This is a genomic window from Amycolatopsis speibonae, assembly GCF_042647925.1.
GTDB classification, from domain to species: domain Bacteria; phylum Actinomycetota; class Actinomycetes; order Mycobacteriales; family Pseudonocardiaceae; genus Amycolatopsis; species Amycolatopsis speibonae.
Genome location: NZ_JBHRWK010000038.1, coordinates 1 through 57,671 on the forward strand (window position 1 = coordinate 1; position 57,671 = coordinate 57,671).

Here is a 57,671-nt window from a genome sequence, read left to right on the forward strand (position 1 = left end):
CAGCGGCGGAGCTCTCCCTCTTTGCGGGTGGCTATCATGTCGTAGCCGTCCGCCACCACGAAGACCTCCGGACCTACCGCCAGCTGCGGCAGCGGAACTGCTCGGCTGTGACATCCCGTCCTGGCAGGCGTTTGTCGCCGCTTCGGCAACTTCGGCGAGCACACTGCGGCTGTCCCTGCTCTCTGAGCTTGTCGATCAGGAGGAGTACAGGTCCTGTCCGGCCACTCGTAGGCCGTTCCTGTTATCGCCGAAGGCGAGCGCCGTGCGGCCCTCGCCAAAAATGACCGCCTCCATACCCAGCACCCGCGTATAGAAGTCGATCGTGGCGTCCTGATCCGCGACAGTCAGTGCCGGATGGTCGAGCCGGTCGATGCGCATGGGCCTGATCCTTCCGGACGCCAGGTGACGCGTGCGACCACACGGCACCAAGTGTCGACATGATTGTCGCGGCGAGTCCGGTTGGACCCACTTGAAGCCACGATCCACGAGTGGGGGCCAGCCGTTTTGTGCCTACTCAGGCGAATCGGTGTCCAATCGCTGAGTCGCCTGCAACATCAGCGCACCAAAGCTGTCGTAACGATCATCACCGGGGCGGCTGCCGTCACCGGTAAACCACTCGTACGCGGCCCACTCGCCGTCTTCCACCGCGTCGCCGGGATGCAGCAGCCAGCAGACGCCGGGCCCGCCATCGTCTCGTGCGATCAACAAGCTTTGCCCGAGCATCTGGCGCTCACCGTCGTCAAGAGCGGAGCTCCACGCTTCCACGAGGTCTGGGTCGTGTTCGGAAAGCCACCCGATCTCGTCCACGTTGAGCAGATCGACCTGGTCGACATAGCCAAAGCCGTTGCTAGCCAACAGGAAATTCCGGTACGTCGGCGGCAGTCGAGTGCTAAGCCGCTCTTCAGCAGCCACAACAGCGTCCGCTCTGGCCGGCTCATAGCCGATCCAACCTTCACGTTGGACATGGCTCCTGACGAACTCTCCGGCACCGTTCTCCTCGAACGCGCGCAACAAACGCGAGTTGTCCAGGAACTTCGAATTGTAATCACGCAGGAACACGGTCCACTCAGCCGCCACCACAGGGACTTGCACACTCATAGCCCTACATAGCCACAGCCGCTTGTTGGCGGAAGTACCAGGCGACAACACAGGACATTTCGGAACAAATCCGTGCACCAAAGGGCAGGGCCAGCAGGACTTGACGAGCGCGTTGTCGGCTATGGCGTGAATGGGGTGGCAGACCAGGCCGGGGTCGACGGAGAAGTCTTCGTTGTTGAACCTGATCACGCCGTCGCGGACGACGGAGCGGTCGACCTCGACCGCTGTGGTTTCCGGCAGCCGGGACCGGCAGCGGCCGGCGCGGGGCAGCGCGGGCGCGGCGGACACCGTCGTACCGAGAACGGGCACCGGGCGGAGGCGGGTCACGGCGGTGCTGTCCCTGCGGTGACGACCGGGGGTTTCGGAGGCCGATCGCGTGTTTTGCCCACCAACGCGAGTAGCGGAGCGGCAAGCAGCGTGGTGACCAGTGTCATGATCACCATGACGGTGAACACCGTGTCGGTGATGATGCCCAGATCCCGCCCGATGGTCAGCACGACGATCTCGGTGACGCCACGGGTATTCATCAGCACACCGAGGGAGACGCTGTCCTGCCAGCTCTCGCCGCTCGTGCGTGCCGCCAGCACAGTGCCGCCGAACTTGCCCAGCGTCGCCACCACGATCGCGGCCGCCGCGAGCAACCACCCGGCCGCGGTGAGGTCACCGATCCGGGTGGACAGTCCGACGACGGTGAAGAACAACGGCATCAGCAGTGACTTCACGACGAACTCGAGCTTGTCCTGCAGCCGGTCGCGCCAACCGTCGTTGCGGGGCATGGCGACCCCCGCGAGGAACGCGCCGATCATCTCGTGCACACCGATCTGGTGGCTGACCCACGCGCACGCCGCGGTGATCACCAGCACGCTCCAGAACGGCGGTCGTCCCCATTTGGCCAGCAGCGGCGCGACGACGAACAGCATCACCAGCACGAACCCGAGGGTCAGCGACAACGTCCGCACGACTGCCGACGGGTGCCCGGCTCCGACCAGCGCGGCGGCGGTGCCGACCAGCAGCCACGCGGCGACGTCGTTCAAGGCGGAGCAGAGCAGGCTGAGGCGACCGACCCGGGTGCGTTCCAGCCCGAGGTCCTGCAGTATTCGCGCCAGCACCGGGAGCGCCGTCACCGCCATGGCCGCGCCGAGGAACACCGTGAACCCGACCGGGTTCACGGTGTTCCCGAACATCGGGTGGATGACCAGAGCGAACCCGACGGCGAGCCCGAACGGCACGAGCACCGAAGCGCCGCCGATCGCCAGGACCGTGCGGCCGCCGCCGCGCAGGCTCGCCGAGTCCACTTCCATCCCGACGAGCATCACGAACAGCACCAGCCCGAGGCCGGCGATGCCGCGGACCTGCCCGACAACCTGGTCGGGGAACAGGTAGCCCTGCACCGAGGGGGCGACGTGTCCGAGCAGACTCGGCCCGAGCAGGATGCCGGCGGTGAGCTCGCCGAGCACTCGTGGCTGCCGCAAGCGGGCGAAGAGCCAGCCGAGCAACTGCACCGCCAGCACCACGACCGCCACCGCCAGCAGGAGGCGGGCCTGTGCCTCCGCGGCGCTCACCAGCGCACACCGTTCAGAACAGGCACTTCGACTCCGGGGAGACGCGCATGTTGCCCAGCTTGCTGTGCCAAAGGTGCGTTGGATCGTTCTCGACGGCCGCGAGGAACTCACGCATCGCGATGAGCGCTGTCGGCTCCTCGTCGTCGTAGACGTCGCCCTGCAGCAGTTTGAGCACGCCGACCCGGTACCTCGGGTCCTGCACGAACGCGGTGAACAGGATGTTCAGCCGGTAGTAGATCGAGATGAACTCGTACCAGTTGGAAACGCCGCGCCGGAGCTTTCCGACGTAGGTGTCGAACCGGTGTGCGCGGAAGTCTCCCGCCTCGGCGGCCGCGATGATGTCGGCACAGGCGAGCCGGGCGCTGTTCATCGCCACCGACACCCCGCTCGAGAAGATCGGGTCCACGAACCTGGCGGCGTCCCCGACCAGCAGCATCGAGTCGTCGGCCACCTTGCGCATGCCGTAGCTGTAGTCGCCCTCCGTCTTGAACGGGCGCAGCCGCCGGCTCCTCTTGAGCGCGTCCAGCAGCCCGGGCCGGCTCGCCACGGAGTTCCAGAAGAACCCTTCGAGGTCGTCTTTGGCTTCCTTGAAGCGGGACTTCTGGGTGACGACACCCACGGACGTGATCGTGTCGGTGATCGGGATCTGCCAGACCCAGGTGTCCTCGATCGGGAGGAAGTGGATGAAGATGTAGTCGGCCTGCTCGCCCCGGTCGGCCAGTGCGGTCCGGTCCAGGTCCTCGAACCAGCTGTGTACGGCGTACTGCTTGAACACCGGATCGGGCACCTTCACCTTCAGCTGGCGCCCGAGCAAGGTCGAACGGCCACTGGCGTCGACCACCATGCGGGCGCGCACCGGAGTCCGGACGGGCCCCATGCCGACGTCGAGGACCGGGCGATCGGAGTCGGTGAAGCCGACCCGGTGCACGCGGGCACCGGAGAACACCTTCGCGCCCAGGCTCTCGGCGTGCTTGAGCAGGATCAGGTCGAACTGGGCACGGTCGACGTGGAAGGTGTAGTCGCGGTCTACGCCGAGCTGCTCGCGCTCGTTGAACAACACTTCGGCGGTGCCGAGCCCCTGCTGGTGCACGTCGAAGTCGAGCGGGTCGATCCCGTCCCCGTTCGCCGCGGTCCAGGCCGCTCCGTACTTGCGTGGGAACCCGGCGGCCTCGATCTTGTCCATGGCCCCGATCTCGAGCAGGACCGGCGTGGTCGCCGGCACCAGCGACTCCCCGACGTGCTCGCGCGGGAACAACTCGCTCTCGAAGACGGCCACTGACAGCCCCGCCTTGGCGAGGTAGGACGCCGTCGTGGAGCCGGCCGGGCCGCCACCGATCACGGCGACGTCGAAGTCGTGGCCTGCCGTCACGTCAACACTGCTCATCTGTGCTGCTCCTGCCTTGTGCTCGAATCGGGCTGATCAGGTGGTGTGGAGGAGGCTGACGGCGAGATCGGTGATGCTGTCGACGTCGCGGAAGTTCTTGCCGGTCATGGCTATGGGCGGTACCCGTGCGCCCACTTCGTCGCGGAGCCAGGCGACGAGCCGCGCGGTGCGTAGCGAGTCGAGGATTCCGGCCTCCAGCAAGGACGTCGTCGAAGTCACCTGGTCACGTTCGGCGGCGTCTGCCAGCTCGTCGCGGACGTAGGACAGGATGCGGTCGTGCACGTCGGCGTGCTCTGCGGTGTTCGTGGACATGGGGCAACCTCCTGGTTGTGGTCAGTCGTGGTCATCGGGGGTGGACGACGTGCGGACGCCTGGCCAGTGCCCAGGCCGTCGGCAGTTCGATGGCGGCGCCGTCGGCGCCGAGCTGGGTGGTCTGCAGCGAGTCGTCACCGGATGCCACGACCTGCAGACCTTGCCGGGTAAGGAGCGCGTCGAGCTGCCGCTCCTCCCCGGGGACGGTCGGGATGTCGAACCCGAAGTGGCGTTGCAGCGGTTCGAACTTCTCCAGCGCGGCGCCTTCGGACTCGATGATCGACCGCACCACCCAGCGCGTCACGCTGGTCAGCTCGTGCGCGATGAGGTGACCGCGGCCGGCGAGCAGCGCGCCGATCGCCCACACCGCACGTTGTTGCGCGTCCGGCAGGAGCTGATGCAGCACACCGCGGACGTAGACGTTGGCGTCGCCGAGTTCGGCGGCCAGTGCGGCGACTTCGGTGTCGTCGAGCAGGTCGATTCGCCGGTACTCGATGTTGGCGGCCGCGTTGTCGCGCCGGGCGATCGCCAGAGCGTGCTCCGCGATGTCGATGCCGATGACCCGGTTGCATGACTCGGCGAGTCGCACGGTCTGGCGTCCGCTGCCGCAACCGAGGTCGATCATCGGGAGCGCCGGGTCGATGTGCTGTTCGACGCGGCGCAGGTGGATCGCGGCAGCGGTGGCCGACGGGGAGTCCCATAACGCCGTCTCGCCCGCCTTGGCGATCTCGTCCCAGTAGGCCTCCCAGCCCTGCCGCAGTGCGGTGTTCATGTGGTCTCTCCTGTTGTCGAGGCGGAAAGCAGGTCGCTGGCCAGGCTGACCCGGTCGACCTTGCCGTTCGCGTTGAGCGGGATGTCCTGCACGAGCTGCAGAGAGTCGATGAGCATGTAGCGGGGTAAGAGCGCGGCGCTGTGGCGGCGCAGCGCGGCGAAGTCGGGCCGGCACCCGTCCCGTGGCCGCACCACCGCGTGCAGGCGCGCGTCAGCTCCGGTACCGATCACGAGCACCACGGCCCGGTCGATGTCGTCGTGCAGGGAAAGTGCCGCCTCGATCTCGCCCGGCTCTACGCGGTGGCCGCGGACCTTCACGAGGTCGTCGCGCCGCCCCGAGTAGTGGAGCTCGCCGTCGGCGTCGAACCGGCCGAGGTCACCGGTGTGGTAGGGACCTCGGTGTGGGGCACGTCCCCGGTAGCCCAGCATCACGGTGGGACCGGACACGACGATCTCTCCGTCCTCGGCGAGCGTCACCGTGTCGCCGCAGCTGCTCCGGCCGATGGGCAGCGGGTCCGTACGGTCGAGGTCGGCCTTGGTCACCTGGTAGGAGGTGCAGACGTTTGTCTCGGTCGGCCCGTACCAGTTGAACATCGCCACGGACGGCCACTGGGCGCGCAGCCGCTGCACGGCGGCAAGCGGAAACGGCTCACCCGCGAAGACGCACACCCGAAGTTCGGCGGGCCCTCGTTCGAGCAGCTCGCCGGTGTCGATCATCTGCATAAGCGCCGACGGAACCGAGTACCACACGGTGATGCGGCTTTCGATGATGAAGTCGACCAGCAGCGGCGCGACCTGAGCGAGTGTCTCCGGGACCAGGTGGACACTCGCACCGGCGCGGAACGCGGCGTAGAGGTCGAACACCGACAGGTCGAAGTTGAACGACGCGTGGTTGGCCAGCCTGTCGTCCTCTCCCACACCGGCGGTGGCGGTGGCCCAGTCGACGAAAGCCATCGCGTTGCGGTCGGACAGGACCACACCCTTGGGCGTGCCGGAGGAGCCGGAGGTGTAGAGGATGTACACGGGGTCATCGGGTGCGATGGGAACCGCGGGCGGCGGTGCGGTTCCAGAACGCTCACACAGCTTGGCCGGGGTGGCCGTCGGAACGTCCGTGACGAGGTCTCGTTCGGTGACCACCAGTGCGGGCCCGCAGTCGTCGACGATGCGCCGAACCCGTTCGGGGGGGTTCGCCGGCGCCACCGGCACGTACACCGCCCCGATCCGCAGCACGCCCTGCATGACCACGACGAGATCGGCCGACTTCTCCGCCCAGAGCACCACCCGGTCTCCGGCACGGACACCGAGGGCGTGCAGTGCCGTGGCGGCCGCGTCGGCACCGGCGTCCAGCTCGGCGTAGGTGAGAGTGACGGAAAGATCGGCCACCGCGGGCGCGTGTGGACGGCGCTGGGCGGCGGTGCGGACGAGCTCGCGGAGGTTCACAGCCCCAGCTCCCGCGCGACAACTCGGCGTTGCACGTCCGAGGTGCCGGAGAAGATGGTGGCGGGCAGGCTGTCCCGCAGCACCAGTTCCACCAGGTCGTCACGTAGGTAGCCGGCGCCGCCGAAGAGGTTCACCGCATCCAACGCCGAGGCCACCACCCCCTCGGAGATCGTCAGCTTGGCCATCGCGGCCCACTCGGCCGCGTCATCGGCACCGTCCGGTCCGTCGTCAAGTGCCGCGCAGGCCCGGTGCAACAGCAGCCTGCCGCTCTCCAGACGCAGTTTCATCCCGACGATCCGGTCCGCGACGGCCTGGAACCCGCCGATGGCCTGACCGAACTGGTGCCGTTGCCGCGCGCGGGCCACGCAACGGTCGACCAGCCGCTGCTGCAAGCCGACATAGATCGCGAACAAACAGCTGCGTTCCCAGCGCATCGAATGGGCGAACACCGCGGCACCCCCGCCAACCGGCCCCACCACGCGCTCGTCCGGGACGAAGCACTGCCGCAGGTGCAGCTGCCCGGCCGGGCACGAACGCAGACCGGTCTTCTCGTGCGCTGAGCCTGGCCGTACCCCGTCGTCGTCGCGTTCGACCAGGAAGGCGGTGGTACCGAGGTGGCCGGCGGACGGGTCCGTTGTCGCGTAGACGAGGTAGACGTCGGCCACCGGCCCGTTGCTGACCCAGCTCTTCGTGCCATCCAGTGTGTAACCGCCTTCGACGCGGGTGGCCGTCGTCGCGAGCCGGGACGTGTCGGAACCGGCGTTCGCTTCGGTCATCGCGTTTCCGGCGATCGCCTCACCGGAGCACATCGCCGCCAGCCATCGCTCGTGCGCCGCGGTCGAGCAGAACCTCGCCAACGGCATCGCGCAGGCGAACAGGTGCGCCGCGGCGGCGAACAGCAGCCCGGTGTCGTGGCCGACCTCACCTGCGGCCTCGAACCGCTCCGCCGTCGCCCGCGCACTCAGGCCTGTCCCGCCACGTTCCGCCGGGACCGACGCGCCCAGCAGCCCGAGACGGGCCAGCAATGTCCAGTCCGCTCGCGTGTAGCCGGGCCGATCCGAGGTCACCGCGGGGGAGAAGGCCGCGCCCAGCATCTCGCGCAGATCCCGCAGCGATACTTCGTCCTGCTGGTCGAGGAGCGTCATGCCGCGACCTCCGCCCACCCGGGCGATCGCAGGATCTCGAACACCGCGCAGGCGATGTTCAGCCCTGGCCCCACGCCGAGCATCATGAAGTGGTCGCCCGGGGTGAGTTCACCGCGTTCGATCAGGTGTTCCAGCGCCACGATCTGGTCACTGGCCCCGATGTGGCCCACGGTGCGCCCTTGTTCCCAGGTCGACCGGGACATCGGTAGGCCCAGCGGGATCATCGCGCGGCCCTCGACCCGTTCACGCGATCCGTTGACGTAGCCGACGCGCGTGACGTCCGACATCTCGATCCCGGACTCTTCCAACGTCCGGGTCACCACCTCGTCCTGTGCCGCGACGATCCGTAACGGCCCGTCGTCCCCGGCTGGGCGGGATTCGAGGAACTTCTTCTTGCTGTCGCCGAAGTTGAGCTGCTTGCCCAGCGTCGAGCCGGGTGGGAACAGCGGCTCGGAGTCGCGGTGCATCGGCTCGAACTCCGGCAGCGTGATCGCGTTGATGGAGCACAGCCGGGCGAAGCCCTGGTCGCGGGTCAGCACGACCGCCGAGCCGGCATCGCCCATCACGAAGTGCGGGCTGAATTGCCAGCGATCCAGCAGCGGCGAGTTGAAGTTGTCACCGGTGGTCAGCAGCGCCGCCGAGTGCCCCGGATCGGCCATGAGATGGCTCGCACCGAGTTCCAGCGCGCTGAACATCCCCATGCAGCTCTGCCGTACCTCGGCCGCGGTCGCGGCCGACGCTTCGATACCGCGTTGGACGTAGTACTGCGGGCACCAGCCGTGCGGACCCTGGGCCCACACGCTCACGTAGAGCACCAAGCTCAGCTCGTGACCGGTTCGACCGGCACGGCCGAGCGCGGTCCGCGCGGCGTGCAACGCCAACTCGGGCGCCGGCACGTCCTTGGCGTCGGTCACGCGCTGGATGCCATAGCGCTCCGCGGCCTCCGCCGCGATGAGGTTCTGCTGCACCGCGTGGTCGACTCTGACGGTCTCGGGAAGGCAGCTGCCGAGCCCCCCGACGAACACCCCGGAAACTTTCACGGGTGCCTCCTCTTTTCGTTGCATTCCGATGTCGTCGGCGATTTTTCGAACAACTACCAAAGAAAGAATAAACGGACGAGTAGTCGACACAAAGAGCACTTGCGTCGGGGAACATGCACGTCAATGGGAAGTGAACGACACAAATTGGATCTGCTCGCAGGTCGCGCGGTTCTGTTCCTGGTGCTTCGCCTTCGCCGGCGGTCTTGACCGAACTAATACCAGCGAAGTCGCCGCCGCGTCCAGGAGCCTCGTCCCACGGAAGGGCATATTTCTCCAGTTCGATGTCTAAAGGGGCAAACATTACGCAGCCGCGGAGAGTTGGAGGAGGTTGCCTCACGTGGTGCCGCCCAGGTCCTCCGGCACCATCCTTCGTGGTCAGCGAGGGTCGTGGTGCCGGACGTCGCCGCCTGGCCGGTGATCGGCAACGCTCGGCTGCCGGTGCCCGATGAGTTATCCCTGGCGCCCCTAATCGTCAGTTCTCGAACAATGCGGGCCAGGTCTCCTCGTGCGGTCGGCGATCGTGCTGGAGAGCGCCGAGGGGCAGCTCGAACAGTTTCGTGCCACAATGGCTGTGGCTCGGTTGAGAACGCTCAGGGCTGACGTGACGACGACGGCAATCTTCTTTCCGACGGGAGTCAGCCGCATGGGGCATGCTCGTTCGGTTCAGTCAAGGAGTGCTCCGGCAAAATCGTGCTCGAGGCGCCCATGCCCGTTTCATGGGTGACGTCGAGCAGGGTACGCCTGCGAATACCGTGCTAATAGTGCTTTGTTAAGTGGCGTTGGGCTGGGGTTTCTGTGGCGGGATTCGGAAAGGGGCGGGTTGTCGGCAGGTGTGGCAGACGCCTGTCCAGACGGCGAGCAGGGCTTGGAGTTCGCGCAGGACTGCGTTGAGGGTCAGGCCTGCGCAGGGGCTTTTGGGGTGCGGCGCAGCTGGGTGCAGATGGCTTGCGCGACCGCGGCGAGGGTGACGTGGCGATGTAAGCCGAGCCAGGAGCGGCCTTCGAAGTGGTCGAGGCCGAGGCCGTCTTTGAGTTCGCGGTAGTCGTGTTCGATGCGCCAGCGGATTTTGGCCAGCCGCACCAGGTCCCGTGGTCGGACATCGACAGGGAGGGTGGAGAGCCAGTAGTCGGTGGGCTCGGGTTCGCCGGGTGGCCATTCGGCCAGCAGCCATCACTCGGGCAGGCTCCCGTCGCCGCTGCGGGGGATGTTGCGATTGGCGGGCCTGACCCGCAACGCAAGAAACCGTGATCGCATAATCGCGGTCGGGTTGCCCGGCGACTTTCGTGATCCGGGCCGCCAGACCACGAACCGGCCCGCCGACCGCCCAGCGGCAAGCACGAGGGTCTTCAGACCAACCGGCTGGCCGGGTTAGCGCGGCTGCGGTGGTCGTCCGGCTCCGCGATAGGCCGGGGTCCCCGGCACTTCCTCGGCAGAATGGGCGGTCGCGGTCGGGGTGACGGCCAGCACGTAGGTGAGACCGCGTTCGGTCAGGCCGAGCCGGAATTCGGTGGCGTCGCCATCGCCGGCGTCGGCCACCACCGGCCGCCGCGGCAGATCCCACTCGGTGACCGCGTGCACGCTCACCCCGACCTGACAGTTCCCGGTCTTGCCGAGCGCGCCGCAGTACATCCGCGCCACACCAGGGGAATCCTTGCCGTCCTTGGGAAACCCGGTGTCATCGATGACCAGCGCATCCGGGGCGACAAACTCACCGGCCCACCCGGCCAGGCGTCTCCGGACCTCGGCGTGGCCTCAGGTCGAGGTGGTGACGAACTGCCGCAGCTGCTGATGATCGACCCCGAGCCGCTCGGCCATCGGCTGCATTGACTTGCGCTTGCCGTCCAGCATCAGCCCACGCAGATACAACTCACCCTTCGCCCGCCACTACCAGTGGTCCCACGACGGTCTTTACCGAACGACCGCTGACGTCAAGTTCGCGACTGCGGCCTGGGTCGAGTGGTACGATAAACGTCTGCTGCACTCAGTCTGGGCATGGTCAGTCCACCGAGTTCAAGGCAGCCCACGACGCTGACACAGAACCATCGGCCAGTAAGCCACCGGCTGGAAAGTCAGGACGGTTCAGGCCCCCGGAACGGGATGAATGTTATGGTGCGGCGCAGTGCATGTCAATGCGTAAGGTGCGTTTAGTGTCCGTCCATGTCTCATTGGGACATGTGTTGTGGAGCCGCTGGACCACGCGCAACCCCAGCAACTAGCGTCTTGGTCAACGCGAGGCCAATGCGAGGGACATGCTTCTCCTGGCAGTTCGATGGCGCCGCGTGACAATGGACATTCTCGAGTCCGGAGAAACAACATGAGCTTGGTCGCCTTCGGTTCTTCAGGACCGCATTTCGCTGGTTCGCGGGACACGCCGCCGCTCAGTTACCCACTCTATCTGTCCGGCCAAGACTCGGAAGGTGTTGGCTGGGTCTACACCGTCAGCTCTCGTTCGCTCCTGCATGATGCCTTCACCAGCATCAGTCTCAAACGGACGCTGGAACAGGATGCCGATTCGGCCGCCGCCCAGCATCCCTATGTAGTCGGTCGCTGTGCGGTCGCGGGCGACCATGACGTGGAACTGGCACTGGAGGCGGCGGCGAAGGCTGCGCCCGAGTGGGCGCGTGTGCCGATGGAACGCCGGATGCTCCTGGGTGCGGCCTTTCGGAAGAAGCTCCAGGAGCATGCGGACGAGTTCCTCAGGCTCCTGGTCGCCGAGGCTCACCCGATCGCCCTCGCCCGATGGGAACTGAGCTGCCTGCTCGAGGTGTACAGCGAGGAAAGCTGTTCGTGGTATCAGCGGAACATGTATGCCGAGTTCGACCACGGCGGACGTAGGCTCCAGGTGCGGCGACGACCGGACGGCGTGGTCTGCCTCAATCCGCCCCAGAACGCTCCTGCGCCGAGCGCCGCGCTTGCCATGCTGATGGTGATGGCGGGTAACGCCGTAGTGGTCCGTGCGCCTCGGAGCATCGCGCTGAGCACCATGTACGTGTTACGAGAGTTGGCAGTGCCACTGCTCGATGAACTCGATGCGCCGCCAGGCACGCTGAACCTGCTGTGCGGCAACCCCGGTCGGATGCTGCGGCAATGGGTGGACAGCCCGCTTGTCAACGACATCTTCTACATCGGAAGCGTCGAAGAAGGACTGAAGCTCGAGCAGGAGTGCGTCGCCAAGGGTAAGAAGCCGGTGTTGGAGCTTGCCGGAAATGACGGCGTGGTCGTATGGGCCGACGCGGACCTCGAACATGCTGCCGAGGCCATAGCCGAGTGCTTCTACGGCTCAGGCCAGATCTGCATGGTGCCCAACTATGTGGTGGCACACCCGTCGATCGCCGACGAATTGATCGACCTGGTCGCCCGGCAGGCAGCCAAGATCAAGCCTGGAGACCCGGACGACGAGAACGTGCTGCTTTCCCCGGTTCGCCGCACCGAACGCTTCTTCGCGCTCATGGACCAGACGACGAAGCTGGGATCCAGGCTGGTGTGCGGCGGAGCGCGGATCGAGTCGGACGGAAAACCGTCCGACACGGGAATATTCTTGCAGCCCACCGTGGTCCGTGTGGAAGGGCTCGCCCACGCGCGGGACCATGATGTGGTGCGCGAAGAAACATTCTTTCCACTGCTTCCCGTCGTCGTTCCCGAGCCGGATTTCGGAGACGGCTTGTTGGAGGAGATCCTGAACTTCGTGAACGCGAACGAATATGGACTACGTAACTCTTTGTGGGCGCGTTCTCCGGACGTGATAGACGCGTTCATCGCCGGGGTCGGCAATGGCGGGCTGCTCAAAGTCAATGACTCCCATATCGGCTTCCTGCCCTACGTGCCCAGTCACGGCGGCACTGGCCTCACCGGTGGCGCGTTCGGTGAGGCCAACTATCCGATGTTCAGGACCTCGCATCTGCAAGGCGTGGCAATCGCCCGTGACGTCAGCCCGCAGCGCGAGATTTTGGGCAGAAAACTGGACGGTGGTGAATAAACCAATGCGACAGATCACAGTGAACATCATCTTCGAGAAGGCGCGAATCGACGAGGCTTACGACGCGGTCCTGCGCTGGGAACTTCCCGCTCCCGAAACCGGATCCAGCTGGGAATGGGACAGTGAGGCGTCGAATTCCGCTCCGCTGATCACCTCGGGTGTCCGGCCGAGATGGCTCGACTTCCACACGGGTACGCTGCGCTGGAACGAGGAGATTCGTTCCCATCCCGAGGACAGGGAAATCCGGTTCGCGCTGACCGACGGTGACTTCGCGTCCTTCACTGGGCGCTGGGCTTTCCGGGACGCAGGCGACGGCGTGGCCGTTCGGTTCGAGGTCGGCTTCGACTTCGGGATCCCCAGCATGGAATCGATCCTGGACCCCATCGCGGAGACGGCGATCACGTCAACCATCTCGCGCGCGGTCCTCGGAATGACGCCACGGGGGCACGTCGAACACGATGAGTTCACGCGGGAGGAAACCGTCTCGCGCGGGGTTCTCGGAGTGGCGCCACGGGGGCATGTCGAACACGATGAGTTTGCGCGGGAGGAAACCGTCTCGCGCGGGGTTCTCGGTGTGACGCCGCGGGGGCATGTTGAACACGACGAGTTCACACGGCAGGACTTGTGACCGTGCGTGCGTGCGTGCTCGCCGGCGTCGGGGCCTGGCTGCCGCCGGATCTGGTGACCAACGCAGACCTCGCGGATCGGCTGGACACCTCGGACGACTGGATCCGTCGGCGTACTGGGATCCGTCAACGCCATGTCGCCTCGATCGGCGTCGCCGCCTCCGACCTGGCCGTCAAAGCGGGCTCCCGGGCTTTGAGATCGGCCGAGGTGTCGCAAGTGGATGCGGTCGTACTTACCACGTCGACCCCCGACCGGCCGTTGCCGGCGACGGCTCCCGTAGTAGCAGCCCGGCTGGGTCTCGGCACGGTCCCGGCCTTCGACGTTTCCGCGGTGTGCAGCGGATTCCTCTACGGGCTTTTCGTAGCATCCGGCATCGTCGCCGCGGGTAATGTCGATCGCGTGCTGCTGGTCGCCACTGAGGTGTACAGCTCCATCGTCGACCCGCTCGACCGCTCGACCGCGGTGATTTTCGGCGACGGCGCCGCGGCCGTCGTTCTGCGGGCAGGCACTGCTGGAGAGCATGGCGCGCTCGGACCGATCATGCTCGGCGCTGACGGCGAATCCGGGGACCTGATCCAGATTCCTGCGGGTGGGTCCAGACAGCGTACGCCGAAGGCACCGGGAGACGGGTACTTCCAGATGGCGGGGAATGAAGTGTTTCGGCATGCCGTGCTTCGCATGTCGGAAGTGTCCCGACAAGCCCTTGCGGCGGCCGGATGGCAGTCGGCGGACGTCGAGCGGCTCGTCGCGCATCAGGCCAACGCACGTATTATCGGCGCGCTCGGCGACGAACTCGGCCTGTCTCCCGACCGCGTGCTGTCCAACATCGAGACTGCCGGCAACACCGGCTCGGCGTCGATCCCGTTGCTGCTGGCGCAAGCCGCCGCGGACGGCCGGCTCACAACCGGCCAGCGCGTACTTCTCACGGCCTTTGGAGGCGGGCTGGCGTGGGGTGCGGCGACCCTGACCTGGCCCGGTGTAGTGGCCCTTCACCCGTCCGAACACCCTGAGTAGAAAGGAATGACCGGTATGTTCGAGGTACTGCAGGAAATTTTGGTCGGCAAGCTGAAGATCCCGGCGGTCGAGGTCAGAGCCGACGTGACACCGGAGGATGCCGACCTGGATTCGCTGACGATCGTCGAACTGTCCATGGTGTTGGAGAAGGAATTCGGCATCGAGATCAGCGAAGACGAGATCAAGCGTGCCGAAACGCTCGGTGACATCGCCCGGCTTATGGAGCAGCGGAGCACGAGAGTCTGATGGGCATCGAGGTGGCGGTCACCGGGCTGGGACTGGTGACTCCGGTCGGTGTCGGCGTCCCGGAGAACTGGGCGGCGGTATGCGCGGGAAAGCCGTCCGCAGCCTGGGACGCCACGGCGTTACAGCTCTCCTGCCGGGTGACAGGGTTCGACGCAGACGCTTTGCTGGGAGCACGCCGCGCTCTCCGCCTCGACCCGTTCGTCCAGTTCGCGCTCGTGGCCGCTGCGGAAGCGATTGCCGATGCCGAGCTGGAGCCGGGTACATGGGACGGTGCCCGCGTCGGCGTGGTTCTCGGCTGCGCCGACGGCGGTCCGGCAACCGTCGAATCGCAATATCGGGTGTTTCTCACCGAAGGTGCGCGTCGGGTGTCCCCGCTGCTTTTACCGATGCATTTGCCCAACATGCTCGCCGGGCAGGTGGCGATGCAGTTCGGCGCGACCGGCCCCAATCTCGTAGTGGCCACTGCGTGTGCCTCAGGTGCCACATCGGTCGCTATGGCGTGCGATCTGCTCGCGCTCGACCGATGTGATGTCGTGTTGGCCGGGGGTAGCGAAGCCATGCTGACGCCGTTGACCCTGGCAGGGTTCAGCAGGATGGGCGCGCTGTCGGAGCGGTTCGATGAACCGCTTACGGCATCCCGGCCCTTCGACGCGGACCGCGACGGGTTCGTGGCAGGCGAAGGCGCCGGCGTGCTCGTCCTGGAAAGGGCTGCGGACGCCAGCGCCCGGGGCGCCACCGTGCACGCGCGCGTTGTCGGACACGGGCTGAGCAGCGATGCCTACGACATCACCAAGCCCGAACCGCGCGGTCTCGGCAGTGAGGCGGCCCTGCTCGCCGCGTTGGAGGATGCCGGTGCCTCGCCACGCGACGTCTCCCATGTCAATGCCCACGGAACATCCACCGTGGCCAACGATCTCACCGAAGGAGCGATGCTTGCCCGAGTCCTGCCCCATCGGCCCCTCGTTACCTCCACGAAAGGCGTCACCGGCCATCTCTTCGGTGCCGCTGGGGCGGTGGAGGCCGTCTACACCGTGCTCGCTGCCGAACACGGCACTGTTCCCCTGACCGCGAATTTGTCGCGCCTGGATCCTGAGATCGACATCGATGTGGCGATGACGACGTCCTCGGTCGCGGTCGAGTTGGCGCTGACCAACTCCTACGGATTCGGTGGGCAAAACGCGGTCTTGGCCATCGCGCCGGCGTAGTCGTGCGGCCACTTGTCTGGCCGGCATCGGGTGGGGGCCGTCGCCCGCATCCTGCTGGAGATCGGCGACGCCTCCGCATGTCGAGGGACGAGGCCCACTGCGTCGGCTTGCTCACGATGCTCGGGTTGGACCCGGCTAGCGCCGATCCGGTGTCCGCGGGGCGCTGGCTAAAGTCAGCCAGGGGCTTTCGCGGCGATGGGGCGATCGGTTAATTATGTCATTCTGGCCGAGAAGCGTGAGTACCTTCCGAGCCTCCTGTGCGAATTTCTTGCCTGCTGAGGTGAACGTGATGTGAGAGTGGTCTGTATTCGCTTCGAGGAGCGTGATGGCGGTGGCGCCTTCGAGTTGTCGGACTTGATCCGCGAGCGTGGCCTTTCTGATCCCGAGGTGCTTGGCCGCGTGATCAAGGTCTCGGTGTCCGGGATAGCCAGGAGCCGTCGGATGCGCTGGCCGACCCCTCGGCTGGCGAAAGCCGCCCAGATGGTGGCAGGGAATGCGTCGGGTCCGCCGTGGTCGGCGAGGATGTGCTTGTGCGCTGAGATGCCGTGGCGGATCGCGAGCCCGAGCGTGCGGGCGTGGCGGGCCAAGTCCGATGGTGGGCGCCGATCTCGGCGAACGAACGGTGGCGGTCCTCGTATTGCTCGCGCAGCCAGACCGGGGCGAGCGCGCCGAGCAGTTCACGCGGCACTGGTGGGCCGATTCCGCTGGTGCCCAGGAGGTTGCTGATGCGTTGATGGTCGCAGCCGGTCACCTGCGCAATCTGGCCGGGCCGCAGTCCTTGCGCGACGTAGGCGCGCAGCTCATCGTCGCTGGGCAAGTTCGTGTCTGAAATTTCCCTGCGTGGTTGGGGATGCCTCGTCGAGTCGCCGGCTGCGGGTGTCGGACGGCGACCAGGTGGATGTGTTCGGGCGTGGTGTGCAGGCGGGTGGCGATCTCGCTGCGGGTCAGCCCTTCCCGGGCGAATGCCCAGAGCTGTTCTGGGCGAACGTCGCCGGGGCGGGGACCAGGCCAGGCGATAGTGCCGGCCCAGTCGAACGGCGGTTCCCCAGGTGGCGGGTTCGTCAATACGCAGGCGCCGAAGCAGGTTTTGGGCTTGCTGGTGCAGTTGTGTCGTCAGCTGTGCGGGAAGGTTGAAGACGAACGTGGTGTAGTCCTCGCCGTCGAGTCCAGGGGACAGCTCACATCGATGACACAAGTGTCAACCAGGTGCCAAGATCACTGAGAATGTGCCATCGGATTTGAGATCCTACAGGCGGGCACGCCCAGCCTCGCGGGATCATCCGACGTTGCCTCGGCGGTATCGACCTCGGTGAGAACCCGCATTGGGCGGGAACGGTGCACAACGCCTGGGGCCAGCTTGACGACCTCGACGTGCTCGGCCGTAGCTATTGGATCGCCAAACCCTCGCAGGCGACGGCTGGCGCGACGGAGGCCGTGCCCTGCTACGAGGGCGGGAGCGGCGCTGAGCGCAGGCCTCTGGATCTCCCGGCGCGACGCGTCGCCTGAAGCCGGCGGGATGGTCGACCTCCACTGGATTCGGTGAAGAACCGTACGAACTCTAGGAATTCCTGAGTATGGGCGAACCTGACAAGGCTTTTCCGGGGCGGGCAATAAGATGCGACAGAGGTCACTTGAAGTTGGCAAAAGACCCCATGAAAGGCCCTTTGTCTGTTTGTATAAATTCTTCGGCAAAAAGGGCAGAGTTGGCTCAAAAGTCGCTGCTGACCTGATGATATTGCCGACAGTACATTTTCTCTCCGCGCCTCGGTCGCTATAGTCTGCGGCGTCATATTGGGCTGGTTTGTCTTTGTCGGGAAATTTGCGTTGCGCGACGCAGGTGTGTCCACCTCCTCGAACGTTGCTCTACCGAGTCTTCCTCGAAGGGACGTGATCGTTCGTGTCGCCACGGACCGCCGCGCGCTGGTTGCGCTGCAGGGCTCCGCTCTCCGCGCCCCGGCGACGGCTGGTGTGTTTCCCGCATGCAGGTGAGGCGGCGAGCTTTTTCGGTGGCAGGTCCGCTCACTCGCCCGCCGACGTCGAGGTGCACGCTGTGCGGTGCACCCGGCCGCGAGGAACGCATGGTCGAGGCCGTGCCCGGCGGCGTGGACGACCTCGTGCGCGAGGTGACCGGGGAGCCTGCCCGTTGCTGGGCCGATCCGTCGTGTTCGGGTACAGCATGGGCACTGTCGTGGCATATGAGGTGGCACCACGGTTGAGTACCGTATTCGACGCTCCTCCTCGATGTCTGGCCGTGTCCGGCAGGCCCGCTCCGGATGAGCTGGTGGGTGGAGGCGTGCATCCGCGCGATGACGCCGGTCTCCTTCCCTCGATCCGCGGCGACTATCGCATCGAGGAGACCCATCGGCATCGTCCGGGGCCGCCGCTCGGCATCGAAGTGACGGCGATCGCCGGAGCGGCCGACGGCGAGGTCACTTTAGAGCAGATCGATCACTGGTCCGAGTGCACGTCCGTGCGGTTCACCCCGGCGGGCAGGGAGGACTACCTTCGTGGTGTCACGGAAGCGGGCGCCGCGTGGCGGGGCGGTGGGCGGACCTCGCGAGCGGTGAACCGGGGTGCCCCGCCTGACGTTGCGGCGGCTGTCTCACCCGGTCGTCGCGTTGCCGTTCCTGGACGAGGAGAACGTCTCTGCGTCCCGCGCTCTGTCCCTTGTGGACGGAGCGCAGACGTGCTCGACCCGGCAGTACTTCACGAATCGGATGGAGTGGACATCGTGATCGAAGACCGGCTGATCGCCGACCTCTCGCTCGTCGAGGAGGGCATGCTGTGAGCCGCTTGCGGACCGTCGTCTGTGGTACCAGGTCCGGCCAGACTTACCTGGCCGCGCTGGCCGGACTGTCTGCCGAATTCGACCTCGTGGGTGTGCTCGGCAACGGAGGTGTGCGGTCCGTGTCGACGGCCCGCCAGGCCGGGGTTCCACTGTGGACGGACGTCGAAGAGGTGCCGGACGATGTGGACGTCGCCTGCGTCGTGACTCGTTCCTCCTTTATGGGCGGCCCCGGCAGCGAACTGGCGCGAACCCTGCTCTCCCGTGGCGTCCACGTGCTGCAGGAGCAGCCGATCCACCACGACGACCTCATGGAGAGCTTCAAGACCGCGCGGGAACACGGCGTCTGCTACCGCATGGGCAATCAGTACACCCAGCTGCCCGCCGTACGCACCTGGGCGGCGGCCGCGCGGGAGCTGATCGCACAGCAGCGTCCGGTATACCTCGACGCGGCCTGCGCGGTACAGGTGTCGTTCCCGCTGGTGCACATACTCGGTCAGGCGCTCGGTTCGGTGCGGCCGTGGCGGTTCGCGGCGGCGGGAAAGAGCGGGCCGTTCAGCCTCGTCACCGGCGAGGTCGGCGGTGTTCCGGTGACGCTGCGCGTCCAGAACGAGATCGCCACGGAGGACTCGGACAACCATATGCACCTGCTGACCCGGGCCACCCTGGGCTTTGAGGGCGGTGGGCTCGCGCTGCACGATGCGCACGGTCCGGTCTCATGGACACCGCGGCTGCACATCCCGCACTCCGTGCGCGGGTCATTCGACTTCAGCGCGCCCGACGCCGTTCACCTGAGCGGACCCTGCACGGCGTTCCTCGATGAGACACCGCCCTCCTACCGGGACTTTCTCGCCGAGGTGCTGCCCTCGGCGATCGGCCGGAACCTGCTGGCATTGCGTGAAGCAGTGCTCGACCCGGCGAGCGCGTCCCGGCCGGAGCGGTACCACCTCGCGCTGTGCCGGATGTGGCAGGACTTCACGGCCGCGCTGGACTACGCCACGCTGCTCGACGCCTCGGCGCATCGCCCGGTGCCTGTCCCAGGACCGGGCGATGCGTGAGACCTCACCGCGGTGCGGCGAACAGGTATTGCGACATCGGGGCCGGCGGGTGGTCGTCGCCAGGCATGACGTGTATCTGGGCGAATCCAGCCCGTTGCAACGCTTCCAGTCAGTGTGCGCGGGACAGGAAGGTAGTGCTCGACCGCAACCGGACGTCCTCTGCCGCTGTCATCAGCGTCGCGTCGGAGTCGCGGGCGTTGTCGAGCGCTCCCGCGGCGATGACCGTGTCGGCGTCGCAAGGTGTGAAGCCTTGATCGCGGTTGTGAGTGCCGGAGTCCGCGAGTTTGCCGAACACCATGTCGCTGGTCGCTCCGATCTCCAGCACTCGCAGCCGTTTGCCGTCACCGGCGACCGTCGCGTCGAGGTGGCGCGCGAGGGCGGTGCGCTGGTGCAGGGCGTCCGCGACGTCCGTACGGCCCTCCGGGAACAGCGGCGGTGTAGCCTGCTCCGATCCGGAAATCAGTTCCGGCAGTCGGTCGGCGTTGAGCCGGAAGTAGTCGCTGACGGTCGCGTCTCCCGCTCAGCCGAGCAACGCGCCACGCCGCGATCCTGCGGGCCGTTACCTGATCACCGGAATTCAGGCTCGCGGCCAGGTCGCGCATTTCAGCACTCAAGCACAATACGTCGAGAGTGGCGGGAGCAGCTGCTTTGTCGGTCACGTGGAGAATCCTTATTCAGGTGAAGTGTGTCCTATCGAAGTAAGTATGACGCCATCATTTGTGAATACTCGAAGCCATGAATCTGGCCTGGGAGTTGAGCGCTGATGTTGAGGTGCAGTCACGTCTTGTGTCGTGTCGATGACGTCGATTCGGCCGTGAGTGATCTCATTGATCTTGGATTCTCGGTGGAGTGGGGGAGTGTTCAGGAGAAGGCGTGCAATGCATTTATCTGGTTTTCGGAGGGGCCATTCATCGAGTTCTTCGAATTCCCTTCCTTGCTGGGCAGGTTGCGCTGGCCGGTCTCTGCGGTTTTCGGCCGGGGGATGGGCAACAGGATTGCGAAATGGGCCGCCGACGGCCATGGCTGGCGCGATGTCGCGCTGGAGACCGACGATATCGATCTGAAAGGCACCCGCACTCAGCTGAAGGCCAGAGGGCTGAGCGTTTCGCGGAGATTCCGCAACAGCCGTACTGGTCCCGACGGGCGGCAAGTCCGCTATCAGGTCATCGCGCCCCGTTCCGCCGCGCTGCCGTTCGTCGTGTCCGCCTATGATCCGCCGCAGCGGCCGGACGCCATCACGCACCCCAACGGGGCCACCGGTGTCAACGCCGTGTATTTCGGCCTGCGACCGGAGCACCGCGCCGACTACGGCCGCCTCGTCGGACCTGACCCGTGGCTGCGTCCATATGCCTCCGCCGTGCCCGGCGTCCTGCTGGTGGAACTCGCCGGACTAACCACCCCGCTCGACCCCTCGCGCGCCGGCGGTGCCGCCTTCGTTCCCGCCTGGCCGACACAGAAGCAGGAGCCTCCGTTGTGACCAACCCGAAAACGGCGATCGGACCGGATCCGGCGGCCCTCGTCGCCGAGCTCACCGAGGCGAGGGTGACGTTGCGGGCGCGGACGCGGACCCCCGGACGACGTTCCCGTTGATCGAGGCCGAGCACGTCACCGCGACGGCGCTCGTGCCACCGCTGGTGCTGGTGTGGCTGGACGCGGCCGAGGAGCCGGAAGAAGGGACAGCGGACATTTCGAGTCTGGCACTCCTCCAGGCGGGCGGTTCCCGGCTCAAGGCCGAAGCCGCGCGCCGAGTCGGCCTTCAAACTGCCGGACCGGGTCCGCTTCGTGACTTCGTTCCCCCGTACCGCACTCGGCAAAGTCGACCGAGCCGGTCTTTCAGCCACCGTGGCGGGTCAGTAATGGTTCTTTTCTAACCTTTCAACGACTTCCAAGGCATTGATCTCGCCGCTGCCTACGCCGACGCCCGGGCCGAACCTGGACTCACTTCGGTGCAGATGCCCTACGGGGAGGCTGCGTGGCTCGTGACCCGGTATGAAGAAGCCCCGGCTCGTTCTAGCGGACCGGCGGTTCAGCCGGGCGGTGGGCGCCGAGCGGGATGCCCCTCCGCGTGCTGCCGGGTTTCCCGGTCGGGATCGTCTCGATGGATCCACCAGACCTCACCCGGGTGCGTCGGCTTGCCGCGAAAGCGTTCACGCCCCGGCGGGTCGAAGCACTGCGCCCACACGCGGTGGCACTCACCACTGACCTTGTGGACCGCATGATCGCAACGGGCCCGCCCGCCGACCTGGGCCGTGACCGCAGACCGGCGGCTGGTCGTCGCCGCGGTGGTGACCGGCACCCCCGGTGACGTGATCCGGTCTCACGGGGCGACGCTGTTGCCCGCCCACATGCTCCCGGAACGGGTCGCCGTGGTGGAGAGCCTCCCCCTCACCGCCAACGGCAAGGTCGACCGCGCCGCGATCGCGACGCTCGCCCGCCTCGAGGACCAGGACGATTCATCGGCACCCACTGGCGCGGCCGAAACCGCGGTCGCGGAGATCTTGGCCGAGGTGCTCGGACTCGACCACGTCGGCTGGGACCAGAGCTTCTTCACCCTCGGCGGAGACAGCCTTCGCGCCACCAGATTCATCACGGAGCTACGGACCAGGCTCGGCGTCACTCTGACCCTCTCCGCGTTGTTCGCCGCGCCGACTGTCGAGGGCGTGGCACGTGCCGTCTCGGCTCAGATCACGCTCGACGCGGTAATGGAGGAAGGGATGGTTTGAGCGCGATCCGACCTCCGGGCACCCGGTTCAGGACGGGTGTCCACTTCGGGCAGATCGTGGGCGGCGTGCCGCGTCTCGGATCCGTCGCTTCCTATGCTCGGTTCATGGGTGTGACGTACCAACCGATGAGCACGCCGTTCGCGGTGTTCGAAGCGCTCGGCGAGTACAACAGCGTGTATCCCTACGCGCGTATGCCATTTCAGGCGAACCCGCGGCAGCGTGCGCACCTTCACCTGCGCGGCGTCAGGGGCATGGGACCATCTGGCCGTATCAGGCTGCACTCGGCTGGCATCGGCTGCTGCCTTCGTGTCGAGGTTATTGCCGCTCCGACGCGTCGTCGGTACCTGTAAGTCACGCTGTTGAGCCGGGCGGTATTCCCCGGGCTGGGTGCGACTGCTTAAAGTGAGCATTAATGTTACCAAGTGTAATCTAGTAACTTCGGGCAGTGCCGCTATATGAAGGACTTGGGAAAGTGCCAGTCCGGGAACTCTGCGATCATGATGTGAGACGTGCCGTTGGCGAGCGGAGGATGCCTTTTGATGGCAGCTCTTCAGGTTCGCTCGAGACGCTATCGGCCAGCTTGACAGGCGGCGAAAATGTCTATTCGACGGGTTGGGATCGATGGCCGGTATCGAGTCCTTTATTGGGTGGCGTCACGACTTGCCTATCGCTGAGCAGGCATTCTTTTCAGTGGCGATGAACTGGCATTTCAGTCCGGATACAGGGTCTCCATTCTGGCTTTCGAAGGCGCCATCGCTCGGCTTCGACCCGCGGCAGGAAGTGCGTTGTCATGCCGACTTGAGACTCTTTCCGAACGTGGTCGACGAACTGAGGAACGTTCCGATAGAGGATTTGACGCCGCGTGGTTATGGAGAGCAACTCGACGTTGTCGGCGCCTTCGACAGCGGCGGTACGACAGGGCCGCCAAAGCGCGTGCCACTCCTGTCGGACTGGATGTTTCACTCTCTGACGTGGAAGTCGGCACGGATGAATGAGCTGGGCTTCCCGCTCCGGGCCAATTGGCTGACCATCGCGCCGAGCGGGCCGCATATCTTCGGTAGGTTGATGGCCGAGCTGACCAGGATGCGAGGTGGCGTCTGCTTCACAGTCGACCTCGATCCGCGCTGGGTGCGTAGGTCCTTGGCCGAAGGACGCGCTGACGAGGCGCAAAGGTATGCCGAGCACGTGGTGGATCAAGCCGAGTCCATTCTCGGACAACAGGAGATAGGCGTACTCGCCGCCACGCCGCCGCTGCTCACCAGGATCGCCGAGCGCGACAGGTTGGTGGACCTCATCAACGAAAAGGTCGCGGTGATCATGTGGGGCGGAGCGCATCTGGACCCGGATACCCGCAAAATCTTGCAGGAAGAAGTGTTCCCGGAAGTGCCACTGCGCGGTCAGTACGGGAGCACCATGATCCTGGGCGGCAGTATGGAACGAGCGGGTGAACCACGAACGCAGGGACAATGCGTGTTCGACTCACTCTCTCCTTACACGACCTTTTCGGTTGTCGATCCTGACTCGCGAGCCGACGTCGCCGAGGGTGAGCGGGGGCAGGTGGTGATGCACCACGTCAGCAAATCACTGCTGCTGCCGAACAACTTGGAACGTGACCTCGCGACGAGTGTCGCGGCGCCGGACGGGGCCCTCGGTGTGTCGGTCGCCGACGTCGCACCTGTTCCCGTGTTCGAGAACGCCGAAGTCATCGAAGGCGTCTACTGATGGCCGCCACGGTGCACCTGGACGTGCTCGGGCCTTCAGGTGTCTTCCGGTCGCACCGCACCCAGCCTGTGACCAGTGTGGGCGGAGAAGAGCTCGCGGAGTTGAGCCTGGTTCCCGGGCTCTACGTGAAGAGAAGTGTCGCGAAGTTGCGGCGTGCGCATCCGCTGTCCGGGCCGGAGCGGATCGCGGCTCTCGCAGCCGCCGGACGACAGTTCTTGGGGACGGTCGACGGCGTCTCATTGGACGAACACGAGCGACGGGTGTCGTTGTCGTCCGGGGTCGCTTTGCCCGTCGTCCGGGCAGCGTCACAGGCCATTGCGCGCGGTGCTGCCGAAGCGGGCGCCTCCGTGGGTTGCGCCCGCCCTCGCGGCACGAGCGAGAGTTGGAGTGCAGTGCGCTCCTCGGGTTCTGTGTGGACGCGCAGAGGCGAGGTGCTCGCGGTGCAGGCGTCGGGTAATCACCCCGCGACCCACGCTGCCTGGATTGAGGCGCTCGCGTTGGGATACCGCGTCGCCGTGCGTCCGTCGTCACGAGAGCCGTTCACGCCAGGTCGGCTGGTGAGAGCTCTTCAGGACTGCGGGTTCGGAGCTGATCAGGTCGCTTTCCTGCCGACAGACCACATGGTGGCGCGGGAACTCGTGGACACGGCGGATCTGGGCCTGGTCTACGGCGGTGCGGATGTCGTGGCCAGATATCGGAATCGCGGAGATGTCCTCGTACAAGGGCCTGGCAGATCCAAAGTCCTGCTCGCGGACGGCAGGTGGCCGGACCATGTCGATACTGTTGTCGACTCCGTCGCCGGGTTCGGTGGTACCGCGTGTGTCAACGCCTCGGCTGTCCTGGTCCAAGGTGACGCGGCGGCGTTCGCGAAGGAACTCGCCCGACGGCTGGGTGAAATCGCAATCCTGCCACCGACGAGCGAACATGCCGTTCTTCCGGCGTTTCCGCTGGGACGTGGTCGAGCGCTCGAAGCTCACCTGATCAGCGAACTGAAGGGCGCCGAACTGATCTCCGATGCCGGCCTCCTCGCACCGTTGCCCGACGGCGGGGCCGTCCTGCGGCCGGCGGTCATCCTCCTGGACAGCGCCAGAGCTCCACAGCTCGGCGTCGAGCTTCCCTTCCCGTGTGTCTGGGTCGCTCCATGGTCGCCTGTCGACGGACTCGAGCCCTTGCGCGGAAGCCTGACAGTCACCGCGATCACCGGCGACGAAGAACTGCTGGCGTCTTTGGCCGACGATAACACGATAGGCAACCTTCACATCGGTGATCACCCGACGCATGAGATGCGGCCGGGACTACCTCACGATGGACACTTGTCGGAGTTTCTGATGCGGAGCAAGACCGTGATTCGCGATCTCACTTACGACTGCGACGGTTTACCGATTCGAGAGGACAAAGAGTGCTGAACAGCCAAGACGAACGTCGTCTGCGCGGAGCGATCGAGCAGGCCCGTCTGCTGGCGGACCCAGGTGCCTTCACTCGCCTTTTCGGAAACCGGGCCGCGGCGGACATCGCTCCGCACGTCGAGTTCAATCACGCCGCTACACTCGTGTTTCCCGAGGCTGCCCAGGAAGTCCGGGACTTTCTTGTCGGGTCGGGGTTCGACGTCGGTCCGCCCGCGCCGAGCAAGGTGGTTCGCGCCCGGCTCGCGGAGCGGCATGGCGTCTCTGAAGAGAACCTGAACGTTACCATCGTGCACGCATTGCCGACCTCCGGAACAGGTGGCGGCCTCGAGGTCTTCATCATGCCGCGCGAGTCGGCAGATGAGGCAGCGCCGGGACTCGTCGAGCGTGAACGAAGGAACGAGGAGGAGACTCACACCGGCTGGCTCGTGCCGAACGGGGACCTTGAGCGTATTCGGCGTCATTGCCGTTATCTGCTCGGTATGAAGCCCGACGGCGGCGGTTACAACCCCTATGACGATCCCGAGTCCGGCGGCAAGTCCGTGTTGTACTTCAAGACTCCGGCGGAGGGTAAGACGCTCGGCGCTCGATTCGAACTGACCGCCAAAGGGCTTTGCGCGGACGTCCTCGACGCACACCTTGACGAACCGGTCCAGGTGACCGACGAACACACTGCTCTGCTGTCGATTCTGGCCGGGCACTGGTCGGCACGTGCGCTGCACGTAGCCGTCGACCTCGGAATCGCGGACGCGTTCGGCGACGAGACGCTCGCTCCCGTTGAGGTGTCCAGGCGAATCGGCTGCGATACCGCGGCCACAGCACGTCTGCTGAGGTTCCTCTCGCGACTCGGGGCATTGCGCAAGCTGGGGGAATGCTACGAACTGTCCGAAATGGGGAAGCTGCTCCGCGAGGACGATCCCTTCAGTGATCTGATCAGGATCTACGGCGGCGAGTTCTACGACGCCTGGAGCGACCTCGCGGCCGCGGTGCGGACGGGGAGTACCGCTTTCAGCCATCGGTTCGGATCCGAGCATTTCGACTACTTCGCGGCAGCACCGGATTCATCCCGCACCTTCGACCGGGCGATGCAGGCCGTCACCAGGCTCGTCGCGGAGGAACTCAGCCGCTGCTACCCCTTCCAGGGCGGGTCGAGCGTGGTTGACGTCGGCGGCGGTAATGGCACGCTTCTCAGGACGATCGTGAAGGAACACGCTGATGTCACCGGTGTCGTGTTCGACCGTGCGCACGTCACCGGGGCGGCTGCGACCGGCGGCCCCGGAAGGCTGCGTTTCGTGGCTGGCGACTTCTTCGACGAAGTGCCGGCAGGCGGTGAGACGTATTTGCTGTCACGTGTGCTGCACGACTGGGGCGACGAAGAGTGTGATCGTATTCTGCGCAATTGTCGGCGGGCGTGCGACACCGGCACCAGGCTCTTGGTGTTGGAACGCTTGCTCCCTGACCAGACGGAGAGTCGATCCGGCAACGATTTGGCCACGCCGTGGGACTTGCAGATGCTCACCGTCACCGGTGGACGCGAGCGCAATCGCGCGGAGTACGAAAAGCTCTTGCACGGTGCCGGATTTCGAATCGATTGCGTTGCATCGCTGCCTGTAGAACTGAATCTGCTCGTCGCGGCGGCGACCTGACTCGACAGTTCAGATTTCCTGAGATATGTTCTTGGCATCAACGGTAAGAGCTTTACATCTGCTCCGTTTTTAATTCTGCCTCATTTCGTGGTTTTCCTGCTGAATTATCGATGGTCAAGGTGGTCGATAGTCGACAAACATGGCGCGACATTCTGGACGGAGGATCATGGTGATTCGCAAAACGCGATGTCAGGATTTGATCCAGAACTCGAAATTGCTCCGAAGGAGTACGCCATGGTGTTACCGATGGGCCATCGTCCAGATGACCGGGTCATGGCCGACTTGTACCGGCGGCTCGCCGCGGCGGTCGGGCAGCCCGCCGCACAGCAACCGGATTGGGCGGATCGGCGCCTGCTGGACCAAGTGGTAGCCCAGTTGCGTAGCGCACCTCCGATCGCTGCCGTCGAAGAGACCGACCGGTTACGCACCCTGCTGGCCGAGGTCGCCGGTGGCACCCGTTTCCTCTTGCAAGGAGGGGATTGTGCCGAGACTTTCGCGAGCAACACCGAACAGTATGCCTTCGCCATGGCTGACACGTTGAAAGAAATGCGAGAGGCCGTCTTTCGTGGCGCCGCGTCACCCGTGGTCACCGTAGGCCGGATGGCTGGACAATACGCCAAACCACGTTCGAAACCAGTTGACGACAGCGGGCTTCCGGCCTATCGCGGTGATATGGTCAATTCCGCAACGCCGGACCCCGCCCTACGTCGTCCCGACCCTGCTCGTTTGCGACGCGCATACGAGCAGTCGGCGATCACGATCGGCCGCCTTCGTAAGTACGCCGCGGTCGGAGAAGGTTCCGAGGGAGAGAGCGACAACGACATCTTCACCAGCCACGAAGCGCTCGTGCTCGACTACGAGCGTGCGCTGACCCGGCTTGACCACAGCGATCCTCAACGCCCTCGCCTCATCAGCACGTCGGCTCATCTGCTCTGGGTCGGTGAGCGGACACGCCAGCCGGACGGCGCTCATATCGGGTTCGCTTCATTGATCGCGAACCCTATCGGGCTCAAGATCGGTCCGAACGCGAAACCGGCCGATGTGCTCGGTTATGTCAGGCGGTTGAATCCGTATGACTTGCCGGGGAAGCTGACAGTCATCTGCCGAATGGGCTCGGGCATGGTCCGAAGTACTCTGCCCGCCATCGTCGACGAGGTGGAGTCGGCAGGACGACAGGTGGTCTGGGCGTGCGATCCGATGCACGGCAACACCTTCGTCAGTACCAACGGATATAAAACGCGTCACTTCGACGATATTCTGGACGAGGTACGTGGCTTCTTCGAGGTTCACGCGGCGCAGGGGAGTCATCCCGGTGGGCTGCATGTCGAGATGACCGGCGAAGACGTAGCCGAGTGCATCGGCGGACTCGCGGATATCCGTGAGCGTGACTTTCCCCATGGGTATCTGACAGCTTGTGATCCTCGACTCAACGCTCAGCAGGCGACAGAGTTGGCCGTCTACGCCGCCGACCTGCTCGCCGACCGGTCGAACAGGTCACTTTGCGCGACTCGTGGGGCCGGTGTCCGGTCTCTTTGAACTCGTTCGGGCTCCGGGATCGCACCCTGCCTCTCCCACCTGCTGCGCCGGTCGGCCGGACGCTCCGCGTTGGTGGTGGGGAGCGGGTTGTCCGCGGTCGACGCGGCGATGGTCCTCTGCGCGCCGGGTCGTGATGGCCTCCCGCTCCGGCCATCTTCCCGCTATCCGGATGCGCACGCCGGATGTCCCGGTCAACGTCGGCCCCATCGGCGCCCCTGCCGACATCTACCAGATGGTCGACCAGGTGTGCCGTGCAAACGGACAGTCCCCGTTGGCGCGGCAATCCTCCTACGCGGTGGCGCTGGTGGACCGGCTGAGGGAAGAGATCTCCCTAGTGTCGCGTGATCCTGCAGGTCTTACCCGTGACTGGACGGAGATCTCGCGTGATCAGGCGGCGATCTCGCGTGATTGGACGGAGGACACACCCGCAGCCGGATTCCGCCGGGTGTCGTCCGTCTGATCACGCGAGATCACCGTCTGTGGAACGAAACCCAACGTCAAGCAAGCAGGATCACGCGACACTAGCCGCGATGGAGCGGCTACCACCGTTGTCCGCAGAGTGTTACGCAGGGCTGCGTTCGGCCAGCTTTCGCTCGACCAAGGCCTTGAGGAAGCGGAGACCGTCGCGAGCATCCCGGTCCGGGCTGACCCCACGGCGGAGAAACCCGGTCTCGGCAGTGAGATAGCCGTCGAAACCCGTCTCGATCAACGCGTCGACGAGTCCTTCCCAGTCGCCGTCGCCCTTGCCTGCCGGCAACCGGACCTCTGTCGCCGTCGAATCGGAGATGTGAACTTGATGCAGCTGTTCTCCCATGAGGTGGACATAGTCGCCGAACAACTCCTGCCGATGTGACACGTGGTTGCAGTCGAACATGACCTTGACGTTCGGCAGGCCGGCATCCTCCATGAGTTCCATGGCGTCCTCGCCGTCGTCGATCAGGTTCGAGTGCTGCGCGAGCGGTTCGATGACCACCGTCACTTCGTATTGCGCGGCGTCGGCTGCGATCTCCGCCAGACACTCGAGCGACCATGCCCTGGCTTGCCGCCGCCGGGTGCCGAAGACGGTCCAACCAGGCACATAGAGCACGGTCCGGCCGCCCCATTCGGCGCATAGGTCGCTGAGAGCCTTGTAGTGCTCCGCGGTCGCCCGCCGTTCCTCAGGGCTGGGGGACGCAGGGTTGTAGCCGGGGCCGCCTCCGGGCGCCGCACCGATTCCCGCCAGCTCCAGGCCGTGGTCGTCGAGCAGACGGCGGATCTCCCTGCGCCGCGCCGCGGTGAGGTCCGGCGGGTAGGCATGTGGCGAGGCCGCGCCGATTTCGATCCCGTCGAACCCGATCTTCGCGAGACGTTTGATCGTCTCGTCCAGAGTGTAAGAAGGGACCCAAGCACCGAAGCTGGAGTAGGACCACGTGTGGTAGCCGAACTTGATGGTCATGAGGCGGCTCTCCTTTGGCGAGACGAATTCCGCCCGGCGCTGACTTCGGCGCCGGCGGAGGGGGCGAGGAGAAGGAAGAGCGAGGCACCGGCCAGCGCGATCACCGCACCAGCGAGAAAACCGGCGCGGAAATCGGCCGCGGCCGGTGACGAGCCGTCCGCGGCCAGGCGTACGGTCGTCGCGGCCACCGCGACGCCCAAACCGATGGAGAGTTGCGTGGTGGTGGCGTACAAGGTGCTTGCCGCGTTCATCGTCGCCGGTGGCACGTCCGCGAAGGCGAGGGTGTTGGTCGCGGTGAAGGCCAGGGATCGGAAGACACCGCCCAGGAAACAGGTGGCCGCGATCGTCGCGTACGGCGTCGACGCGTCGAACAGCGCACAGACGGCTAGCGAGACAGCGGAGAGCAGGCCGGAGACAAGGAGGACTGGACGGAAGCCGAAGTACCGCATGATCGGCGTTGTGACCGTCTTCGCCAGAAGATTGCCGGCGAACACGGTCAGCACGAGCAGCCCCGACACAGCCGCGCTCATCCCGAACACGACCTGGAACAGCAAGGGCAGCATGAAGGGCACCATGTTGATCGCCATTCGCAACAGCCCTCCTTGCCACGTGCACGCGGCATAGGTGGCGATCCGTAGCGGCGAGAGGTCGATCAACGGCGTCGGGTGGCGGCGGGAGTGTCGCACGGCGAGCGCGGCGACTGCCAGCCCGGCCACGATCATGCCACCGGCGAGTGGCCACCGGTCGTGCCCGCCGCCCGTGATTTCGAGGCCGTACATCAGTGCGGCGATCGAAAGGGTGCCGAGCGCGAAACCCGTGCCGTCGAACGGCCGGCGCTCGACCGGTGACTCCTTCACCATGCGCAACGCGAACACGAGGGCGACCAGTCCCAGCGGCGCGTTGATCAGGAAGATCCACCGCCATGAGGCGTAGGTGGTCACCAAACCGCCGATCGGCGGACCGAGTATGGGCGCCACCAGCCCCGGCCAGGTGAAGATGGCGGTCGCCGCCATCAGGTCCGCTTTGGGCGCGATCCGTAGGACCAGTGTCCGGCCCACCGGCACCATCATCGCCCCGGCGAAGCCCTGCGCGACCCGTGCCGCGACGAACTGCCAAAACGCGTGCGCCGCCACACAGAGCACCGAGGCGAGGACAAATCCGGCGATCGCCACACAGAAGACCTTCCGAGCTCCGTAGCGATCGGCCAGCCACCCGCTGAGCGGGATCATCGAGGTGACCGTCAGGAGGTAGGCCGTGACGCCGAGACCAGCGTCAACAGCGCTGACGTCGAACGACTCAGCGATCGCGGGCAGCGCAGGGATGATGGCGGTGCCGTCGAACATCTCCATGAAGAACGCGCCGGCGACGAGGACGGCCAACGGCCGGACGCTCGTGCGGCCGGGCTCGGCCCGTGAGATCATTGGAAAGTGGCCCGGAGGAGGTCGCCGAGGAACACACCGTCCGGATCCCAGCGTCGACGGAGTTCGAGGAAGTCGTGCCAGCGCGGGTATCGTGCGGCCAAGTCAGCGGGTTCGCGGAAATGTACCTTCGCCCAGTGCGGTCGTCCTTCGTGACGTGCCAACAGGTCGTCGATGACGGCGAAGGGTCTGGACCAGGTGTTGGACGGCCGGTCGGCCGGCAAGGCGCAGGTCACCCCGAGGTAGCAGGTGTCCCGCTGGTAGCTCGGGCTCAGCCACGCACTGTCGGCGCCGGTGAACCGGACGTCCACCGGCGCGTTGATCCGCAGCCCGTGCCGGGTCACGGTGTCGGCTAGTTCGGTAATGGCTTCCGCGGCTCGAGCGACCGGAATTCCGTACTCGAGCGCTTGCAGGCGGGGTGGCAGCGAACTGAGCAAGGCTGCGTCGCATGGCAGAACGCGGGATTGCGGCCTGCCTTCGGAAAGAGCCGAAAGGGAATGAACCAGTCGAGCCGCCACCGGAGGAAACCGGTTGTTGGTGAAGGCCAGGGGCAGCCCTCGGGGCGTGGGAATGACCGGTGTCGCTGCCTCACCGGTCGGATCGGCCCGCCACACCACCGCCTGCGAAGTGTGCGGATACCACCAGAACCCGCCGTACCGGGCCGTGCGCAGTTCGTCTAACCCGCCCAGGACCATTTTCAGCGGCATCCGGACGATTGTCTTCCGCAGTGTATGCGCGGGGACGACGTCGAAGGTCAGGGCCGTGACCACGCCCAGGCAGCCGAGATGCACACGAACGGCGTCGAACTCCGGTTCGTCGTCCGTGACGGTGCGGACAGTGCCGTTCGCCGTCACCAGACGAACGGACCTGAGATGGCTGGAAAGGGTCCCCATCCCGGGACCGCTACCGTGGGTTGCGGTGGCCACCGCACCCGCGACGGTCTGTTCGTCGATCGCGCTCTGGTTCGGCAACGCGAGGCCTTCGGCCGCCAGCTCCCGGTTCAGCGCCCGCAGCGAAGTCCCAGCCTTGACGATGACCGTCATACGTACGCGGTCGATGGAGACGATTCCCTTGTGGCGTTGTAGGTCGAGCAGGATACGACCGGCAGGCGAGACGAGACCGGCGTAGGAATGCCCGGATCCGGCGACACCGATCCCATGGGCTCGTTTCCCGCGGTCGCGCACGATTTCGCAGACCTCATCTTCGCCGTCGACGATCTCGAGCCGTTCCGGGACACCTTGAACTGTCCCGCTCCAGTTCTCCCATGACGCCTGCTGCCGGCCTGCCGAGGTAGTACGTGGAACAGCCATGGCATACGCCTCCAGCCCGGTTCGTGCCTACCTCGTGATCAGCTTGTCGGCAAACTCCGACGAGGACATCGAATCCTGGGACCGCGTCTCGAAGTACCAGTGCGCGAGTCTCTTCAATCCGGTGTGGAAAGGCATCTCCGGTATCCAGCCGAGCCGGTCCCGCGCCATCGCGGCGGACGCGACCCGGTTGTACGGTCCGGTAGGCATGTCGGGAAGCGGCTTGATCCGCGCGTCAAGGCCGGTGATCTCGAGGATGAGCTGTGCCGCCTCGCGGACCTGGATACCTTCTTCGGTGCCGAGGTTGATCGCGCTGCCGTCACGAACGCGCTCGGCCGCCAGCACCAGTCCGCGGACGATGTCGGTGACATAGGTCCAGTTTCGCACCTGAGTGCCATCGCCCCAGATTTCGAACGGCGTCTGTCGCAGAAAGGCGCGGCCGACCATCGCGGTCAGGGCATGGCTTTCCGGACAGCGTTCCCCGTAGACCGTGAACAATCGGCAGGAAACGGAGGGGAACCCTGTTTCGGCGTGCATCGCCGCGAGCCGCAGTTCCATCATGAGCTTGGCCCACCCGTACATTCCGTCGGCCTCGTAGGGCGGACCGACCTGTGGTTCGGTGAGCCGCACATCCTCGGTGACATCGCCCTGAAGCTCGACAGGGTAGACGCAGCCGGACGATGCGTAGACGAAGTTCTCCACACCGGCTTCCAGTGCGCCCTGCGAGACGACTCCGTCCAGCACGAAGTTGCTGGAGCAGGCGGTTTGATGCAGGTCGATGAAGCCACGTCCGCCGTGGACCGCCGCGAGGTGGAAGACGATCTCGATACCGTCCACCGCCGCGGCCGCGACCTGGGGATCGCGGAGATCCGCGTGAACGAACTCCCAGCCCGCGGGCGCGTTGTCCAGATTGGACAGTTTGCCCGAGCTCAGATCGTCCACGACCCGTACCGCCGCGCCGGCGCCGATCAGGTACTCCGCCAGATGAGAACCGATGAAGGAACAACCACCGGTGATCAGTACCCTCTTACCGTTCCAAAAGGCCTGTCGCATCGGCTTTCCCCAATCTTGAGGTGAGTGCGGGCGAGCTTGAAAACCTGGTCGAGATAGTCGTTTCCAGTGGTTTGTCGAAGAGACCACCAGATGAAGTCCTCGTGTGCGGCGTCGATCCTGGGTTCGTCGCCTGACTGTGCGCGGGCGAGAAAGGTCACGTTGACCGTGTGCGTCGTCGCGCTGTCGTGCGCGGAAGCGTCGAACACGGTGGAAAAGGTGCCCAGCGGCACGGACAACGTCAACCTCAGACCGCATTCCTGCTCCGCGGTCCGCAGCGCCGCGCTCTCCAGGGTTTCGCCCTTCCGCATTCGCCCGCCCTGCAACCACAGTGAACCGGCCTGCGGCTCCTGGCGGCGGCGGGTCAGCAGGGCGAAGCCGTCCCGGACGACGAGCGCGTCGACACAGACCAGCGGCATCCATTCCACGATGTCCCGGTAGGACTCGGCGGGAATCCACGCCCCGGTGACAGGGACATTTCCGAGTCGCCAGTCGAGAGTGGTCTGTCCTGCGTCCGGTCCCTCTGTCGATGCGATTGGGACAGGTGACAGCGATCGAGTCGGTGACGGGGTTGTTATCGTCGCACTGTCCAAAGTGATCAACCCTTCAGCTTGTCCGGTCCGGCTACCTCGTTCACTGCCTCATGAGTTCGTAACGGAAAACGCCCAATAAACCGGCCACGCAACAACCTTTGGCGGTTGCCGCGCTCACCAGCCACAGACATCTCCCCTATCGACAGGCCACGTTCCTGGCCGCGATAAAGTGTGAGCAACACTACATCGCTGATCGCGGCAGTAAGGTCACGCTTCCGACACAAAGGGCACTCCCGGGGCAGAAGCACCCTCCAGAAGACTCTTAACGGAGACGTTGAGCCCGGCCGTACATAGTCGAAAGTTCCCAGCCGCGACACACAGCCGTAAACTTATGGGTTAACTATATTCCGATCGCTTGTTAGTTCAGCCGCCCAGGCTTCAATCTGTCAGTGACATCATTATTGTCTTTTGGTTTCCATGGAGGGATGGACGGCGGGCGTGCCACTCGGCGCTCACCCCGAAGAGATCCCATGCCGAATGAGGTGGCCGAGCGATGCTACATTTCAGGATCTTGGGGTCTTTGCAGCTGGAGACATCGTCGGGGGCCGTGGGGCTTGCTACGCCCCGCTTGAAGAACGTGCTCGCCACGCTCCTGTTACATCCGCGCCGGACGGTGAGCGTCGACTCGCTCGTCACCGAAGTCTGGTGGACTCATCCGCCGCGTACTGCCTGCGCGACAATCCAGACCTACATTTACCAACTCAGGAGGCTGCTCGCCGAGATCGGAGGCAGCGAAGCGGCGGAAATGCTGGTCACCGACGGAGCGGGATATCGGATCGACGTAGCCGATGATCGGCTGGACTACACACGGTTCGAGAACGGGTATCAGCGAGGCAAAGAACTCCTGCGGGCCGGTCGGTGTGGTGAGGCGTCGGAGGTACTGGCCGATGCCTTACGATTATGGCGCGGCAAACCGTTCGCGGATGTCGGGCTCAGCCCGCTGTTCGGTTCCGAAGTAATCCGCATGGAGGAGCAACGGGGGGCGGCGCTTCGCTTCCGAATCGACGCGGACCTGCAGAACGGCCGTGATCTCGAACTGATCCCTGAGCTGCGGCATCTGGTCCGCGCCGAGCCTTTCGACGAATGGCTTCATGGTCGCTTGCTCACCGCGCTGATACGGGCCGGGCGGCGCGCGGATGCGCTTCAGGCCTACCAGGACGCCCGCCGGGCCCTTCGAGAGCTTGGACTCACCCCATCGGCAGATCTCGAAACACTCCACATACAAGCCCTCAAGGGCGAGATCCCCACAACGCGCAATGAGGCCGACAGGGTGCCGTTCACGCCGACCCTCGTTCGCTCGGAGTTCGCCGGCTGACACCGCGGCGAGCGGAGCAACGGGCCTGTCCATCGGCTCGAAAGCCACCCGGACGATGCGGCGTCAGAAGCCCCGGGAACGTTTGCGGCCACCGCATGACCATCCTCCGTCACGCCCTGCAAGAGGGCGCCCAGAGACCTGGACCAGGTGGGACGACTTACGGTCCTTTTGCCCACAGTTCCCAGGCTGCCTGCCCAGGCTCCACGTCGGCGCCGGTCGCGGAGTTTGCTATTGTGACTCCCGTCACTTCGTTGATCGTTCTTCCTGCAACGGCAAGGAGCTCGAGTCATGGCAACCACGTACCCCGTCGACGGATCCCATCCGAACATCCAGGCGCTCCGGGCGATCTATGCTGACCTCACCCGAGTAGGCGAGTACGCCACTGACGACATCGTGTTGCATCGTGCCGACCGAACGGTTGACAACCCACATTTCGTCACCGGCCGAGAACAAGTCGTCGCCCACGAGGCCGCCCTCGTCGCGACGACCGACAAAACCATCGTCATGGACGTCGAGCACATCGCAGCCAACGACTACTTCGGTGCCGTCTTCGGTGTTCTTCGCATCCAGCACCCGCAGCCGGCCGCCATGCCGTTCTGTGGTCTGTGGAGATTTGAAAACGGGAAAATCACCGAACACTGGGAGAACGCCTACGACGCACCCGAATTTCTTCGGGTGCTCACTCAACCCGTTTCCGCCGACTGAATCCGCCGGCCGGACTTGGTCACCGCCGCGATCCTCGAGGGCCCGCCGTTGTTCGGTTCAGAGCACCCGCGGATCGCGAAAAAGACCAAGCGCCTGCTCCGCCCGGCGAACCGGTCGAGACCGACCTGATCTCGGGCTTCCCCGGCTTCCGCCGTCATGCCTGCCAGCCACAATCGACGGCAGGCGGGGGTCCGCCCACCGTCGGTCGCATCGCAGTGGCGAGTATGCCCTCAAACCGGGCATCGGAGACGCAACGATTCAGACTCACCGATACCGGACGGAGGCGCCCTGGGGGGTACTTACCGGCCGGCAACCGAAGTGATCCGTTCTGGGACGTCGGCAGAAGGCATGATCGGAAGCCTCTCCGGCGCTCGGCGATAGCCCGGTCAGTCCAGCGCATCATCTGCGTTCTCATCTCGAACATCCTCAGTGGCGGTTGTCCGGATCGCAGCGCCTCCGTGAAGCGCAGCCAATTCGTCATAGATGGGCGTGGTTTCTTCGCTCTCCGCGCTTTGACGAAGACATGGCGACTCCTGCTCGGCTGTACTGTTCATGATCCTCTACCTGGCTTCTTGACTGCGATGCAGTAAGTGATTTCCGGACGTTAGCAGCCAAAAGAGTGACCTTCCGCCACTTGAGGTGTTCGCGGTCAAGGCGATTGCCTTCACCGGCATGAACCGGCCGCTGACAGGCCGTCGGACGATACAGTGGAGACACCTGATTGCCCTTCCTTCTGGAACCTCTGGGCGGAAGTCCCGATCTACTGGTCTCGGCGGCACAGGATCGGTCACGATGTGGGAACGCCCTGACCGCAACCAGGGCAGGACAGCTCCCGTCCACCGACAGCCGGATGGTGGGCGGGATCTGTTCGCCGCGCACAGTCGACCGAACGAGGATTCAGCCCTTCCGGCCGTCAAGGCGATGAAGATTTCCTGAAGACCCGACTGATCCACTGTGGATTCGGAGTTCGGTGCACGTCGGCGACCGGCGCGCGGCTCAGAAGGGCTTCTGGTGACGGGTGGGTCAAGATATCGCAACACTGCCGTGTCGACGAGTTCGCTGGTCACGGCGTTGATCTGGGCGGTCCTGCCTGTCTCGCCCGCCTCTGCCCAGCAGACGCCCGCGCCCCTGCCGAGCAATCAGAAGGGCTGTCTCCCCGCACCGACCAGCACGGAAGGCGGCATGCCCTGGGCTCAGCGGCGGCTGGTACCGGACAGTGTCTGGCCGCTGACGAAGGGAGCCGGAGTCATCGTCGGTGTGGTCGACACCGGGGTCGACGCCGGCACCGCCCAACTCTCCGATGGCCGGGTGATGCGTGGACTGGACGTCACCACTCCCGAGCGGAAGCCCGCGGACGACGACTGCTTCGGACACGGCACATTCGTCGCCGGCATCATCGCCGCGAGTGCCCGGCAAGGTACCGGCTTCTCAGGTATCGCGCCCGAAGCAACGATCTTGCCGATTCGATGCGCCGTCGCCACTCAGGATGGCTCTCCACCCGTCCTCACCTCGGTCGAGATGGCCAATGGCATCAGAGCCGCCGTTGACGGCGGGGCACGGGTGATCAACATTTCAGCCAGCACCTCGGTTCCCGACCAAGGTCTCGCCGAGGCGGTGGAGTACGCGGCCCGGAGCGACGTCGTCGTCGTGGCCTCGGCGGCGAACAGCGCCCTGCAAGGAGATCCGGTCACCTACCCGGCGTCGTATCCGTCCGTGATCGCCGTCGGGGCGATAGACGAGGCGGGGAAGAAGGCGGACTTCTCCCAGACCGGGGAGTTCGTTTCACTCGTCGCTCCCGGTGTCGGGGTCACCAGCGTCGGGCCCCGTGGCGCGGGTCATTGGCTGGGTAGCGGCACCAGTTATGCCGCACCGTTCGTCGCGGGCGCCGCGGCATTGGTGAGGGCCTATCACCCGAGCCTATCGGCCGGGCAGGTCAAGCGGCGGCTTGAAGCCACCGCGGATCACCCGGCCACGAAGGTGCCGGACCCGGGTCTAGGCTGGGGCACGGTGAACGTGACAGCCGCGGTCACGACGATTCTGCCGGAGGAATCCGCAGCCGGGATGCCCGTTGTCACGGCCGAACTCGCGCCTCTGCCGCCGGCCAAACAAACCGAAGGCGCCGGCCCACTCCTCGCTGTAGGCGCGGCGACCGTCGTGCCGGTACTGGTGTTCTTGACGTTCTTGATGTCGCGCCTCTATCGATCAGGTCGGAGGCGTCGATGGCAACCGGCGAGGGTGGCCGAAATCTCCTCTGGCAGAGACCTGAAAGCACAGTAAGCAGCAGACAGCCTCAAGGCGCTGGTCCCGTTCCAGCGGGCGGCAGCCTAACCATTGTTCAGTCGAGTGACCGGCTCATCGAGGGCAACGATGTCCGCCCCGCGGAGCAGCTTCGTGAACCGGGGCCCTGGTTCACCGCACGACTTCGAACTGGCCCATCATCGAGCGTGTCGAATGATCGATGAAGTGGCAGCGGAAATGGATACCGCCCGAGGAAGGAGTCGAACGTGGCCTGTATACGGACTACGTCTCCGGGGTTCACCCTGACCGTGCCCTTCGGGTACGCGTCGTAAGCAGGCTCAGTTGCGGCGGAACCGCGGCGGGACGGCAGGCAGTCTTCCGAACCGCTTGACGACAAGGATTCATCCGGCTCTCAGAGCACGATCTCCAAGGTGCTGACCTGGACCTGCAGTCGGCTGATCAGTCCAAGACGGAGGCACGCCCCTCAGAGGCCATCGCCTCGGGTCGTTTCGCCCGCTTCTGCGCCCAGCTCCACGTCGGCACGCCATCATTACGTTACGTAGCCCTAAGGCTACTGCATCGTGAAGTCAAGTCGGTAGCACACGAGCGTGACAAGTCGTGCTAGCTCAGCGAACCACTCTGCCCTAAAGACTCTGGCCGCTCGACTGAGCCTTCATCTAGGGTTCAGGCAACCATCGACTATGAAAGCAGCAGCTCGAAACTGACGACAGGCTAACCGATTTCGATTTCGATTTCGGCCAGCGGACAGCGGACAGCGCAGCAACAGGCAACTCGCCTCGTCACGTAAAGCGGGGCCGGCCTGGTCCTATCGACGGGCCAAACGGTTTCGACCAGTCGGTTCACGCGGAAAGTGAATTGTATGTTCAAGGTTCTTGTTGTAGATGCCGATGAGCTGACCCGGGCGGGTATTTGCAGTATTCTGCGTGGGTCGGGATCTGTTGAGGTGGCGGCTGATACGGGGTGTGGTCAGCGGGGGGTGGAGTTGGCGCGGCGTCTTCGTCCTGATGTCGTCGTGATGGATGTGGCGGATTTGAATGGCGTGAGGGTTGCGCGTGTGCTGGCGCGTGAGGTGCCGTCGGCGCGGGTGCTTGTTTTTACGGCGTCGGTCGCGGAGGAGTGTGTGTATCGTTCGTTCGATGCTGGGGTGTCGGGTTTTGTGCGTAAGGGTGTGGCGAGTCACGAGTTGATCGAGGCGATCGCGGTGGTGGCGTCGGGGGATTTGATCCTTTCGCCGTCGGTCACGCGGTGTGTGATCGACAAGTTCTTGCAGTTCGATCAGGAGCGGGCGCGGTCGGCGCGGGGGCGGGTGCAGTTGCTGACGTGCCGGGAGCGTGAGGTGCTGGCGCAGGTGGTTCAGGGGTTGGGTAACGCGGAGATCGCTCGGACGCTGTTTGTCAGCGAGGGTGCGGTCAAGGCGCATGTGAGTCATATGCTCACGAAGCTTGGCTGCGCGAATCGTGTTCAGGCCGCCATCATCGCGCATGACTCCGGCCTCTTCCCACCCGAGCCTGCCACGATTTGTGTGTAAGCCAGAGGTGATTTGCTTACATTTGTAGGTTATCAGAAAAGTATGCGTCCGGGAAAGATGTTGATCAGTGTGTTCAGCGCCTCCGGCAAGGCGATGGCCTACGCGGCGCCGGGAACACCGGACGACGAAGCCATCGCCGTGATCGCCGCCGCGTCGGAGCGATACAACCCGTACGACGTGGTCCGCATGTATCTATGGAGTCGCACGGTCCTTCGCGTGTCGGCTCCCAAGAAGCTTTCCGATGCCGGGCACAGTCGGCTTTTGCGGAAGCTTCGGCGGCGCACGAACCATCCGCGGCCGTATTGCTCAGTCTACCCTGATATCCAGGTGTGCGGCCAGCCATGCCCTTGCCCGTCCGGCCAGGCCGCTGGTAACAACGCAGCGCCAAAGCGACGTGAAAGCGCAGCTCGCCGGTAGTGCCGCAGTTCCGGAACCCCGCAGGTCTGTGACACGGTTGTGGTCGCGCCGGTCGCTCATCTCCAACGGCTGTTGGCCCCCGTTCCGAGGCTTGTTCCGATTCGGCCTCGGCGCGGATCCGCCAGCGACGCGCGGCTGAGGTGATCTTCGTAGGCGGGAGCTTCGCTTGCCCAAGCGACCTTGTGATGTCGGGCCGGAGTCGGGCTGATTCGGCCTGCTCGGGACGGCGTTGTGTCAAGCGGCGAGACGAGCACCACCTGCGCGATGTCCTACGGTCTCTCAAACGATGTAAGCGAAGTGTAAGCGGCGTAGACGATCGTGACTATATGATCAACGAACAGATGGTTCACGGGCCACGCGCCTATCAATCGCTGACCGAGCAGGAACGGCGGGAAAGAGCGGCACGGACGAGCGGAGAACCGGTGCTGGACTTCAGTTCGGGAGCCGTGTGCGCCACCAGCACGCCGTACGTCGACTACCACAACGTCGACACGTTGCTAAGCCTCCAACATCCGCGGACCCAAGAACCGGCCGAACTTTCCTTCTATGTCATGGGTCAGGTGCAGGAGCTGCTTTTCAAACTTCTCTTCACCGAGATCAATCGGGTCCGCGACCTGTTGTTCGCAGGCCAGGTGGACGAAGCGCTGTGGTATCTGCGGCGGGTCGAACGTAGTCAGCGAGTCCTGCTCGCCACCTGGGAACCGCTGAGTACCATCACCGCCAGCGAGTTCGTCGGCTTTCGAGACCAGCTCGGTACGGCGTCCGGCATCCAGTCCTACATGTACCGCCAGCTGGAGTTCTCGTTGGGCAACAAGTCCGAGGAGATGGCACGAGCTCACCAGGGTATTCCCCGATTCCAGGAACAGGTCGACATGGCACTGCGTGCGCCTAGCGTGTATGACGCCGCGCTGGCGTTGCTGCACAGCCGCGGTTCAGCCATTCCCGAGGAGTGCGTGCGGCGCGACTTCTCCTTGACGTACGTACCGAATTCAGCGATCGAACGGGCATGGGCGGACATCTACCGGGAACCTCACCGATCACGCGACCTGTACCTGCTCGCCGAGGCGCTTACCGATGTCGGCCACCAGTACTCTCAATGGCGTTCGGCGCACCTGTTGACCGTTGAGCGTGTGTTGGGGAACAAACCGGGAACAGGTGGCACCATGGGCGTGGCATGGCTACGTCGGATCGCGGAACACAGATTCTTTCCGGAATTGCTGTCCGCGAGGTCACTGCTGTGAGAGCGGGCAACTCACACGTGTACCGAAGTTACGACCAGGGCGAACTCGATGTCCAGTACTCACCGAGTTCCTGTGTCCCCGATATCAGGGTGTTCCTCGCCGAATACGCACGGCGGAGCGAGCAGGCGAGGGCAAACCTCAAGGTACGCACCTCAGTGCGGTACGGATCGACCCCACCGGAGACTCTGGACTTTTTCCCGGCGGCTCAACCCGATGCGCCACTGGTGGTGTTCGTACACGGTGGCTACTGGCGGGAATTGGACAAGGCAGACTCGGCGTTTCCGGCGTTGGGACTAGTACCTGCCGGCGTCGCGTTCGCCGCGCTGAACTACGGCCTCGCACCTGCTTACCAATTGGACGAAATCGTCGCGCAGGTCCGCAAAGGGCTATGGTGGCTGGTAAAACACGCAGTCGAATTGAATGTCGCACCAGACCGGGTGCACGTTAGCGGCAGTTGCGCTGGCGCCCATCTAGTCGCGATGGCATTGTTGGACGGCTGGTTTCCTGGCGGGCGGTTGCCCGCCGACGTATTCGCCGGCGCAATCCTGCTGAGCGGCGTCTACGACCTGGAACCGATCCGGCTTACCTATGTAAACAGCCCACTAGGGCTCAGCCCGGCGGCCGCTGCCCGACTCAGCCCCATAGGGCACCTGCCCGACCGCCTGCCACCCTTGGTCTTCGGCATTGGTGGCGCCGAGACGGCAGAGTTCACACGGCAGCACCGCGAGTTCGTCGCGACCGCTGCTGGGCGTACGCCGTGGTCACGTGAAGTGGTTGTCCAGCACCGCAACCATTTCGACATCCCGTTTGACCTCGATCAGCCAACCACGGAGCTGGGCGCCGCGGTGTTCGACCAAATCGGCTTGTAGTCGCATGACACAAGTATCGGAAGTCGGATCCTGTTAGCCAGGTCCCGCAACACATCCAGCGCCGCCCTCAACAACTGAGAGTCGTTCCCAGCTGATCACCCGCGTGGGGGTCACGTGGTCGGGCCCCGCCCGAACGGGCGGGGCTGGCGCTCATGCCTCCGGCTTCCGTGCGATCAGCGCTGTGTTGCCGGCTAGCCCGTCGTAACGCTGGGTACGGATCTCGGTGTAGCCCTTTTCCCCGAGCCAATGGGTCAGTTCGCCGGCGGTGAAGGCGCGTCCCCAGGTCTCAACCTGCATGACCAGGCCGATGAGGGCGGCGTCGAGCGGGCCATCGCCGGTCTCGTCCAACGTCAGCTCGCTGATGACGAGCTGACCTCCGGGCGCCAACGCGGTATGGCACTTGGCGAGGAGAGCGCGCACGTCGTCGTCGTTCCAGTCGTGCAAGATCCAGGCAAGCAGAATCGTGTCGTATCCCTGCGGCAGGGGATCGTCGGCGAGGAAGTCTCCTGGCGTAACGGTGATGCGATCCGCCAGACCGGCGCGGGAGATGTTTCGCCGAGTGAGATCACAGACGAAGGGCTGGTCAAGGACTGTGGCTGTCAGACCGGGGTAGCGCTCGCACAGTGCTATGTCCCAGGCTGCACCGCCGCCACCCACATCGAGCAGTGCCCGAGGGCGACCCAGATCCACAGTCGCCGCGAACACGCGCGCAGTGGGCGCAGACACGGCGTACATTGCCTCCCAGAAAGTGTCGACGACCACCGGATCAGTCTCGCTGAACATGGAATTCTGCGTGGCGAGGTCGAAGGTAGTCGGGCGGTTTTCGCGCAGTGCTTCGCCCAAGCGCAGCCAACCCGGATAGTCGTGGCGGTCGATCATCTCCACCCAGCCTCCGAAGTAGTCTGGTTCGCCGCACACCAGCAGACGAGAAGACAGCCGGCTGTTGGAATACCGGCCACTGTCCTGGACCAACAGATCCAGTCCCACGCAGACGGTCACCAGTGAGCGAGTGGGACGTTCTGCGAGGGTGAGCAGGTCTGCCAGTTCGCTCATCGTGCTGCCTGGATGTTTGGCCAACAGGTCGAACAAACCGATCTCGTGGGCTGTCGTCAATGTTTTCGATACCCATAGGCCGGACACAAGCTCCATGAGTTTTTTCTGATCGGTTACGTCGACACCATCAATCATTGCGACTCCTCTTGAGGAACACTGTCACGAAGGAACGCGCCCAGAGTTACCGAAGGTGCATCAGATGTCAAGGCGCCCATGCCGGTTTGACCGTCGGTCAACCGGCGCGTCCAGGATTAGCATTTACCAAGCCGGAATTCTATGCTTCCATGCAAAATGGACTGGCCGGCCGGAGTCTTCATCGGTCCTCCAACCTCACCCTGCACTTGTGACCGCAAACATCGGCTTACTTCTTTGCCTGCGAAAGTGCAGGCATATATTCACAGGGATACGTTCATGACGATACACCAGGTGACAGTGCTGTTATTTGATCTGACGCTGACGACCGTGCCTGGCTCGCCGACGCCCGCGCGCTCAGGGCCTACGCCGGATCCGCACCCGTCACCTACCGGCGGATCAAGAACGACCGCCTCGCCGCCGTCGGCTGGCTCTGGGGCCTTCATCTCCTCCGCTCAACGTCGACAAAGCCCTGGCCGAGCTGGACGTGCTCGTCGGGTTCGACGACGACCTCACCGCCGAGACCACCCGGCTCAGCAACCGCATCCGCGGCCTGCTCACCGGCATCCATCCTGCACTCGAACGAGTTTCTCGGCCCCAAGATCAGTCATCTCGCGGTGCTGGAAATCCTGTCCCGCTGCGGCGGCCCGATCGGCGTCCGCAAGGCCGGGCGCCGCGAACTCGTCTCGATCGCGACCAAACACGCCCCTCGCATGGACGCGAAACTAGTGGAGGGCATCCTCGCCGCGCTGGACGAGCAGACCGTGACCGTCGCGGGCACCGGCGCTGCGACGTCCTCTTCGCCATGCTCCGAAACAGCACCAGCACCAGCGCCAGCTTGACAAGTTCCTTAGGGACACCCCGTTACCTTGCCCGACATCTGCGTCAGGACCACCGCCCGCATCCTCCTCGAGATCAGCGACGCTCCCGTGCCGACGAGAACGGCTCGGCAATCAAGCTGACGAGTACAGAGATCGGAACTTGCCGAGGTACGGCGAAAGGACCGCCAGCTTGAGCTGGAGAACAGCCGGCTCCGATGACGGTCCGGGCAGCCCGGCCCATCAGGCGGAGAACGCGGTGCTGCTGAAAATACATCGAACAAGTCCATGCCGATTCACGAGGAACCCACGACTCTTCGAGGGTGTACGCGCACTGATGCTCGGGGCTCGGATTGCCGGTAGACCCGCCCGAGTAGGACCGCTGTTCAGGTTGGCTGTTCGATCGCGGCATCCACCTTCGGCTGTGCCGGCGTTTCCCCGGGCGAGGTCAGTAAGCCCTGCGCGAGGCGCCTGCACAGTTCGGGCCTACGGATCTTCCAGGTTGAGGTAACCGGCAGGTCCTGCCAGGAGACCTGCACCGGCTTGGCCAACTGCTCGAGGTCCTCGGTGGCTTCTCGCCAGCGAACCGGATCGAGCAGTGCGTCACCCTTGGTACAGAGCACCGGCGTCGGCTGGCCTTGCCCGGAGGGCACCACCACGATCTCCAGCAGCTCGGGCAGCCTGCTCAATAATGTGTCCTCAATGGACAGAGTGCTCGCCACCCCGTCGATGTGGTCGACTTCACGATCCAGCAGATACAATGCGCCGAATCGGCCACGGTATCCCACGTCGCCCATTTCCCACCAGCCATCGCGGAGCCGCTGTTCGTACTGCTGTTGGCCACCGATGAAGCCGAGGGCGCGGCCCCTTGACCGGACATAGATGCTGCCCGGCTGGTCGGGGCCGTCCCGGCGCACGACCTTGACGCGTGCCCCCGGCACGGGCAGGCCTACACACCGAGTGCCGAATCGGCGGACCATCCACTTGGTACCGATGAAACTGGCGATGCTGCCAACCTCCGATTGCCCGTAACCGTGAGCGTACAACGGGACTCGGCGGCGAGAGGCTTCCAATAGCTGGTCGACGATCCGGGGGTGCATGGCGTCGAAGAAGCCTCGGAACAGACGCACTCCGGCCAGCGGCTCCCTTGGGTCGTCGGCGAGTTCGCCCCAGCGCATGAGCACGTTTGGATAAGCTTCGATCAGTTCCGGTTGGGTCTGGAGAAACAGTTCCACGACCCGGTTGGGCTCCGGATCGGTGACGAATACCATGGTCTGGCCAAGTCGCATGCCGACCATGAGCAGCGACCAGAACCGGACGTGTGAGAAGGAGGTGCACGTCAGAAGTGGACCGGTCAGGCGCAGGAACCGTGCCTTGCTGATCTGGGGCTGGTAATGCCAGTACAGGCTGCGTCCGCACTGCACGATCAGCTTGGGCAACCCGGTCGTACCTGAGCTATGGGTGACCAACGCAGGCTCGTGGCGGGAAATGGACTTCGGAAATGGCCGGGTGTCCGGTGGCACCGACGGCAATGACTGGGCGTCCGCATGTTTGCCGGAAATAGTTGAGACCGTACGCACATTCGCACGGAAGGGGTGCTCGGCCAGTTCTGTACGCAGCTTCGTCTCGTCGGTTACGAGGTGTGCCGGACGGTCGAGCTTCGCCAGCAACGCGGTGACGGTGTCACCGTCCAACGTGTCCGACAACATCACCGGAATCGCGCCGAGCCGAGCCGCCGCAGAGGCGACGAGCACGAGGTCGAATCGATGGGCGGCATAAACGGCGACATAGTCCGATCGGGACACGCCGACCACACGCATACGGCGAGCCAGGTCGTCGACCAACTTCGCGAGTCGCGTGAAAGTAATACTCCGCTCGACTTCCGGGTACAGGGCAAGATCGTGGTCCAAGATGATCCGGGCGTGCGGGTGCCGTGCAGCACCAGCCGCGAAGATCAGTCCGAGGTCGATACTGAGGAATCTGGTCGCGGCGAAAACCTTTGGAGTCACTGCGATCTCCCGTTGGGTCGATGGGTTGACGTGACGCACTCGCCATTTTCTGGCTGCGGACGGAAAGACCATTCGAGCGTGAACTCTAGCCAAGCGCTCGATGTTCGACAACGCACCCCAATAGGCGCATTCGGGGCTTCCTTGACAAGACTCTCCTCGATGAGGTCATCTCAATACATTCGGAAGCTCAGCACACGAATACGGAGGCTGTCCGTGATCGATGAGCGGGTACTCGCCAGGCGGAACGAGGCTGCCCGGCTCGACGCCGACGATCCCTTGGCCGGTATGCGCGCTGCCTTCACAATGCCACCCGGTGTCGTCTACCTGGATGGCAACTCGCTTGGCGCGCGGCCAATCGGTGTGCCGGACGCCTTGGCCCGGGTGTTGACGCAGTGGCGCGACGACCTCATCAAGGGATGGCGAGTCCATGGCTGGTGGCACACACCGCTGCTCGTCGGCGACCGGATCGGCCGACTGCTGGGTGCGGCGTCGGGGCAGACTGTGGTCGGCGACTCGGCGTCGGTACAGCTGTTCAATGCGCTCACTGCGGCCGCTCGTTTGCGCGCGGACCGTTCGGTGTTGCTCGTCGACGCGGGCAACTTCCCGACCGACCGTTACATGGTCGCCTCGGTGAGCCGGCTGACCAGCCTGACGGTACGCGCGGTCCCCATGCCCGAACTAGCTGAGGCCATCCGCGAGACCGCCGGCCAACTGGCCGTGGTGGCGGCGAGTTCGGTTGACTATCGGACAGGCGAACTATGGGACATGTCGGGCCTGACCACCGCCACGCACCAGGCGGGCGCCGTGGTGCTGTGGGATGTGTGCCACGCGATCGGCGCCATGCCGCTCGCGCTGGACGAGCAAGAGGTGGATTTCGCGGTCGGCTGCGGTTACAAATTCCTGTCCGGCGGGCCGGGCGCGCCCGGATTCCTGTATGTCGCCCGGCGCCATCTGGACCGGTTCGACCAGCCGCTGACCGGTTGGCATGGACACGCGACACCGTTCGACATGGAGACCGAATATCGGCCTGCCGAGGGGATAGCCCGAGCCAGGATCGGCAACCCACCGATTCTGTCTCTGGTGGCCTTGGACGCGGCACTGGACGTCTTCGATGGTCTCGACCTGAGCAGCGTGCGCGGCAAGAGCCTAGCGCTGACCGACTTTTTCATCTCCTGCGTTGACGAGCACCTACTGGAGCTCGGGTTCGAAGTGGTGACACCTCGGGACCGAGTACACCGGGGCAGCCAGGTGACTCTTCGGCACCCCCGCGCTTCGACGATCATGGCCACACTAGCCGAAGCCGGGGTGGTGGGTACCGCGCAGCGCCCGGACCTGCTTCGGTTTGGCGTGAATGCCCTCTACGTGTCCTACGCGGACGTGCTGTCAGCCGTCGAGACGATCCGCACAGTGGCCGCGGCCACTGTGCGGATCGTCTGATCTTCGCAAACGATCAACCGGGCCAGGCGTGGTAACCACGGCGGCCGTAGAGCAGTGGTGCCAGGCCCTGACGATGGGTGACAGCGAGGACCTCACCGAAAACGATGACATGACTGCCCGCGTTCTCCGTGCGGCTGACCCGGCAGTCCGCCATCGCGTGCGCGTCTGCCACCAGGTGCGGCCCAGCCAGGCCAAGCCGCCACCGCACCCCGCGGAACTTCTCCGAAACCGGCGAGGCGAACAGGTCGGCCGTCGCCTGGGCATCGCCGTGCAGAAGATTTGTCACGAACTCCGATTGGTGCACGATGGCGGCCAGGGTCGGACTTTGCGCGCGCAGACACAACAGCAGTGTCGGCGGTGACAGGCTGACGCTACAGAGCGAGGAACATGTCATCCCCCGCGGCCGTCCATTGTCCATTGTCGTCACTACTGCCACACCACTCGGGAATTCTGCCATCAGCGACCGGAAACCGGTCACCGAAACCGTCTCCTTTGGCGGGGCGCTCTGCTCGGTCAAGGCATGCTCCACTGTGGCCGAACGGCGTTATCGCTTACCATGTAACTGACATAGGTAGTCGTAGGTCGACGGCGCGACGGCGGTCAACTCGGCCTGCTGTCGTTTGATGTCGGCGAACATCGCCCTCGCCTGCTCGATCGCGTCGGTCCGGAACTCCAGCAGCGGTAACGTGTGCTCCGGCAGGTAGTCGATCCCGGCCAACACGCAGTAGTAGTTGGCGTTGCTCCAGAAGTTACGAAACTCTGCCTCAAAATTTCCATAATAGTTCGCCTCATTGGTCACCGGCATGTTCACTGGGAGGCCAGACCGGTATGCCGCGACCTTCTCCGCGAATTCGTCCGCCAACCGCAGGTCCTTGCACGCACGCCAGAAGGGGGTGTCATCGCGTGGCGCGAAGCTGAAGTGTGCCTGAATAAAGTCACGAGTGTCGTCGAACATGCTCTCGATCTCGCGGTTGAACCGCTCGATCAGCACCGGATCGAAACGGCGATCGGGGATATGCTTCACCAGATGATACAGCGACGCATAGATAAAATAGATCCCGGTAGACTCAAGTGGCTCCAGAAAACACGACGACAGTCCGATTCCGACGACGTTTTTCACCCAGGCGCGACGGTTACGGCCGACCCGAAATTTAATGTGATTGAGTGACTGTTCTGTGGGGTCAAGACCCCACATTCGGCAGAACTCCTCGGTCGCTTCATCCTCTGTGGCGAACTGGCTGGAATAGACGTAGCCGGTACCGAACCGGCCGAGCAGCGGGATCTTCCAGGACCACCCGGAGGACATGGCGATGGCGGACGTGAACGGCTCGACACCCTCGGCCGCATCGTCGTGCGGCACCGAGGTGGCCACCGCCCGGTCATTGAGCAGATGGTCGCTCATGTCCAGGAACGGTTCGCCCAGCGTGCCATTGACGAGCAGGCTGCGGAACCCGGAACAGTCGACGAACAGGTCGGCGGCCAGCCGCCGGCCGGTTTCCGTGTGGATCGCGGTCACGTGCCCACGCTCATCCATGTCGGCGTGGACGAACCTGTCCTCGATGTGCCCGGCGCCTTGTTCCTTGGTGGCGAACCGTCGAAGGAAGTCAGCGACAAGGTGGGCATCGAAATGCCACGCGTAGCTCGTCCAGCTGGTTCCGTCCAGGTGTCTGGGTGACAGTTTCCGATCAAAGGCGATCGGCTGACGGTAGCAGGCGTAGTCGAAGGGTTCATCGGTCGCGCCGGTCAGCTTGTCTCGCGCCCAGTAATGCGAGAGAGGAATATTTTCCACATTCGGAAGGAGTCCGAAGATGTGATCAAAATGGTCCAGCCGTCCCTTGCGCAGACGCGCGGTGGCATCGCCGACTCCAGAGGTTCGCCAATTGACAAATCTAATACCCAGTTTGAAACTGGCATTGCACTCACGCATCCACACATCCTCGGGCAATCCAAGGAAGTCAAAGAACACTTTTTGCAGATTGGGGATGGTAGCCTCGCCGACGCCGATCTTCGGAATGGATGGAGACTCGACTACAGTGATTCCCACCGTGGATCCGAGCGCCCTGCCCAAGTATGCCGCCGTCATCCAGCCCGCGGTGCCACCTCCGAGTACAATGATGTCCTTGATTCGATCGCCGTCGATCATGTGCGCGACACTCCCTCGAAGTGGTTTACGGAGTGAACCAGAACAGACTGGTCGACAATGTCCAGGTCGACCGTACTTGGCGGACGCGAACCGCTTCGAATTGCGCGACCAAGACAACCGAATCATAGTCCAAATAGGGCCGATATCGTCAATTCTTACCGACGTGAGGGTTGTAGACACCTTTATTGACACCGCACTAACGGCAGTATTGACTATGCGGGGAGTGCCGTGTCGACATAATGGGAGATGCACTGATGCAGATATGTCTTTTGGGTGGCGTCACGGTGGTCGCCGGACCATACGCACATCGGGTCACTCAGCCCAAATTGGCCACTCTGCTCGCCGTGCTGGCTCTGTCCCCGGGCACACCGCGGTCCAGCGATCAGCTCATGGACGAGATGTGGCCGAACAGCGCGATACGCGATACCCGCAACGCGCTACAGGTCACCGTGAACCGGCTGCGCGAACTCATCAGATCACTGGCCGGCTGCCCAGGCGATGAGGTCATTGGGACGGTGGGTGGCGGCTACCTGTTGGCTATCAACCGTGAGCAGGTGGATGCGCATGTCTTTGTCGACCTCGCCGGACGGGCCCCCAACCTGCTTCGGGACGATCCGGCCGCTGCGGCCGCGCTGTTGCGCTCGGCGTTGGGACTGTGGCGCGGACCAGCGCTGCTGGACGTGCGGGACGGGATGAGGTGTTGTATGGAGGCTACGGTCTTGGAGGAGCGTCGTCTGGTCGCCTGCGAGGACCTGGTCACCGCCCGAATGGCGCTCGGTGACGAGCGGGGCCTGGTCGCCGAACTGCGCCGACTGGTCGAGGAGCATCCGGAGCGGGAGCGCTTGAGTGCGCAATTGATGCTCGCCCTCTACCGCGAGGGCAGGCAGACTGAGGCGCTCGAGACGTACCACCGGCTGAGCGACAGGCTGACGACTGAGTCCGGACTCAAGCCCGGCGACGTGATCCGCGAGGTTTACGAAGCCATTCTGAGTCACGACAAGATGGGCTTACCCGGCTCGTGTTGCCAGGGAAGTCACCGGCCATCGGAGTCTGCATCCCCCGGCCGATCAACCGGTAGATAGTGCTGTTCCAGTTTCATCGCCAGGTCGTGCCATGCGTCACGGACGAGCTTGGCCAGCACCACGACGGTGACGGCGCAGTACGGCGGGATGCTGGTGGCCAGTCGTTGGCGTTCGGCGGGCCGCAGCAGCCGCGTGTCCAACAGGCGCAACAGTGTCCGACCGCTGTCGGTGAACCGGATCGAGGGATCATCACGCAGTTGCCGTAGCGACACTTCCCAATCGACGTCTGTGGCTTCCGCGTGCGATCGGGCGGGTTGCCGATCCCGCGTGGTCGCCGCGCGACTCACCGGTCCACGGCGCACCTTGGGAGGCAGTGGGTCACGGTCGGCCCGTAGCCGCTCACGCACGTCCAATACGGTCGATGGGGATACACCGGCGGCCTCTGCGATCTGGCGTAAGGAAGCATCTGGGTTCTCCCGAATCAACTCACTGGCCAGAATCCGGCCGACTCCGGCGTTGATCGGGCGAGTACGTCCGTCTCGTCCCACCCGGGTGTTCGAGTGCGCGGCCTGGTCAGTCGAACACTCCCGAACCGCCTTCACCGTGGTAGGCGACAAGCCGGTCACCTCTGCGATCTTGCGGTCCGACCAATGCGGGTGGGAAGCCATGATCCGCGCCGTCGCGGCGGTTCGGTCAGCCAGCGACAACGGCAATCCGTGTGTGGTGTTGCGTGTCACCGCGGCGACGAAGGAGTCCGACTCGGAGCCGTCGTAGAACTGCACGGCGATAGTGCGACAGCCACGTAGTTCGGCCGCATGTATGCGATGCATACCGTCGATGACCCGCAACGTGTTCCGCTGGACCAGTACTGGCGGCAGCTTGAATTCGTCGATCTCCGCTAGCGCGCGAACGTGTTCGATGTTCTCGCCGAGGACTCGAGGCGAATCTGCAGATTGCAGTTCGTCAATCCGCACCAGGACCACCTCGTCGTGTGGCGGATCGACGATGAGTTGCCGCTGCATCGGCACCACAGTGCTGTCGGTCGTGACACCGTCTCCGCCGCTGGCCGTGTGCGCGTCCACTATCGACATGCCCTCCCTGTGTCGCGCGACCCCAGGCATACCAGTTGTCAGGTTGCTCGGTCGCCGAAATCTGTTGACCAAATCCAATCTCACCTACTGCAGGCAAGCTCCACAAATCGTCCAATAGAAAAGCCCTAGTCAACGAATTTATCAATTCGCACACAGAATAACGTCCCCATTATCACTTGTTCGCACCGGATTTCCGTCTCTACAATTACGCAAGAGCGATAAGCAGGTAGCCGGCTTGCGCCCATGCAACCCACCCCTTCGTATTAAATAGATCTCTCAGTCGGTCGCATCGTCGCAGCATTCGACAGTAGCATTCCTCTTGAGGAACCCCAAGTCGGACTGAACTTTCGTTCAGTCGCAAATGACAAAGGGACTACTTTTGTCTTACCGTCCCCTGGAGTTACAAGTTGGGATGATCGGGTGAACCGTCCCGACTTCGATTGCGGAACGCCGCCCATAGTATGACCATGGAAGCTGCCACCGAAGCCGATCCCCTTCAGTGAGGGGGCATTTGTCGTGCGATTACACAGATTTCGCCAGCTAGTGAGTTACAGTACACTTAGGTACTCACGCTCGTCATGTGCGAACTTCCTGGAGGCAAGGGTGCCATGTCGGCTGTCCAATTGGAGTTGTGCGTAGTCGGGGCGGGGCCGCGCGGCGTATCCGTGCTAGAACGGCTTTGTGCCAACCTCACTACGGCGAGCGGGTATGGTTCGTGGGTCAGGATCCACGTGGTCGACGCGGTGAGCGACGGCGGCGGTCGGGTATGGCGGACCACGCAGTCCGAGCTGCTGCTGATGAACACGGTTGCGTCGCAGGTAACCATGTTCACCGACGACAGCGTCGACTGCGCAGGGCCGGTGGTCCCCGGGCCGAGCTTGTACGAGTGGGCATGGCTGCTCAGCGCGGAGACGACCAACGTAGGGACGTATCCCCGGTCCATCCTGGACGAAGCACGACGGCTCGGTCCGGACTCGTATCCGTCCCGAGCCCTCTATGGACATTATGTGACCTGGACACTGCGTCGTGTGGTGGCTTCGGCACCGCCTGGGGCGTCGGTCGAGCTACATCGCGCGCTCGCTGTCGCGCTCGACGACAACCGCGACGGCACCCAGACCCTGACCTTCGACGATGGCCGACTGCTCACCGGTCTGCACGCGGTCGTGCTCGTGCAGGGGCACATCGAGGTCGCCGACACCGAAACCGAGGCGGCGTTACGTAGATACGCGCGAGACAACCGGCTGTGCTATATACCGCCGCGGAATCCAGCCGACGCATCGCTTGAGGGTATCCATCCGGGCGAACCGATCGCGTTACGTGGGATGGGGCTCAATTTCTTCGACTATCTGACATTGCTGACCACCGGTCGCGGCGGGCGGTTCCTTAGCCAGGCCGAAGGGCTGAAATACCTGCCCTCGGGGCGAGAACCGGTGCTGTACACAGGTTCCCGCCGGGGAGTGCCCTACCACGCGCGGGGGGAGAACCAAAAGGGCAGCTGCAGGCGTCATGAACCGAAGTTCCTCACCTTGGACGTCGTACATGCCCTGCGGTCGCGGGCGGACGCAGGCGAGCCCTTGTGGTTCCTCCGCGACGTCTGGCCATTGGTGTCGAACGAGGTCCGGATGGTGTATTACACCGCTCTAGTGATCCGGGAACACGGACGGATCGTGGGGGAAGCGTTCCAGCAAAAGTTCATCGACGTGGCCGGTGACGAGAACGTGGAAGCTGGATTGCTGGATGCCTTTGCCGTCACCGATCACCATCGCTGGGACTGGAACCGGATCACTCGCCCTTGGGGAAGCAAGGAGTTCGCCGACCGGGACGACTATCGAGCATGGCTGCTGGGATATCTGAGAGAAGATGTTGCCGAGGCGAAGCTTGGCAATGTGCGCGGACCACTGAAAGCCGGCCTCGACGTGCTCCGAGACCTGCGTAACGAGATCCGGCTGGTCGTCGACCATGGTGGACTCATCGGCGATTCCTACCGGGACGAACTGCAGGGCTGGTACAACTCACTCAACGGGCTGGTGTCCATCGGGCCGCCGGCCCGGCGGATCGAGGAGATGGTCGCGCTGCTGGAGGCCGGGATACTGACCTCACTCGGCCCGGGTTTCGAAGTGGTCCCCGCCGATGATGGATCCGGTTTCCTGGCCCGATCGGCGATCTCCGGACCCGATGTCAAGGTGAGCACTCTGATTGAGGCGCGACTTCCTGAACCGGACGTGCGCCGCACCACCGATCCCCTGCTCAGGCACCTCATGCGGACCAACCAATGCGTGACCTACCGGATTCCCGGAACCAATCCGAGAGTGCCCTACGAAACCGGTGGTCTGACGGTGACCCGGCGCCCGTATCACGTGGTCGAGGTGTCCGGGCGCGCACATCAGCGCAGGTTCGCCTTCGGCATTCCCACCGAGACCGTGCATTGGGTGACCGCCGCAGGCATCCGGCCCGGAGTCAACTCGGTGATCCTCTGTGACGCCGATGCTATCGCGCGAACCATGATCGCCGCGGCTGAGCGGCTTGCGGAGAAGCAATTCACACTGACGCCAGCAAACGATTGCTGAAGCTGTGCCACACCCTGAGGGGAGGACAAGCTATGACAGGAACCGATTCAGGCCTGCTTTCCCCGGTCTGGGCGGGAACGGATCCGGCCGCGCTTGTGTCGGACGAGTCATGGCTAGCGGCCATGTTGCAGGCCGAGGTAGCGCTCGCGCGGGCACAGGCCGAGTTCGGTATGGTGCCGCTGGCTACCGCGGATGTCGTCGAGGCGGCCGCGCGCTCCGGCCGGGTCGACTTGGTCACTGTGGCCGAACGCGCGCGGGGAGCGGCGAACCCGGTGGTAGCGCTTGTCGAGTCGCTGACCGCCGCGGTGGCGGCGAAGGAGCCGACCGCGGCGGACTTCGTGCACCGTGGCGGGACTAGCCAGGACATCATGGATTCCGCCGCGATGCTGCTCGCCGCCCGGGTGTGCGCGGTACTCGAACGGGACCTGAGCCGAACCGGTGTAGCGCTGGCAGGATTGGTGTCGAAACATCGGGCCACGCCCATGGCGGGCCGCACTCTCACCCAGCACGCGGTTCCCATCACGTTCGGACTCAAAGCAGCGATTTGGTCGCAACTGGTCATGGACGCACTCACGCGAGTGCGACGGGTAGCCGCTGAGTTGCCCGCCCAGCTTGGCGGCGCCGCGGGCACACTGGCCTCGTACGAGGAATACGCCCGAATCGAGGGCCAAGAGCCATGCGGCGTCGAGCTGTCGCGTGCCTTCGCCCGGCACCTCGGCCTGGCCGAGCCGTTGGTGCCCTGGCACGTCGCACGGACACCGGTCGCGGACCTTGGTGCGGTCCTGGCATTCGTCACCGGCGCGCTGGGCAAGTTCGCACTGGACGTGCAAACGTTGTCGCGTACGGAAATAGGCGAGGTCGCCGAGCCTCCGCAGGAGGGGCGCGGCGTCTCCTCGGCCATGCCGCAGAAATGCAATCCGGTACTGGCGACACTCATCGTGTCGGCGGCACGGCAGGTTCCTCCGTACGCGCTGGTGCTTACCCAGAGCATGCTTGCCGAGGACGAGCGAGCCGCCGGCGGATGGCAGGCCGAATGGCATCCATTTCGGGAGTGCCTTCGTCTGGCCGCTGGTGCCACGCACACCGCAGCGGAACTCGCGGAGGGCCTGCAGGTCTATCCACAGCGGATGCGCGCGAACCTCGAACTCACAGGCGGAAACATTGTCTCCGAGCGACTCACCGCCGTGCTGACTGCGAAACTGGGCAAGCTACCAGCCAAGAAGCTGCTCACCCGCCTGGCACGCAAATCGTCAGCCGCCGGGACACCCTTGGCCGAGGTCCTCCTAACGGAGCCCGAACTCGCCGGAGTCTTCAATGCCGAAACAGCGAACCAGCTTTGCGATCCCCAAACCTACCTCGGAGCCTCGATCGACCTCGCCGATCGGGTACTCAAGCGGGCATCAACCCTGGGCGTGCAGGGATTCGGGCAGGCTGTCTGAGCGTGGACATCGCGTCCGACCGGCTGTGCTCAGAGGGAGAGCCTTGGCAATAAGGCGGCTCCCCCGGCAAGCCCCGCCCAGGTTGGCCAGTTCGAGGCACGCGAGGACGTTGACAGAACAGCCTTTGAACCGCGCGCACACACACGCTTTGGTTCGGTCAACAGGCTTCAGACCGCTGCGGGATCCTGCGCCGGGATCTCGCCGGCCGCCAAAGGTCTCACGACCGGTGAGATTTTCGCGCACCTGGCCGAGGTTTACGGGGCTGAAGTGTCGCGGCAGACGATCTCCACGATCACCGACAAGGTCGTCGAGGGCATGGTCGAGTGGCAGAACCGGCCACTGGCCCCGGTCTATCCGGTGATCTTCATCGACGCGATCCACGTCAAGATCCGGGTTGGCAAGGTCGCGAACCGGCCTCGGCTTGTGGACCGGCGACGGCGGAGAGGGCGCCAAGTACTGGCTGCACGTGCTCACCGAACTGAAGAACCGCGGCGTGGCCGACGTGCTCATGGTCGTCCGCGACGGACTGACCGGACTGACCGGGCTGCCGGACACGATCACCACCGTCTGGTCGCAGACGATACCGCGGCGGGCGATGACAGGCGTGATTCCTACGGCACGGACAAGGCTGCGGTACTTGTCGTGGTCGTAGGCGCGTTCGGCGTAGATCCGGCGGGGCCGTCCACGACGGCCCCGGGAACTTGGCAACTACACACATGTCCTCGTAACCACGGCGACGAGGAATCGGTACGTCGACCGAGCCCATCAGGCCCGCGTGACCAAGCGTGGCCCAGGAACCGTCGTTCGGCCAGGGCCCATGCGCCGCATCGCCCGTGTCCGCTGCGTTAGCGGATTTCCGGAACCTCACCGTCCGCGAGGCGCTGACCAAAGCTCAGTGGCCTGGTTTAGGGGGCGGCCCAGATACAGGCCCACAATTCCGTCCGGCCCGCCGGGCTCACCGGGGCGCTCCGACAAGCGCCCCGGTGCCCCTGGAATTCACAACTCGGACCGAAAGGGCGGACGTCAACGAGCGGGCGGCTCCGTCTCGGTCAACGGTGTTTGCACCAACCGGACTGACCTGCGGCGATTGATGAACTGAGCGCGTCCGGGGGGAAGTACCCGCGGCTTGA

At 64.6% G+C, this 57,671-nt stretch carries 46 protein-coding genes and 3 pseudogenes (1 of these 49 running past the window's edge); 27 read left to right on the forward strand and 22 right to left on the reverse strand.

The genetic code is table 11. The features are described 5' to 3' along the window. Positions 1–195: 195 nt before the first annotated feature. The 10 genes and pseudogenes from ACFOSH_RS24230 to ACFOSH_RS45145 all read right to left on the reverse strand — a co-directional run. The gene (locus ACFOSH_RS24230; protein ID WP_378241337.1) at positions 196–378 is read right to left on the reverse strand and encodes a VOC family protein; all 183 of its coding nucleotides are present in this window, start codon (positions 376–378) and stop codon (positions 196–198) included. Positions 379–510: 132 nt separating this feature from the next. Then, positions 511–1,425, reverse strand: a complete 915-nt coding sequence (locus ACFOSH_RS24235) for an SMI1/KNR4 family protein (RefSeq protein ID WP_378241338.1) — start codon at positions 1,423–1,425, stop codon at positions 511–513. After that, positions 1,422–2,660: a cation:proton antiporter gene (locus ACFOSH_RS24240; protein WP_378241339.1), complete on the reverse strand. Its 1,239-nt coding sequence runs from the start codon at positions 2,658–2,660 to the stop codon at positions 1,422–1,424. The genes ACFOSH_RS24235 and ACFOSH_RS24240 overlap by 4 nt, the downstream gene beginning before the upstream one ends. Before the next feature lie 13 nt (positions 2,661–2,673). Continuing rightward, on the reverse strand, positions 2,674–4,044 hold the full coding sequence (locus ACFOSH_RS24245) for an NAD(P)/FAD-dependent oxidoreductase (RefSeq protein WP_378241340.1): 1,371 nt from the start codon (positions 4,042–4,044) through the stop codon (positions 2,674–2,676). A gap of 36 nt (positions 4,045–4,080) precedes the next feature. Beyond that, on the reverse strand, positions 4,081–4,356 hold the full coding sequence (locus tag ACFOSH_RS24250) for an acyl carrier protein (RefSeq protein WP_378241341.1): 276 nt from the start codon (positions 4,354–4,356) through the stop codon (positions 4,081–4,083). A 31-nt stretch (positions 4,357–4,387) separates the two neighbouring features. Then, positions 4,388–5,128: a class I SAM-dependent methyltransferase gene (locus ACFOSH_RS24255; RefSeq protein WP_378241342.1), complete on the reverse strand. Its 741-nt coding sequence runs from the start codon at positions 5,126–5,128 to the stop codon at positions 4,388–4,390. After that, positions 5,125–6,567 carry an AMP-binding protein gene (locus ACFOSH_RS24260; RefSeq protein ID WP_378241343.1) on the reverse strand — a complete coding sequence of 481 codons (1,443 nt, stop codon included), beginning with the start codon at positions 6,565–6,567 and terminating at the stop codon, positions 5,125–5,127. Before ACFOSH_RS24260 ends, ACFOSH_RS24255 begins: the two co-directional genes overlap by 4 nt. Continuing rightward, complete coding sequence (locus ACFOSH_RS24265) at positions 6,564–7,712, reverse strand: acyl-CoA dehydrogenase family protein (protein WP_378241344.1); 1,149 nt, start codon at positions 7,710–7,712, stop codon at positions 6,564–6,566. Before ACFOSH_RS24265 ends, ACFOSH_RS24260 begins: the two co-directional genes overlap by 4 nt. Further along, a complete protein-coding gene (locus tag ACFOSH_RS24270; RefSeq protein WP_378241345.1) occupies positions 7,709–8,752 on the reverse strand; it encodes a ketoacyl-ACP synthase III family protein in 1,044 nt (347 codons plus the stop codon). The genes ACFOSH_RS24265 and ACFOSH_RS24270 overlap by 4 nt, the downstream gene beginning before the upstream one ends. Before the next feature lie 894 nt (positions 8,753–9,646). Continuing rightward, positions 9,647–10,633: pseudogene (locus ACFOSH_RS45145) on the reverse strand (IS701 family transposase); the annotation flags it as partial. Between the two features lie 433 nt (positions 10,634–11,066). Between ACFOSH_RS45145 and ACFOSH_RS24290 the strand changes: the two are divergent. From ACFOSH_RS24290 to ACFOSH_RS24320, 7 genes are all read left to right on the forward strand, one after another. Next, a complete protein-coding gene (locus ACFOSH_RS24290) occupies positions 11,067–12,728 on the forward strand; it encodes an aldehyde dehydrogenase family protein (RefSeq protein WP_378241346.1) in 1,662 nt (553 codons plus the stop codon). Beyond that, positions 12,673–13,356 (forward strand): SRPBCC family protein, encoded by a 684-nt coding sequence (locus tag ACFOSH_RS24295; RefSeq protein WP_378241347.1) that lies wholly within the window; start codon positions 12,673–12,675, stop codon positions 13,354–13,356. The genes ACFOSH_RS24290 and ACFOSH_RS24295 overlap by 56 nt, the downstream gene beginning before the upstream one ends. Beyond that, on the forward strand, positions 13,353–14,369 hold the full coding sequence (locus tag ACFOSH_RS24300) for a beta-ketoacyl-ACP synthase III (RefSeq protein ID WP_378241348.1): 1,017 nt from the start codon (positions 13,353–13,355) through the stop codon (positions 14,367–14,369). Before ACFOSH_RS24295 ends, ACFOSH_RS24300 begins: the two co-directional genes overlap by 4 nt. Before the next feature lie 15 nt (positions 14,370–14,384). Next, positions 14,385–14,615, forward strand: coding sequence for an acyl carrier protein (locus ACFOSH_RS24305; protein WP_378241349.1), 231 nt, complete (start codon positions 14,385–14,387; stop codon positions 14,613–14,615). Next, positions 14,615–15,820 carry a beta-ketoacyl-[acyl-carrier-protein] synthase family protein gene (locus ACFOSH_RS24310; RefSeq protein WP_378241350.1) on the forward strand — a complete coding sequence of 402 codons (1,206 nt, stop codon included), beginning with the start codon at positions 14,615–14,617 and terminating at the stop codon, positions 15,818–15,820. The genes ACFOSH_RS24305 and ACFOSH_RS24310 overlap by 1 nt, the downstream gene beginning before the upstream one ends. Positions 15,821–16,415: 595 nt before the next feature. Further along, positions 16,416–16,649 carry a hypothetical protein gene (locus tag ACFOSH_RS24315; RefSeq protein ID WP_378241351.1) on the forward strand — a complete coding sequence of 78 codons (234 nt, stop codon included), beginning with the start codon at positions 16,416–16,418 and terminating at the stop codon, positions 16,647–16,649. Positions 16,650–18,604: 1,955 nt separating this feature from the next. Continuing rightward, positions 18,605–19,663 (forward strand): Gfo/Idh/MocA family oxidoreductase, encoded by a 1,059-nt coding sequence (locus ACFOSH_RS24320; RefSeq protein WP_378241352.1) that lies wholly within the window; start codon positions 18,605–18,607, stop codon positions 19,661–19,663. A 109-nt stretch (positions 19,664–19,772) separates the two neighbouring features. Here the strand turns inward: ACFOSH_RS24320 and ACFOSH_RS24325 are convergent, their stop codons facing one another. Further along, the gene (locus tag ACFOSH_RS24325; RefSeq protein WP_378241353.1) at positions 19,773–19,988 is read right to left on the reverse strand and encodes a hypothetical protein; all 216 of its coding nucleotides are present in this window, start codon (positions 19,986–19,988) and stop codon (positions 19,773–19,775) included. Between the two features lie 438 nt (positions 19,989–20,426). On the opposite strand from ACFOSH_RS24325, the gene ACFOSH_RS24330 reads away from it, so the two are divergent. The 8 genes from ACFOSH_RS24330 to ACFOSH_RS24365 all read left to right on the forward strand — a co-directional run bounded on the left by ACFOSH_RS24330 (position 20,427) and on the right by ACFOSH_RS24365 (position 29,153). Next, positions 20,427–21,140 carry a VOC family protein gene (locus ACFOSH_RS24330; protein ID WP_378241354.1) on the forward strand — a complete coding sequence of 238 codons (714 nt, stop codon included), beginning with the start codon at positions 20,427–20,429 and terminating at the stop codon, positions 21,138–21,140. 772 nt (positions 21,141–21,912) lie between these two features. Beyond that, positions 21,913–22,386: a phosphopantetheine-binding protein gene (locus tag ACFOSH_RS24335; protein WP_378241355.1), complete on the forward strand. Its 474-nt coding sequence runs from the start codon at positions 21,913–21,915 to the stop codon at positions 22,384–22,386. Between the two features lie 104 nt (positions 22,387–22,490). Continuing rightward, positions 22,491–22,736 carry a hypothetical protein gene (locus ACFOSH_RS24340; protein WP_378241356.1) on the forward strand — a complete coding sequence of 82 codons (246 nt, stop codon included), beginning with the start codon at positions 22,491–22,493 and terminating at the stop codon, positions 22,734–22,736. Positions 22,737–23,007: 271 nt separating this feature from the next. Beyond that, on the forward strand, positions 23,008–24,108 hold the full coding sequence (locus ACFOSH_RS24345) for an AMP-binding protein (RefSeq protein WP_378241357.1): 1,101 nt from the start codon (positions 23,008–23,010) through the stop codon (positions 24,106–24,108). Next, a complete protein-coding gene (locus tag ACFOSH_RS24350; RefSeq protein WP_378241358.1) occupies positions 24,108–25,514 on the forward strand; it encodes an aldehyde dehydrogenase family protein in 1,407 nt (468 codons plus the stop codon). Before ACFOSH_RS24345 ends, ACFOSH_RS24350 begins: the two co-directional genes overlap by 1 nt. Next, the gene (locus ACFOSH_RS24355) at positions 25,508–27,157 is read left to right on the forward strand and encodes a methyltransferase (RefSeq protein WP_378241359.1); all 1,650 of its coding nucleotides are present in this window, start codon (positions 25,508–25,510) and stop codon (positions 27,155–27,157) included. Before ACFOSH_RS24350 ends, ACFOSH_RS24355 begins: the two co-directional genes overlap by 7 nt. An 87-nt stretch (positions 27,158–27,244) precedes the next feature. Beyond that, positions 27,245–28,693: a 3-deoxy-7-phosphoheptulonate synthase gene (locus ACFOSH_RS24360; RefSeq protein ID WP_378241360.1), complete on the forward strand. Its 1,449-nt coding sequence runs from the start codon at positions 27,245–27,247 to the stop codon at positions 28,691–28,693. A gap of 169 nt (positions 28,694–28,862) precedes the next feature. Then, entirely contained in the window at positions 28,863–29,153 is a 291-nt protein-coding gene (locus ACFOSH_RS24365) for a hypothetical protein (RefSeq protein ID WP_378241361.1), read from the forward strand. 102 nt (positions 29,154–29,255) lie between these two features. Here the strand turns inward: ACFOSH_RS24365 and ACFOSH_RS24370 are convergent, their stop codons facing one another. From ACFOSH_RS24370 to ACFOSH_RS24390, 5 genes are read right to left on the reverse strand one after another with little or no spacing between them, the layout of a single operon-like run. Next, a complete protein-coding gene (locus ACFOSH_RS24370; RefSeq protein ID WP_378241362.1) occupies positions 29,256–30,128 on the reverse strand; it encodes a sugar phosphate isomerase/epimerase family protein in 873 nt (290 codons plus the stop codon). After that, a complete protein-coding gene (locus ACFOSH_RS24375; RefSeq protein WP_378241363.1) occupies positions 30,125–31,549 on the reverse strand; it encodes an MFS transporter in 1,425 nt (474 codons plus the stop codon). The genes ACFOSH_RS24370 and ACFOSH_RS24375 overlap by 4 nt, the downstream gene beginning before the upstream one ends. Next, a complete protein-coding gene (locus ACFOSH_RS24380; RefSeq protein WP_378241364.1) occupies positions 31,546–32,856 on the reverse strand; it encodes a D-arabinono-1,4-lactone oxidase in 1,311 nt (436 codons plus the stop codon). Before ACFOSH_RS24380 ends, ACFOSH_RS24375 begins: the two co-directional genes overlap by 4 nt. Before the next feature lie 27 nt (positions 32,857–32,883). Continuing rightward, positions 32,884–33,906: an NAD-dependent epimerase/dehydratase family protein gene (locus ACFOSH_RS24385; protein WP_378241365.1), complete on the reverse strand. Its 1,023-nt coding sequence runs from the start codon at positions 33,904–33,906 to the stop codon at positions 32,884–32,886. After that, a complete protein-coding gene (locus ACFOSH_RS24390) occupies positions 33,870–34,322 on the reverse strand; it encodes an NUDIX domain-containing protein (RefSeq protein WP_378241497.1) in 453 nt (150 codons plus the stop codon). The genes ACFOSH_RS24385 and ACFOSH_RS24390 overlap by 37 nt, the downstream gene beginning before the upstream one ends. 742 nt (positions 34,323–35,064) lie before the next feature. On the opposite strand from ACFOSH_RS24390, the gene ACFOSH_RS24395 reads away from it, so the two are divergent. From ACFOSH_RS24395 to ACFOSH_RS24420, 6 genes are all read left to right on the forward strand, one after another. Next, entirely contained in the window at positions 35,065–35,811 is a 747-nt protein-coding gene (locus ACFOSH_RS24395; protein ID WP_378241366.1) for an AfsR/SARP family transcriptional regulator, read from the forward strand. Positions 35,812–36,099: 288 nt separating this feature from the next. After that, a complete protein-coding gene (locus ACFOSH_RS24400) occupies positions 36,100–36,516 on the forward strand; it encodes a nuclear transport factor 2 family protein (RefSeq protein ID WP_378241367.1) in 417 nt (138 codons plus the stop codon). Positions 36,517–37,470: 954 nt separating this feature from the next. Next, positions 37,471–38,793, forward strand: a complete 1,323-nt coding sequence (mycP, locus tag ACFOSH_RS24405) for a type VII secretion-associated serine protease mycosin (protein ID WP_378241368.1) — start codon at positions 37,471–37,473, stop codon at positions 38,791–38,793. 841 nt (positions 38,794–39,634) lie between these two features. Further along, a complete protein-coding gene (locus tag ACFOSH_RS24410; protein ID WP_378241369.1) occupies positions 39,635–40,303 on the forward strand; it encodes a LuxR C-terminal-related transcriptional regulator in 669 nt (222 codons plus the stop codon). Positions 40,304–41,046: 743 nt separating this feature from the next. Beyond that, complete coding sequence (locus ACFOSH_RS24415) at positions 41,047–41,961, forward strand: tryptophan 2,3-dioxygenase (RefSeq protein ID WP_378241370.1); 915 nt, start codon at positions 41,047–41,049, stop codon at positions 41,959–41,961. Between the two features lie 89 nt (positions 41,962–42,050). Then, complete coding sequence (locus ACFOSH_RS24420; protein ID WP_378241371.1) at positions 42,051–42,830, forward strand: alpha/beta hydrolase; 780 nt, start codon at positions 42,051–42,053, stop codon at positions 42,828–42,830. A gap of 150 nt (positions 42,831–42,980) precedes the next feature. On the opposite strand, the gene ACFOSH_RS24425 is transcribed toward ACFOSH_RS24420, so the two are convergent. Next, positions 42,981–44,018: a methyltransferase gene (locus ACFOSH_RS24425; RefSeq protein WP_378241372.1), complete on the reverse strand. Its 1,038-nt coding sequence runs from the start codon at positions 44,016–44,018 to the stop codon at positions 42,981–42,983. A gap of 460 nt (positions 44,019–44,478) precedes the next feature. On the opposite strand from ACFOSH_RS24425, the pseudogene ACFOSH_RS24430 reads away from it, so the two are divergent. Beyond that, positions 44,479–44,807: pseudogene (locus tag ACFOSH_RS24430) on the forward strand (IS110 family transposase); the annotation flags it as partial. Positions 44,808–45,219: 412 nt separating this feature from the next. On the opposite strand, the gene ACFOSH_RS24435 reads toward ACFOSH_RS24430, so the two are convergent. Next, on the reverse strand, positions 45,220–46,881 hold the full coding sequence (locus ACFOSH_RS24435) for a class I adenylate-forming enzyme family protein (protein ID WP_378241373.1): 1,662 nt from the start codon (positions 46,879–46,881) through the stop codon (positions 45,220–45,222). Between the two features lie 174 nt (positions 46,882–47,055). Between ACFOSH_RS24435 and kynU the strand changes: the two genes are divergently transcribed. Beyond that, on the forward strand, positions 47,056–48,279 hold the full coding sequence (gene kynU, locus ACFOSH_RS24440; RefSeq protein ID WP_378241374.1) for a kynureninase: 1,224 nt from the start codon (positions 47,056–47,058) through the stop codon (positions 48,277–48,279). Between the two features lie 13 nt (positions 48,280–48,292). Here kynU and ACFOSH_RS24445 read toward each other — a convergent pair whose 3' ends face one another. Together ACFOSH_RS24445 and ACFOSH_RS24450 are read right to left on the reverse strand one after the other, a co-directional pair. After that, a complete protein-coding gene (locus tag ACFOSH_RS24445) occupies positions 48,293–48,736 on the reverse strand; it encodes a flavin reductase family protein (protein WP_378241498.1) in 444 nt (147 codons plus the stop codon). An 87-nt stretch (positions 48,737–48,823) separates the two neighbouring features. Further along, complete coding sequence (locus tag ACFOSH_RS24450) at positions 48,824–50,422, reverse strand: tryptophan halogenase family protein (RefSeq protein WP_378241375.1); 1,599 nt, start codon at positions 50,420–50,422, stop codon at positions 48,824–48,826. Positions 50,423–50,676: 254 nt separating this feature from the next. Here ACFOSH_RS24450 and ACFOSH_RS24455 point away from each other — a divergent pair, with 254 nt between their 5' ends. Continuing rightward, positions 50,677–51,504 (forward strand): AfsR/SARP family transcriptional regulator, encoded by an 828-nt coding sequence (locus tag ACFOSH_RS24455; protein WP_378241499.1) that lies wholly within the window; start codon positions 50,677–50,679, stop codon positions 51,502–51,504. Here ACFOSH_RS24455 and ACFOSH_RS24460 read toward each other — a convergent pair. Continuing rightward, positions 51,456–52,535, reverse strand: a complete 1,080-nt coding sequence (locus ACFOSH_RS24460) for a winged helix-turn-helix transcriptional regulator (protein ID WP_378241376.1) — start codon at positions 52,533–52,535, stop codon at positions 51,456–51,458. The two genes, ACFOSH_RS24455 and ACFOSH_RS24460, sit on opposite strands and share 49 nt — an antisense overlap. A gap of 608 nt (positions 52,536–53,143) precedes the next feature. On the opposite strand from ACFOSH_RS24460, the gene ACFOSH_RS24465 reads away from it, so the two are divergent. From ACFOSH_RS24465 to ACFOSH_RS24475, 3 genes and pseudogenes are all read left to right on the forward strand, one after another. Next, the gene (locus ACFOSH_RS24465) at positions 53,144–55,102 is read left to right on the forward strand and encodes an FAD/NAD(P)-binding protein (RefSeq protein WP_378241377.1); all 1,959 of its coding nucleotides are present in this window, start codon (positions 53,144–53,146) and stop codon (positions 55,100–55,102) included. 32 nt (positions 55,103–55,134) lie between these two features. Continuing rightward, positions 55,135–56,541 (forward strand): class-II fumarase/aspartase family protein, encoded by a 1,407-nt coding sequence (locus ACFOSH_RS24470; RefSeq protein ID WP_378241378.1) that lies wholly within the window; start codon positions 55,135–55,137, stop codon positions 56,539–56,541. Positions 56,542–56,736: 195 nt separating this feature from the next. Then, positions 56,737–57,112, forward strand: a pseudogene (locus ACFOSH_RS24475) (transposase); the annotation flags it as partial. A gap of 452 nt (positions 57,113–57,564) precedes the next feature. Here the strand turns inward: ACFOSH_RS24475 and eccCa are convergent. Then, positions 57,565–57,671: the end of a type VII secretion protein EccCa gene (gene eccCa / locus ACFOSH_RS24480; RefSeq protein WP_378241379.1), read on the reverse strand. 3,877 nt of this gene lie beyond the right edge of the window; the window shows 107 of its 3,984 coding nt (coding positions 3,878–3,984); its start codon lies off the right edge, out of view — the gene reads right to left on this strand; it ends in the stop codon at positions 57,565–57,567.

Coding starts and splice junctions, on each gene's coding strand:
- ACFOSH_RS24350 (WP_378241358.1), top strand. CDS start 24,108: ATGGCCGCCACGGTGCACCTGGACGTGCTCGGGCCTTCAGGTGTCTTC.
- ACFOSH_RS24305 (WP_378241349.1), top strand. CDS start 14,385: ATGTTCGAGGTACTGCAGGAAATTTTGGTCGGCAAGCTGAAGATCCCG.
- ACFOSH_RS24265 (WP_378241344.1), bottom strand. CDS start 7,712: ATGACGCTCCTCGACCAGCAGGACGAAGTATCGCTGCGGGATCTGCGC.
- ACFOSH_RS24245 (WP_378241340.1), bottom strand. CDS start 4,044: ATGAGCAGTGTTGACGTGACGGCAGGCCACGACTTCGACGTCGCCGTG.
- ACFOSH_RS24470 (WP_378241378.1), top strand. CDS start 55,135: ATGACAGGAACCGATTCAGGCCTGCTTTCCCCGGTCTGGGCGGGAACG.
- ACFOSH_RS24340 (WP_378241356.1), top strand. CDS start 22,491: ATGGGTGTGACGTACCAACCGATGAGCACGCCGTTCGCGGTGTTCGAA.
- ACFOSH_RS24380 (WP_378241364.1), bottom strand. CDS start 32,856: ATGGCTGTTCCACGTACTACCTCGGCAGGCCGGCAGCAGGCGTCATGG.
- ACFOSH_RS24415 (WP_378241370.1), top strand. CDS start 41,047: ATGATCAACGAACAGATGGTTCACGGGCCACGCGCCTATCAATCGCTG.
- ACFOSH_RS24450 (WP_378241375.1), bottom strand. CDS start 50,422: ATGATCGACGGCGATCGAATCAAGGACATCATTGTACTCGGAGGTGGC.
- ACFOSH_RS24345 (WP_378241357.1), top strand. CDS start 23,008: ATGGCCGGTATCGAGTCCTTTATTGGGTGGCGTCACGACTTGCCTATC.
- ACFOSH_RS24250 (WP_378241341.1), bottom strand. CDS start 4,356: ATGTCCACGAACACCGCAGAGCACGCCGACGTGCACGACCGCATCCTG.
- ACFOSH_RS24390 (WP_378241497.1), bottom strand. CDS start 34,322: ATGCCGCTGGTCTGTGTCGACGCGCTCGTCGTCCGGGACGGCTTCGCC.
- ACFOSH_RS24385 (WP_378241365.1), bottom strand. CDS start 33,906: ATGCGACAGGCCTTTTGGAACGGTAAGAGGGTACTGATCACCGGTGGT.
- ACFOSH_RS24230 (WP_378241337.1), bottom strand. CDS start 378: ATGCGCATCGACCGGCTCGACCATCCGGCACTGACTGTCGCGGATCAG.
- ACFOSH_RS24425 (WP_378241372.1), bottom strand. CDS start 44,018: ATGATTGATGGTGTCGACGTAACCGATCAGAAAAAACTCATGGAGCTT.
- ACFOSH_RS24400 (WP_378241367.1), top strand. CDS start 36,100: ATGGCAACCACGTACCCCGTCGACGGATCCCATCCGAACATCCAGGCG.
- ACFOSH_RS24365 (WP_378241361.1), top strand. CDS start 28,863: ATGCGCACGCCGGATGTCCCGGTCAACGTCGGCCCCATCGGCGCCCCT.
- ACFOSH_RS24290 (WP_378241346.1), top strand. CDS start 11,067: ATGAGCTTGGTCGCCTTCGGTTCTTCAGGACCGCATTTCGCTGGTTCG.
- ACFOSH_RS24310 (WP_378241350.1), top strand. CDS start 14,615: ATGGGCATCGAGGTGGCGGTCACCGGGCTGGGACTGGTGACTCCGGTC.
- ACFOSH_RS24255 (WP_378241342.1), bottom strand. CDS start 5,128: ATGAACACCGCACTGCGGCAGGGCTGGGAGGCCTACTGGGACGAGATC.
- ACFOSH_RS24410 (WP_378241369.1), top strand. CDS start 39,635: ATGTTCAAGGTTCTTGTTGTAGATGCCGATGAGCTGACCCGGGCGGGT.
- ACFOSH_RS24455 (WP_378241499.1), top strand. CDS start 50,677: ATGCAGATATGTCTTTTGGGTGGCGTCACGGTGGTCGCCGGACCATAC.
- ACFOSH_RS24460 (WP_378241376.1), bottom strand. CDS start 52,535: ATGTCGATAGTGGACGCGCACACGGCCAGCGGCGGAGACGGTGTCACG.
- ACFOSH_RS24465 (WP_378241377.1), top strand. CDS start 53,144: ATGTCGGCTGTCCAATTGGAGTTGTGCGTAGTCGGGGCGGGGCCGCGC.
- ACFOSH_RS24375 (WP_378241363.1), bottom strand. CDS start 31,549: ATGATCTCACGGGCCGAGCCCGGCCGCACGAGCGTCCGGCCGTTGGCC.
- ACFOSH_RS24445 (WP_378241498.1), bottom strand. CDS start 48,736: ATGGCAGAATTCCCGAGTGGTGTGGCAGTAGTGACGACAATGGACAAT.
- ACFOSH_RS24330 (WP_378241354.1), top strand. CDS start 20,427: ATGTTGAGGTGCAGTCACGTCTTGTGTCGTGTCGATGACGTCGATTCG.
- ACFOSH_RS24370 (WP_378241362.1), bottom strand. CDS start 30,128: ATGACCATCAAGTTCGGCTACCACACGTGGTCCTACTCCAGCTTCGGT.